Annotated in this window: 51 protein-coding genes, 1 tRNA gene and 1 pseudogene (2 of these 53 cut by a window edge); 23 read left to right on the top strand and 30 right to left on the bottom strand. The window is 68.5% G+C overall.

The window, feature by feature from the left end:
- On the top strand, positions 1-251 hold the end of the coding sequence (locus MHN80_RS18245; protein ID WP_004020093.1) for a TetR/AcrR family transcriptional regulator. Its footprint begins 418 nt before the window's first position; the window shows 251 of its 669 coding nt (coding positions 419-669); the start codon falls outside the window, past its left edge; it ends in the stop codon at positions 249-251.
- On the opposite strand, the gene MHN80_RS18240 is transcribed toward MHN80_RS18245, so the two are convergent.
- The 3 genes from MHN80_RS18240 to MHN80_RS18230 all read right to left on the bottom strand — a co-directional run bounded on the left by MHN80_RS18240 (position 252) and on the right by MHN80_RS18230 (position 2,841).
- Positions 252-872: a nitroreductase family protein gene (locus MHN80_RS18240; protein ID WP_239402896.1), complete on the bottom strand. Its 621-nt coding sequence runs from the start codon at positions 870-872 to the stop codon at positions 252-254. It abuts the gene before it with no gap.
- A gap of 86 nt (positions 873-958) precedes the next feature.
- Positions 959-1,369 (bottom strand): NUDIX domain-containing protein, encoded by a 411-nt coding sequence (locus MHN80_RS18235; RefSeq protein WP_239402895.1) that lies wholly within the window; start codon positions 1,367-1,369, stop codon positions 959-961.
- The gene (locus tag MHN80_RS18230) at positions 1,366-2,841 is read right to left on the bottom strand and encodes an acetyl-CoA carboxylase carboxyltransferase subunit alpha/beta (RefSeq protein WP_239402894.1); all 1,476 of its coding nucleotides are present in this window, start codon (positions 2,839-2,841) and stop codon (positions 1,366-1,368) included. Before MHN80_RS18230 ends, MHN80_RS18235 begins: the two co-directional genes overlap by 4 nt.
- Positions 2,842-2,921: 80 nt before the next feature.
- Here MHN80_RS18230 and MHN80_RS18225 point away from each other — a divergent pair, with 80 nt between their 5' ends.
- Complete coding sequence (locus MHN80_RS18225) at positions 2,922-3,386, top strand: SRPBCC family protein (protein WP_239402893.1); 465 nt, start codon at positions 2,922-2,924, stop codon at positions 3,384-3,386.
- Here MHN80_RS18225 and MHN80_RS18220 read toward each other — a convergent pair.
- From MHN80_RS18220 to sucC, 4 genes are all read right to left on the bottom strand, one after another.
- Positions 3,370-3,897 carry an RDD family protein gene (locus MHN80_RS18220; RefSeq protein WP_239402892.1) on the bottom strand — a complete coding sequence of 176 codons (528 nt, stop codon included), beginning with the start codon at positions 3,895-3,897 and terminating at the stop codon, positions 3,370-3,372. The two genes, MHN80_RS18225 and MHN80_RS18220, sit on opposite strands and share 17 nt — an antisense overlap.
- On the bottom strand, positions 3,894-4,604 hold the full coding sequence (locus tag MHN80_RS18215; RefSeq protein WP_239402891.1) for a hypothetical protein: 711 nt from the start codon (positions 4,602-4,604) through the stop codon (positions 3,894-3,896). The genes MHN80_RS18220 and MHN80_RS18215 overlap by 4 nt, the downstream gene beginning before the upstream one ends.
- Positions 4,605-4,701: 97 nt before the next feature.
- A complete protein-coding gene (gene sucD, locus MHN80_RS18210) occupies positions 4,702-5,604 on the bottom strand; it encodes a succinate--CoA ligase subunit alpha (protein WP_004020100.1) in 903 nt (300 codons plus the stop codon).
- A 13-nt stretch (positions 5,605-5,617) separates the two neighbouring features.
- Complete coding sequence (sucC, locus tag MHN80_RS18205) at positions 5,618-6,781, bottom strand: ADP-forming succinate--CoA ligase subunit beta (RefSeq protein WP_004020101.1); 1,164 nt, start codon at positions 6,779-6,781, stop codon at positions 5,618-5,620.
- Positions 6,782-7,220: 439 nt separating this feature from the next.
- Between sucC and MHN80_RS18200 the strand changes: the two genes are divergently transcribed.
- On the top strand, positions 7,221-8,396 hold the full coding sequence (locus MHN80_RS18200; RefSeq protein ID WP_239402890.1) for a M23 family metallopeptidase: 1,176 nt from the start codon (positions 7,221-7,223) through the stop codon (positions 8,394-8,396).
- A 233-nt stretch (positions 8,397-8,629) separates the two neighbouring features.
- On the opposite strand, the gene MHN80_RS18195 is transcribed toward MHN80_RS18200, so the two are convergent.
- Complete coding sequence (locus tag MHN80_RS18195; RefSeq protein ID WP_239402889.1) at positions 8,630-11,134, bottom strand: UvrD-helicase domain-containing protein; 2,505 nt, start codon at positions 11,132-11,134, stop codon at positions 8,630-8,632.
- Positions 11,135-11,353: 219 nt separating this feature from the next.
- Here MHN80_RS18195 and MHN80_RS18190 point away from each other — a divergent pair, with 219 nt between their 5' ends.
- Positions 11,354-12,910, top strand: coding sequence for a hypothetical protein (locus tag MHN80_RS18190; protein ID WP_239402888.1), 1,557 nt, complete (start codon positions 11,354-11,356; stop codon positions 12,908-12,910).
- A 6-nt stretch (positions 12,911-12,916) separates the two neighbouring features.
- Here the strand turns inward: MHN80_RS18190 and MHN80_RS18185 are convergent, their stop codons facing one another.
- On the bottom strand, positions 12,917-14,755 hold the full coding sequence (locus tag MHN80_RS18185; protein WP_239402887.1) for a hypothetical protein: 1,839 nt from the start codon (positions 14,753-14,755) through the stop codon (positions 12,917-12,919).
- Positions 14,756-14,853: 98 nt separating this feature from the next.
- Here MHN80_RS18185 and MHN80_RS18180 point away from each other — a divergent pair, with 98 nt between their 5' ends.
- Complete coding sequence (locus MHN80_RS18180; RefSeq protein ID WP_064571230.1) at positions 14,854-15,213, top strand: chorismate mutase; 360 nt, start codon at positions 14,854-14,856, stop codon at positions 15,211-15,213.
- A gap of 101 nt (positions 15,214-15,314) precedes the next feature.
- Positions 15,315-17,012, top strand: coding sequence for a glucose-6-phosphate isomerase (pgi, locus tag MHN80_RS18175; RefSeq protein ID WP_064571231.1), 1,698 nt, complete (start codon positions 15,315-15,317; stop codon positions 17,010-17,012).
- A 45-nt stretch (positions 17,013-17,057) separates the two neighbouring features.
- On the opposite strand, the gene MHN80_RS18170 is transcribed toward pgi, so the two are convergent.
- From MHN80_RS18170 to MHN80_RS18155, 4 genes are all read right to left on the bottom strand, one after another.
- Entirely contained in the window at positions 17,058-17,591 is a 534-nt protein-coding gene (locus MHN80_RS18170; protein WP_239402886.1) for a hypothetical protein, read from the bottom strand.
- 19 nt (positions 17,592-17,610) lie between these two features.
- Positions 17,611-18,141, bottom strand: coding sequence for a hypothetical protein (locus MHN80_RS18165; RefSeq protein ID WP_239402885.1), 531 nt, complete (start codon positions 18,139-18,141; stop codon positions 17,611-17,613).
- A 79-nt stretch (positions 18,142-18,220) separates the two neighbouring features.
- Positions 18,221-18,964, bottom strand: a complete 744-nt coding sequence (locus MHN80_RS18160; protein ID WP_239402884.1) for an SDR family oxidoreductase — start codon at positions 18,962-18,964, stop codon at positions 18,221-18,223.
- 53 nt (positions 18,965-19,017) lie between these two features.
- Entirely contained in the window at positions 19,018-19,908 is an 891-nt protein-coding gene (locus MHN80_RS18155; protein ID WP_239402883.1) for a DNA-formamidopyrimidine glycosylase family protein, read from the bottom strand.
- Between the two features lie 25 nt (positions 19,909-19,933).
- Here MHN80_RS18155 and MHN80_RS18150 point away from each other — a divergent pair, with 25 nt between their 5' ends.
- Positions 19,934-20,674 (top strand): 3'(2'),5'-bisphosphate nucleotidase CysQ, encoded by a 741-nt coding sequence (locus MHN80_RS18150; protein WP_101820337.1) that lies wholly within the window; start codon positions 19,934-19,936, stop codon positions 20,672-20,674.
- Between the two features lie 61 nt (positions 20,675-20,735).
- Positions 20,736-21,474 (top strand): annotated as a pseudogene (locus MHN80_RS18145) (ABC transporter permease).
- A gap of 6 nt (positions 21,475-21,480) precedes the next feature.
- Here the strand turns inward: MHN80_RS18145 and cobF are convergent.
- The 3 genes from cobF to MHN80_RS18130 are packed head-to-tail and all read right to left on the bottom strand — an operon-like array spanning position 21,481 to position 23,309.
- Positions 21,481-22,242 (bottom strand): precorrin-6A synthase (deacetylating), encoded by a 762-nt coding sequence (gene cobF, locus MHN80_RS18140; RefSeq protein ID WP_239402882.1) that lies wholly within the window; start codon positions 22,240-22,242, stop codon positions 21,481-21,483.
- 2 nt (positions 22,243-22,244) lie between these two features.
- Complete coding sequence (locus MHN80_RS18135) at positions 22,245-23,054, bottom strand: SDR family oxidoreductase (RefSeq protein ID WP_101820334.1); 810 nt, start codon at positions 23,052-23,054, stop codon at positions 22,245-22,247.
- Between the two features lie 30 nt (positions 23,055-23,084).
- A complete protein-coding gene (locus MHN80_RS18130; protein ID WP_004020120.1) occupies positions 23,085-23,309 on the bottom strand; it encodes a hypothetical protein in 225 nt (74 codons plus the stop codon).
- Between the two features lie 82 nt (positions 23,310-23,391).
- Between MHN80_RS18130 and MHN80_RS18125 the strand changes: the two genes are divergently transcribed.
- A complete protein-coding gene (locus tag MHN80_RS18125) occupies positions 23,392-24,354 on the top strand; it encodes a GlxA family transcriptional regulator (protein ID WP_239402881.1) in 963 nt (320 codons plus the stop codon).
- A gap of 43 nt (positions 24,355-24,397) precedes the next feature.
- Here MHN80_RS18125 and MHN80_RS18120 read toward each other — a convergent pair.
- Positions 24,398-24,473, bottom strand: a tRNA-Arg gene (locus MHN80_RS18120).
- Between the two features lie 259 nt (positions 24,474-24,732).
- Here MHN80_RS18120 and MHN80_RS18115 point away from each other — a divergent pair.
- The gene (locus tag MHN80_RS18115) at positions 24,733-26,064 is read left to right on the top strand and encodes an acyltransferase (RefSeq protein ID WP_239402880.1); all 1,332 of its coding nucleotides are present in this window, start codon (positions 24,733-24,735) and stop codon (positions 26,062-26,064) included.
- On the opposite strand, the gene MHN80_RS18110 is transcribed toward MHN80_RS18115, so the two are convergent.
- Both MHN80_RS18110 and MHN80_RS18105 read right to left on the bottom strand, forming a co-directional pair.
- The gene (locus MHN80_RS18110; protein WP_239402879.1) at positions 26,061-27,080 is read right to left on the bottom strand and encodes an IS481 family transposase; all 1,020 of its coding nucleotides are present in this window, start codon (positions 27,078-27,080) and stop codon (positions 26,061-26,063) included. The genes MHN80_RS18115 and MHN80_RS18110 overlap by 4 nt on opposite strands.
- A 125-nt stretch (positions 27,081-27,205) precedes the next feature.
- Positions 27,206-28,429 (bottom strand): oxygenase MpaB family protein, encoded by a 1,224-nt coding sequence (locus tag MHN80_RS18105; protein WP_239402878.1) that lies wholly within the window; start codon positions 28,427-28,429, stop codon positions 27,206-27,208.
- 150 nt (positions 28,430-28,579) lie between these two features.
- On the opposite strand from MHN80_RS18105, the gene MHN80_RS18100 reads away from it, so the two are divergent.
- Together MHN80_RS18100 and MHN80_RS18095 are read left to right on the top strand one after the other, a co-directional pair.
- Positions 28,580-29,245 (top strand): TetR/AcrR family transcriptional regulator, encoded by a 666-nt coding sequence (locus MHN80_RS18100; protein WP_239402877.1) that lies wholly within the window; start codon positions 28,580-28,582, stop codon positions 29,243-29,245.
- Positions 29,246-29,297: 52 nt separating this feature from the next.
- Positions 29,298-30,911, top strand: coding sequence for an MFS transporter (locus MHN80_RS18095; RefSeq protein ID WP_239402876.1), 1,614 nt, complete (start codon positions 29,298-29,300; stop codon positions 30,909-30,911).
- Positions 30,912-30,919: 8 nt separating this feature from the next.
- Here the strand turns inward: MHN80_RS18095 and MHN80_RS18090 are convergent, their stop codons facing one another.
- Positions 30,920-31,366: an SRPBCC family protein gene (locus MHN80_RS18090; RefSeq protein ID WP_004020126.1), complete on the bottom strand. Its 447-nt coding sequence runs from the start codon at positions 31,364-31,366 to the stop codon at positions 30,920-30,922.
- 137 nt (positions 31,367-31,503) lie between these two features.
- On the opposite strand from MHN80_RS18090, the gene MHN80_RS18085 reads away from it, so the two are divergent.
- From MHN80_RS18085 to MHN80_RS18070, 4 genes are all read left to right on the top strand, one after another.
- On the top strand, positions 31,504-33,465 hold the full coding sequence (locus MHN80_RS18085; RefSeq protein WP_239402875.1) for a gamma-glutamyltransferase family protein: 1,962 nt from the start codon (positions 31,504-31,506) through the stop codon (positions 33,463-33,465).
- Positions 33,466-33,663: 198 nt separating this feature from the next.
- Complete coding sequence (locus MHN80_RS18080) at positions 33,664-35,835, top strand: glutamine synthetase III (protein ID WP_239402874.1); 2,172 nt, start codon at positions 33,664-33,666, stop codon at positions 35,833-35,835.
- Between the two features lie 158 nt (positions 35,836-35,993).
- Entirely contained in the window at positions 35,994-37,493 is a 1,500-nt protein-coding gene (locus MHN80_RS18075) for a SulP family inorganic anion transporter (RefSeq protein WP_239402873.1), read from the top strand.
- A 20-nt stretch (positions 37,494-37,513) separates the two neighbouring features.
- On the top strand, positions 37,514-37,927 hold the full coding sequence (locus MHN80_RS18070; RefSeq protein ID WP_064571244.1) for a MerR family transcriptional regulator: 414 nt from the start codon (positions 37,514-37,516) through the stop codon (positions 37,925-37,927).
- A gap of 21 nt (positions 37,928-37,948) precedes the next feature.
- Here the strand turns inward: MHN80_RS18070 and MHN80_RS18065 are convergent, their stop codons facing one another.
- Positions 37,949-38,845: an SDR family NAD(P)-dependent oxidoreductase gene (locus MHN80_RS18065; protein ID WP_239402872.1), complete on the bottom strand. Its 897-nt coding sequence runs from the start codon at positions 38,843-38,845 to the stop codon at positions 37,949-37,951.
- 43 nt (positions 38,846-38,888) lie between these two features.
- Positions 38,889-40,490, bottom strand: coding sequence for a CdaR family transcriptional regulator (locus tag MHN80_RS18060; RefSeq protein ID WP_239402871.1), 1,602 nt, complete (start codon positions 40,488-40,490; stop codon positions 38,889-38,891).
- A gap of 74 nt (positions 40,491-40,564) precedes the next feature.
- Between MHN80_RS18060 and pruA the strand changes: the two genes are divergently transcribed.
- Together pruA and MHN80_RS18050 are read left to right on the top strand one after the other, a co-directional pair.
- The gene (pruA, locus tag MHN80_RS18055) at positions 40,565-42,211 is read left to right on the top strand and encodes an L-glutamate gamma-semialdehyde dehydrogenase (RefSeq protein WP_239402870.1); all 1,647 of its coding nucleotides are present in this window, start codon (positions 40,565-40,567) and stop codon (positions 42,209-42,211) included.
- Positions 42,211-43,161, top strand: a complete 951-nt coding sequence (locus MHN80_RS18050) for a proline dehydrogenase family protein (protein ID WP_004020135.1) — start codon at positions 42,211-42,213, stop codon at positions 43,159-43,161. Before pruA ends, MHN80_RS18050 begins: the two co-directional genes overlap by 1 nt.
- A gap of 156 nt (positions 43,162-43,317) precedes the next feature.
- Here MHN80_RS18050 and MHN80_RS18045 read toward each other — a convergent pair whose 3' ends face one another.
- From MHN80_RS18045 to MHN80_RS18025, 5 genes are all read right to left on the bottom strand, one after another.
- Entirely contained in the window at positions 43,318-44,898 is a 1,581-nt protein-coding gene (locus MHN80_RS18045) for an FAD-dependent oxidoreductase (RefSeq protein ID WP_239402869.1), read from the bottom strand.
- A complete protein-coding gene (locus tag MHN80_RS18040) occupies positions 44,895-45,740 on the bottom strand; it encodes an FAD:protein FMN transferase (protein ID WP_081486989.1) in 846 nt (281 codons plus the stop codon). The genes MHN80_RS18045 and MHN80_RS18040 overlap by 4 nt, the downstream gene beginning before the upstream one ends.
- Positions 45,741-45,778: 38 nt before the next feature.
- On the bottom strand, positions 45,779-46,327 hold the full coding sequence (locus tag MHN80_RS18035; RefSeq protein WP_239402868.1) for an FMN-binding protein: 549 nt from the start codon (positions 46,325-46,327) through the stop codon (positions 45,779-45,781).
- Between the two features lie 66 nt (positions 46,328-46,393).
- A complete protein-coding gene (locus tag MHN80_RS18030) occupies positions 46,394-48,130 on the bottom strand; it encodes a substrate-binding domain-containing protein (RefSeq protein ID WP_239402867.1) in 1,737 nt (578 codons plus the stop codon).
- Between the two features lie 111 nt (positions 48,131-48,241).
- Entirely contained in the window at positions 48,242-48,679 is a 438-nt protein-coding gene (locus MHN80_RS18025; RefSeq protein ID WP_004020140.1) for an SRPBCC family protein, read from the bottom strand.
- Between MHN80_RS18025 and MHN80_RS18020 the strand changes: the two genes are divergently transcribed.
- On the top strand, positions 48,657-49,277 hold the full coding sequence (locus MHN80_RS18020) for a DNA-3-methyladenine glycosylase (protein ID WP_004020141.1): 621 nt from the start codon (positions 48,657-48,659) through the stop codon (positions 49,275-49,277). The two genes, MHN80_RS18025 and MHN80_RS18020, sit on opposite strands and share 23 nt — an antisense overlap.
- A gap of 6 nt (positions 49,278-49,283) precedes the next feature.
- On the opposite strand, the gene MHN80_RS18015 is transcribed toward MHN80_RS18020, so the two are convergent.
- From MHN80_RS18015 to MHN80_RS18005, 3 genes are read right to left on the bottom strand one after another with little or no spacing between them, the layout of a single operon-like run.
- On the bottom strand, positions 49,284-49,532 hold the full coding sequence (locus tag MHN80_RS18015) for an antitoxin (RefSeq protein WP_064571249.1): 249 nt from the start codon (positions 49,530-49,532) through the stop codon (positions 49,284-49,286).
- Positions 49,533-49,585: 53 nt separating this feature from the next.
- On the bottom strand, positions 49,586-52,084 hold the full coding sequence (locus MHN80_RS18010) for an HAD-IC family P-type ATPase (protein ID WP_239402866.1): 2,499 nt from the start codon (positions 52,082-52,084) through the stop codon (positions 49,586-49,588).
- Positions 52,081-53,265 carry an MBL fold metallo-hydrolase gene (locus MHN80_RS18005; RefSeq protein WP_239402921.1) on the bottom strand — a complete coding sequence of 395 codons (1,185 nt, stop codon included), beginning with the start codon at positions 53,263-53,265 and terminating at the stop codon, positions 52,081-52,083. The genes MHN80_RS18010 and MHN80_RS18005 overlap by 4 nt, the downstream gene beginning before the upstream one ends.
- Positions 53,266-53,370: 105 nt before the next feature.
- On the opposite strand from MHN80_RS18005, the gene MHN80_RS18000 reads away from it, so the two are divergent.
- From MHN80_RS18000 to MHN80_RS17985, 4 genes are all read left to right on the top strand, one after another.
- Positions 53,371-53,994 carry a TetR/AcrR family transcriptional regulator gene (locus MHN80_RS18000; RefSeq protein WP_239402865.1) on the top strand — a complete coding sequence of 208 codons (624 nt, stop codon included), beginning with the start codon at positions 53,371-53,373 and terminating at the stop codon, positions 53,992-53,994.
- Positions 53,978-55,267 carry an alanine racemase gene (locus tag MHN80_RS17995; RefSeq protein ID WP_239402864.1) on the top strand — a complete coding sequence of 430 codons (1,290 nt, stop codon included), beginning with the start codon at positions 53,978-53,980 and terminating at the stop codon, positions 55,265-55,267. Before MHN80_RS18000 ends, MHN80_RS17995 begins: the two co-directional genes overlap by 17 nt.
- Entirely contained in the window at positions 55,255-56,586 is a 1,332-nt protein-coding gene (locus MHN80_RS17990) for a D-arabinono-1,4-lactone oxidase (protein WP_239402863.1), read from the top strand. Before MHN80_RS17995 ends, MHN80_RS17990 begins: the two co-directional genes overlap by 13 nt.
- An 88-nt stretch (positions 56,587-56,674) precedes the next feature.
- Positions 56,675-57,671, top strand: the 5' portion of a protein-coding gene (locus MHN80_RS17985) for an XdhC family protein (protein WP_239402862.1). Its footprint extends 98 nt past the window's final position; 997 of the gene's 1,095 nt are visible here — the first part of the coding sequence; the start codon lies at positions 56,675-56,677; the stop codon falls past the right edge of the window.

The raw sequence follows: 57,671 nt of genomic DNA, 5'->3' as shown, positions 1-57,671 counted from the left end.
GGGTTCGACTGTTGCAGCGCCGCTACGTGGAACGGTGGGTGGATGTGCTCCTCGCCGTCACCGACGAGGCCGGCATGGCTCTCGACCGCGCCGAGGCCCGCGTGCGCGTGCACGCGATGTTCGGGCTGCTCAACTCCTCGCCGCGCCTGCCCGCTTTCGACCAGAACGGACTGCGTCGACTTCTGACCGCGATGGCGCTGGCTGCACTGCGGTGCGAGGTGCCGGATCAGGTGGGACCCGGCACCTCCTGATCACCAGCCGTCGATGTGCAGGACCGAATCGAGGGACTTCCGCGGTGCGGGCTTGAAGTCGGTGCCCTTGCTGTAGGCCACCGGCAGCAGCACACCCTGATGGATGTTGTCCGGGATGCCGAGGAGTTCGGCGATCTCCTTCTCGTAGTTGATGTGCAACGTCGTCCACGCCGACCCGAGACCACGGGCACGAAGGGCCAGCTGCAGGCTCCAGGCACCCGGCAGCAACGAACCCCACACACCGGCCTGATTACCCGCCGGCAGGTCCCCTCCGGTGTAGATGGCGCCGATGACCAGCACCGGGACCTGACCCATCGTGTCGGCGAGGTACTGGGCGCTGGACGCGACCCGCTTACCGGTCTCGTCCCGCGGGGCCTGGCCCGAGTAGTACTTCGCGAACGACTGCGCATAGTAGTCCGCGACCTTCTGCTTCAGCTCGGGGTCGGTGAGCACGATCCAGTGCCAGGTCTGACTGTTGCTGCCGGTCGGCGCCTGCAACGCGACCTCGAGCGCCTCCTTGACCACGTCGAGCGGCACGGGACGATCGAAGTCGAGACGCTTGCGCACCGAGCGGGTGGTGGTGAGGAGTTGGTCAGGGTCCAGGGGCAGTAGTTCGGTCATGTCTCCATCCTGCACACAACCGCTCTCGAGCACCACGTCACCCCCACACGGCGAACTGCCGTCCGCGGGTTCGGCTCGATGACCGGTCAGGGCGACTCCGGTGGCAGTGCACCGGCCTGTTCCAGATACTCCACCAGCCGGCTGGTGACTTTCGCCGTGCGCACCTGGGCCGGTGTGAAGAAGGCCGCGTCGGCGGCGTCGTCACCGGGACGCAGTTTCCCCGAAAGGATCTCGGCCCGGAAGTCGTGCACCTCGTACACCCGTCCGTCGCCGACCGGTATCTCGAGCTGGATGGCCGGTTCACCGACCGTCACCGCCAGACCGGTTTCCTCTTCCACCTCGCGCACCACCGCCTCTTCGAGCGATTCCCCGGGCTCGACCTTGCCGCCGGGGAGGCTCCAGTGTCCGGCCGACGGCTCGTTGCGGCGCAGTATCAACAGGATTCGGCCGTCCTCGTCGGTGATGAGTGCGCCGACGGCAACCACGCGGTCGGTCATCGGGCGTCCGCCGTCGGCACGCGCGTGCGCGCCTCGCTGTCCGGAACGGGCGAAGCGGCCAGGTACCGGGCGATCGAGTCACGGAGCGCCGACATCGCTTCGTCATCCGATCCGGCGTCGACGACGACGTCGATCATCCCCTGAGCCGCCATGCGACCGGCGAGAATGCCCTGCCGCGAGGCCATTTCACCGGCGTGGTCGAGATCCCGGTGCACGATGAGGCTCGCTCCCTCGGGCGGCAACGGCGAGAGCCAGGCATCGGCGCGCGCGACGCGGAAGTCGGCGGGGAAGAGCGCCAGCGCCGCACCGCCCGCACCCTGGCCCAACAGCACGGAGACCGTCGGCACCGGGGCGCTGATCAACTGGACTGTGCAGCGCGCTATCTGCGCCGCGAGGCCACCCTCCTCGGCGACGACCGACAATTCCGCGCCCGGGGTGTCGATCACGGTGACCACCGGGAGCCCCAGGTCCCCGGCCGTCAGGAGTGCCCGGCGCGCCTCGCGCAGGTGCCGGGGACCCGGCAACTCGCCGGCCGCCTGTGACGTCCGGTCATATCCGACGACCAGTGCGACGTGTCCGTCGAAGTCGCTCAGCGAGAATCGGAGTGGCCCGGCATCCGACAGCGGCGCGGAGTCGCCGTGCGCCAGGAACTCGACGAGTCCCGCGCGCTCGGGCTCCCGGGTCGCGCGGACACACGCCCAGGTGTCGTCCGGCTCCCCCGAACGCGTGCGTCGCGGACGTACCCGAATCGAGTCGGGCGGCGCCACCGCATCTCCCCGACGGGCGAGGAGGCGCAGTACCGCCGATAGGCGCTCGCGGAGGTCCAGGGGCGCGACCACGTCGTCGACAACCGTTGTGCGGACCAGGTTCTCGGCGGTCTGGACATCGTCGGGGAATGGCTCACCGTGCAGGCCCTCGTACACACGCGGTCCGAGAAAGCCGATGAGCGCTCCGGGTTGCGCCCAGGTGATGTGCCCGAGCGACCCCCACGAGGCGAACACACCGCCGGTCGTCGGGTGGCGCAGGTACACCAGATAGGGCAGTCCCGCGGCCTTGTGGTCGGTGACGGCACCGGTGATCGCGACCATCTGCAGGAACGCCGCGGTCCCCTCCTGCATCCGGGTGCCCCCCGAAGCCGGGAGGGCCAGCAGCGGAAGCCGCTCACGCGTCGCGTGCCGGACCGCCGTCACGATCCTGGCACCCGCGTCGCGTCCGATGGACCCACCGAGGAAGCCGAACTCACTGACCACCATGGCCACCGGGTGGCCGCCGATCACACCGGAGCCGGTGATCACCGATTCGTCGGACCCGGTGCGCTCGCGGGACCGCGCCAGTTCCTCGGCGTAGGCGTCGTCGTCGCCGTCCGAGGCGGACGCCGGACTCTCGACCGGGGAGTCCCACGATTCCCACGTTCCCTCGTCGACGAGCATGTCGCGCAGGACCGGTGCGCTCAGCCGTGCCCGTTCACCCATGGATGCCACCGTATCGGCTGCCCGCCGGTGTCATACTCACGTCACCTCGAACCAGTCGACCGACGGCCAGGAGACCCCGCATGTCCGACACGTTCCGCATCACCCGATCCATCACCGTCGACGCACCGCCCGAGGCGGTACTGCCGTACCTGACCGACTTCCGGCAGTGGGTGCACTGGTCCCCGTGGGAGGGCGTCGATCCGGACATGACGCGCGACTACTCCGGCGCGGAGCACGGTGTCGGCGCCGAGTACGCGTGGTCGGGCAACAAGAAGGCCGGACGGGGTGCCATGGAGATCACGCGCGTCGACGAACCCCGAGAGGTCGAGGTGCGCCTCGAGTTCGAGAAGCCGATGACGACCACCAACACCGTCACCTTCGAACTCGTTCCCCAGGGTCGGGCCACGCGGGTGTCCTGGACGATGGTGGGCCCGCAGTCGCTGTTCAGCCGCGTCGCCGGACTCTTCGGCATCTTCGACAAGATGCTGGGCAAGGACTTCGAGAAGGGGCTGACCCGACTCAAGGCGGTCACCGAGAGTAGATGACCCGGGTCCGCAGGAGGACGTCGGCCACCGACCGACGACGCCGGTCGATCACCACCCACACGAGGCCTATCGCGAAGAAGGTGCACAGCAGCGCGCGCAGCACCGCGATGGTCGGCCGGATGCGGGCCCCTTCCGAATTGACCACGCGCAGGCCCATCACGACCGACCCGAGCGTCCGTCCGGAGATCTCCCAGCACGTCGCGAGATACAGCACCGCGACGAGGACGAAGCCGGTCGTGGTGAAGATCAGATCGACTTCCGGCAGCGAGAATTCGCCGACCGAGATGACGAACTTCATCAGGGACAGTCCCGCGTAGGAGGCGCCGAGGATCGTCCAGACGACGAGGAGATCGAGGAACGAGGCGACACCCCGACTCACGATGCCGGCGTTCTTGTCCCGGTCCTGCACCGCATGCGCCTTGTGCGTGGGTGACCGGCCGGGCGTCGTCGGCGGCGGCGACGCCGGAGTCGAATCCTTCAGCGGCCCGGTCGGTTTCGGTTCAGCGGTCATCGAGGCCCCTCGGCGTCGGGCGCAGCCTCGACGGCCGCGGCGCCACGCCGGCGCAGAAACCGGTTGACCGCATTGGCCACCGCGTCGTCGGCGCGCTCACTGGTGCTGCGCACATCGGTCATCACATCGGCGGTCACCGATGTGCTCGCCTCGCGGATGATGTCGGGGAGATCGACGCCGTCGATGATCTCCTCGGCGAGCCCGATCAGATCGACCCGCCCGAGGATGGCGTCGATGTCAATCCGCGCGGCGATCGCGTCGATGTCGATTCCGGTGGCGACGGCATCGAGATCGACCTTGCCGATCACCGCGTCGAGGTCGACGAGGTCGATAGCCGCGTTCAGGTCCACCTGTGCCACAGCACGATCGAGATCCACGGTGGTGATCACCTCGTCGATGTCGATGAGTGCGAGCACCTCGCTGATGAGGCGCTTGAGGTCGACATGGGTGAGGACGAGGTCGGTGAGGTCGACCTCCTCGACCAGCGCGTCGACCACTTCCCGGATGACGACGCCCAGGACGGCTCTCGTCGTCGAGACCGCCACCGTCACAGCGGCGTCGGTGATCGTGGCGATCCGCGCCCGTGCGGACCCGATCAACCCGCCCGCCACCGGAAGCCGTTCGGCAACCCCCACGAGCACCCCGGCGTACCGCACCGACTCCCCCACCAGCTGGGGAATCGCGCCGCGTCGAGCCTGGGAGTTCACCGACGGATTATCTCACGCGGCGACTGTGGCGGGTCGACCCATGAAAAAGCCCGAGCGAGGAGGATTCCCGCTCGGGCTTTTCCGTGGGCGTCGAGGCTTACAGGGCCTGGTAGAGTTCCCGTGCCAGCGAGGCGGTCTCGGACGGCGTCTTGCCGACCTTGACGCCCGCGGCCTCGAGGGCCTCCTTCTTGCCCTGGGCGGTGCCCGCACCGTCGGAGACGATGGCTCCGGCGTGGCCCATGGTCTTGCCCTCGGGAGCGGTGAAGCCCGCGACATAACCGACGACCGGCTTGGTCACGTTGGCCTTGATGTACTCGCCGGCCTTCTCCTCGGCGTCGCCGCCGATCTCACCGATCATGACGATCAGCTTGGTCTCGGGATCCTTCTCGAACGCCTCGATGGCGTCGATGTGGGTGGTCCCGATGACCGGGTCGCCGCCGATGCCGATGGCGGTCGAGAAGCCGAGATCGCGCAGCTCGTACATCATCTGGTAGGTCAGGGTGCCCGACTTGGAGACCAGACCGATCGGCCCCTTGCCGGTGATGTTGTTCGGCGTGATGCCCACCAGCGCCTCACCCGGGGTGATGATGCCGGGGCAGTTCGGGCCGATGATGCGGGTCTTCTCGCCCTTCTCCACGTTGTAGGCCCACGCGTAGGCGGAGTCCTGCACCGGGATGCCCTCGGTGATGACCACGAGCAGCGGGATCTCCGCGTCGATGGCCTCGATGATGGCGTCCTTGGAGAACTTCGGCGGCACGAAGGCGATCGAGGTGTCGGCCCCGGTCTCCTTCATGGCCTCGGCGACCGAGGCGAACACCGGGAGTTCGACGTTGTTGCCGTCGGCGTCGACGTGCGAGACGGTGGTGCCCGCCTTGCGTGCGTTGACACCGCCGACGACGTTGGTGCCGGCCTTGAGCATCAGGGCGGTGTGCTTGGTGCCCTCACCGCCGGTGATGCCCTGGACGATGACCTTGTTGTCTTTGTTCAGAAAGATCGACATTTCCGTGGCTCCCTTACTTGCTCGCCAGCTCGGCGGCCTTGTCGGCGCCCGAGTCCATGGTTTCGGCGAGCGTGACCAACGGGTGGTTCGCATCGGCCAGGATCTTGCGGCCTTCGTCGACCTTGTTGCCGTCGAGGCGGACGACCAGCGGCTTGTTGGCGTCGGACCCCAGCTTCTCCAGAGCACCGACGATGCCGTTGGCGACGGCGTCACACGCGGTGATGCCACCGAAGACGTTCACGAAGACGCTCTTGACCTGCTCGTCGCCGAGGATGACGTCGAGACCGGCCGCCATGACCTCGGCCGAGGCGCCGCCGCCGATGTCGAGGAAGTTGGCGGGCTTCACGTTGTTGTGCTTCTCACCGGCGTAGGCGACCACGTCGAGGGTCGACATGACCAGGCCCGCACCGTTGCCGATGATGCCGACCTCACCGTCGAGCTTGACGTAGTTGAGGTCGTTCTCCTTGGCCTTGAGCTCCAGGGGATCGGTGGCGTCGCGATCCTCGAACTCCTCGTGGCCGGGCTGACGGAAGTCGGCGTTGGCATCGAGGGTGACCTTGCCGTCGAGGGCGAGGATCTGATCGTCCGGAGTGCGGACGAGCGGGTTGACCTCGACCAGGGTGGCGTCCTCCTTGACGAAGACCTCCCACAGCTTCGAGATGGTGACCGCTGCGGCGTCGAGCACCTCGGCGGGCAGATGGCCCTGCTCGGCGATCGAGCGCGCGGTCTCCAGATCGACACCCTTCACGGCGTCGACGGCGACCCTCGCGAGGCGCTCGGGCTTGGTCGCGGCGACCTCTTCGATCTCCATGCCGCCCTCGACCGAGCACATGGCCAGGTAGGAGCGATTGGTGCGATCGAGCAGGAAGGAGATGTAGTACTCCTCCGCGATGTCGCTGGCCTCGGCGACCAGCAGCTTCTTGACGACATGGCCCTTGATGTCGAGGCCAAGGATGTTGGAAGCGTGGGACTGCGCGTCGTCCGGGGTCGCGGCGTACTTCACGCCGCCTGCCTTGCCACGCCCGCCGGTCTTGACCTGCGCCTTGATCATCACAGGCTTGCCGATTTCCTCGGCGATCGCCCGCGCGTCGGCGGCATCATCGGTCACCCGACCGGGTGTGGTGGGAACCCCGTGCTTGGCGAACAGTTCCTTCGCCTGGTATTCGAAGAGATCCATTCAGCTCACCATCTCGTAGATTTGCCCGCGCAAGGGTGTAATGCGGGCCATATCGGACTTTAAACCTGTCGGAAATCGCCACCCCGCGCGCACCCTGCGCTTGTGCGACAGATCACTCGCTCGGTCGGCCCTCACAGGATTGGCGGCGCCGAGTGAGGGGGACACCCACCCCGAGCGTCCATGAGCAGCACATACACGCGCCGACATCCGTTCGCCGGATTCACAGGTTCGATGCACCATCGTGAACTGCAAATTCATCAACTTCGAGCGTGGCGCACAAGTCATGTGACTCAGCTCACATTATGCCGGTTTGTCGCTTTCTACGGTTGGACTTGCCGCAATCATTTCGTTACCGTCGGCTCTCAGCGGTTGGTCACAGAAGGATTACGGACGGTAACTTCGAATCCGCCAACGACGAGATGCGGCAGCAAGAGATGAGGTGGACGATTTGGCGGGACTCGGTGTCTCACGCGGATCGGGCCGCGTCCGATCGGGCGGGTTGATCGATGACGTCACAGCGGAAGAGATGACCACGATCATCCCCATCGTCGACACCGACGACGCCGCCGGATACGACCTCAGCGACTACGACTTCGATTTCGCCGACTCCGCCGCCACCCGCGAGTCCTCCGACGCCGGCTGGACCCCGTCGTCGTGGCAGGGCTACTACCGCCCCACCCGCTCGGAGATCACTCAGGACATCCTGATCCCCGAGCACGAGTTCGATCAGTACGAGCACGACGAGCCGTTCGATGTCGACGGCGCCGAACTCGACGTCTTCGACGGAGGCGAACTCGACGCCGTCGCCGACGACGCCCTCGCCGACGACGCCCTCGACGGCGAGAATCGCCCCTTCCGCACCAATCCGGCCGGACAGCGCGTGCGCCGTGGCGGCAAGCACCGCATCGCTGCGCCACCGAACGCCCTCAAGGGCGGACGCGCCGCCCTCATCGCCATGGCGGCCGGCGCAGCCGTCGCCGCCGTCGCCCAGGTCGGCGCAGGCGACGAAGCGCCCGCCCCGGTGAACGCCGCCGCCGTCAACGACGCGTCAGCGCCCGGCGCCGCACCGGTCGAACTCGGCCCCGGAGTGGCCGCTGCGACAGCACAGACCGATCAGATGAACGTCTTCACCAACCAGCTCGGTGTCGGCGCCAAGATGGCCGCAGACCAGGATCGCCGCGAGGCCCTGGCCCGCCGCCCGCTCTTCACCTCGCCGATCCCGCTCGGCAGCTACGACTTCACCTCGGCCTTCGCGATGCGCTGGGGCACCATGCACGGCGGCATCGACATGGCCGCTCCGCTCGGGACCCCGATCCACGCGGCCACCGACGGCGTCGTGATCAAGGCCGAGCCCGCATCGGGATACGGCCACTGGGTTCAGGTCCAGGCGGCCGACGGAACGGTCACCATGTACGGCCACATGGCCTCCTCGGGCGTCCTCGTCAAGGAAGGCCAGCGCGTCACCGCCGGCGACGTCATCGCCCTGGTCGGCAACGAGGGCTTCTCGTTCGGGCCGCACCTGCACTTCGAGGTGTGGAAGAACGGCAACACCAAGATCGATCCCGTGCCGTGGCTCGCGGCCAAGGGCGTGAAGCTCTCCGGTTACACCGGCTAGCAGAAGGCCCCACAGGTCGCCTCCTGTTGCTTGGTGGCGCCATTGCAGCGCGCTCACGCTGCGCATCCGGTATTGATACCTGGCCGGATTGCGAACTGACGTTGAATTCTCGTCCATGTCAGCATGATTGAAGGGCACATTGCCCTTCGACCAAGGTGAGGCGGACGAGAATTTCCAATCGAACCGGGGAGTGAGCTGGCGAGGGTCCCACTCCGCTCCCCGCGAAGCCAGCCTTACAGCTTGTCCCCGGGAATCCCGCCCGCGGTGAGAAGAGTGACTCGACCCGCGCTGCCGCCGTAGTCGATCGTGACGCGCTCGGTGGCGCCGCTGCCCTCCTTGGCCACGACCTTGCCCATCCCGTACTTCGGGTGGTTGTGCCGATCGCCGATGTCGAGCTGGACCTGCTTGTTGCGACCACGTGCCGGATCCGAGGAATACGACGAACGTCCGCGACCCATCGACGACGAACCGCCCGAGCCGGAGAATCCCCCGTCGCGGCCGAACACTCCGCCCGAAGACCCGCCGAACCCCCGTGCCGAGCGCCGGGGTTCGGTGCGACGCCAGTCGATGAGGTGTTGCGGGATCTCCTGCAGGAAACGGGATTCCGGGTTCGACACCGGCTGACCCCACGAGGCGCGGGTGACCGAACGGGTGAGATACAGCCGCTGCTTGGCGCGGGTGATGCCCACGTACGCGAGGCGTCGCTCCTCGCTCAACTCGGCCGGATCGCCCAGCGCCCGCATGTGCGGGAAATGTCCGTCCTCCCAACCGGTCACGAAGACGACCGGGAACTCCAGCCCCTTGGCGGTGTGCAGGGTCATCATCGTGACCACACCCTCGCCCTCGTCGGGCACCTGATCGGCGTCGGCGACCAGCGAGACTCGCTCGAGAAACGCTGCGAGCGAACCGGGTTCGGGCTCACCCTCGCGGTCGACCTCGATGTCGGGGTCGTCGGCATCGGCGTCGACCTGTGCCGCATCGGCACTGAATTCTCTTGCCACGGCGACGAGTTCGTTGATGTTGTCGAGCCGGGCGCCATCCTGCGGATCGTTGGAGGCCTCGAGTTCGGCCCGGTAGCCGCTGCGTTCGACGATCGCGTCGACGAGTTCGCCGATGTCCGCCGATTCCTCGGTGGCATCGAGGAAGGCCACGTCGGCGTCTTCGGTGCCCGCCTCGCCGAAGTGGGTGAGGAAGTCCGAACGCAGGCCCTCGATGAGTTCGACGAACCCGCCGATCTGCTTGACGGCCCGTGTGTTCAACAGGGCGACCTTGCCCTCGGCCGCGTCCATCAGCGACTCGTAGAAGCTCCGGCCGGTGTTCTCCGAATGCACGGCGACGCAGGCCTCGGCGCGGTCGCCGATGCCGCGCCGGGGGGTGTTGAGGATGCGGCGCAGGCTGACCGAGTCGTCCGGGTTGGCGACCACCCGCAGGTAGGCCACCACGTCGCGCACCTCCTTGCGCTCGTAGAACTTGGTACCGCCGACGACCTTGTACGGAATCCCGTGCCGGACGAACACTTCCTCGATCGCGCGAGACCCGGTGTTGGTGCGGTAGAACACCGCGACGTCGGAGTACTTGTGGCTCGACGAACCGCCGATCGAGTAGTCGGTGAGCTCCTCGATCTCCTTGGCGATGAACGTCGACTCGTCACGGTCGGAGTCGGCGACATAGCCGACGATGAGTTCACCCTCGCCGGAGTCGGTCCACAGCCGCTTCTCGCGCCGGTTCGAGTTGCGCGCGATGACCGCGTTGGCGGCCGACAGGATCGTTTGCGTCGACCGGTAGTTCTGTTCGAGGAGAACGGTTTCGGCGGACGGGAAGTCGCGCTCGAACTCCTCGATGTTGCGGATCGTGGCACCGCGGAACGCATAGATGGACTGGTCGGCATCGCCGACCACGCACAGTTCGGACGGTTCCAGACCGCTCGCGGTGGTCTGCTCTCCCACCAGCTCGCGGATGAGCACGTACTGCGCGTGGTTGGTGTCCTGGTATTCGTCGACCAGAACGTGACGGAACCGGCGCCGGTAGTACTCGGCGACCTGCGGGTGCCGGTGCAGCAGCGCGACGGTCTCGCCGATCAGGTCGTCGAAGTCGAAGGCGTTGGCGGCGCGCAGCCGACGCTGGTACTCGGCGTAGATCCGGGCGATCGTCGTCGAGGTCGGATCGTCCTCGGGCGCCGAGGCCAGTGCCTCGTCGGGCGAGATCAGCTCGTTCTTGAAGTTCGAGACGGCCACCGACACCCCGCGCGGGCTGAACTTCTTGGGGTCGAGGTCGAGGTCGCGGATCACCATGCCGAACAACCGCTTCGAGTCGTCGGAGTCGTAGATGGAGAAGTTGGAGTTCATCGACTCCAGCAACCCGGACTGCGCACGCAGGATGCGCACACACGTGGAGTGGAACGTCGAGACCCACATGTAGGCGGCACGGGGGCCGACGAGATCGATGACGCGCTCGCGCATCTCCGCGGCGGCCTTGTTGGTGAACGTGATGGCCAGGATCTGTCCGGGTGTGACATCCCGCGCGGCCAGCAGGTAGGCGATCCGGCGGGTCAGCACCGCGGTCTTGCCCGAGCCGGCACCCGCCACGATCAGCAGCGGTGCGCCGGCATGCAGCACCGCGGCGCGCTGTTGCGGATTGAGACCTTCGAGCAGGCGCGCGACCCGATCGTCGGCGGCCGCACCCGAGGTGGCGGCGCCCGCGCGACCGGCGAGAAGAGGGGCAGAAGAAGAGCTGTTCATCGGTTGTCCAGGTTACCCGCCACTGCCGACAGACCCCCGTCGGCCGGTCCGCTGGGCCCCGGTGCGAGGTCCACCGAACAGTCGACCGGCCCCGTGGGTTGAGGCCCCGATCGTCGTCGCCCGCGGCTAATATGACGCCGTACCACCGGCTCGGGGTGCCCTGTCTGCGAACGAACTCGCATGCGGCGACGCCGCCCCGGCGAGCAGGAAGAGGCGCCCATGAAGAGACCGTCCATTGTCCCCGCCGCCATCGCACTCGGTGTCGGAGCACTGGCCCTCGTCATCGCGCTCGTCCTGTCGTTCGTGCCGTTCAGCAGCGCGGGCACCGTCGAACCCACGCCCGCCTTCCGTGCGCAGAAGAGCCTCGACGAGGTGCTGTTCAAGATGGCCACGAGCCCGGCGGCCAAGTTCACCGGCCGGGTCACCTACAAATACGACGACGAGCGCGGCGAGGGCACGGTCGAGTTCGACGACCTGATCGTCACCACGTCGAACACCGCCGAGGGCACGATCACCCTCGGCGCGCAGCAGGGCGAGTATCGCCAGATCGGCAACAGTCCGTTCATCAGCGCGCCCGGCGCCCTCTGGACCGAGCTCCTCGTCGACGCGGAGAAGACGAACCTCGACACCGGGCCCCTGGACAACAAGTGGGCCTCGACCCGCTTCACGAGCATGCCGCGCCTGGGCACGATCCTCGGCCCGGACAATCTCGCCGGCGACATCGGCAACATCGAGGCCGGCGACGCGCCGCAGCTGGGGGCCGAACTCCCGGCACCCAACAAGGGCACGCCCGACGCCCGCCACTGGCCGACCACCGACCCGCCGATCGAGTTCGTCGGTGACGACAAGGTGAAGATCGGGGCCTGGGAGGTCACGTTCGATCCGGAGACGAAGAACGTCACCAACGTCAAGGGTCAGAGTGTGCAGGGCCCGGTCACCTACGACATCGACGCGGCGGTCAGCCTGCAGCCGGCCGACCAGGCCCAGAAGGTGTTCGCCAACCAGCGCGCACTCGTCTCGGACCTCGTGTCGGTACCCGCGCCCGGGCTGTGGATGAAGCAACCGGTGGTGTCCTCGCGGCAGACCGGTGCATGCACCACCTCGTCGTGCGCCTTCGACTACACCGTGCAGGGCAGCCCTTACACCGACGACGTCCGCGGCCACTTCAACTACGGTCTGACGCTCAACTTCGCGGTCGGCAACCGACCACCCGGAGCGCTCGGCGGTGAGTGCAAGGTGGTCCTGCGGGTGGACTTCGGTCGCAACGGCACCACCCGGTGTGCGGCCACCAACCTCCCGCCGGACACCAACATCGCGTCGCGATACAGCTTCACCTACCTCGCGTTCATCGACTCGACCGAGACCGAGCTGAACGATCTCATCGACAACAACGAGAAGCAGACCAACACCGAGATCGTCTATGTCCGTACCGGAAACAAGGAACCGGAACAGGCCCGCTTCGGTGCCAGCGTGACCGGCCTGCCGAGCTACTACGCGATCAAGCGCGGCGACTACGTCTTCGACGGCATCGGCACCGACGGCAACATGCACGTCACCTTCGGTGACGGGTATCGGGAGCACATCGTCGGCGGCACCTTCGATCCGTCCTGGGAGGGCACCGAGGTGCTCCGCGAGCAGATGCAGCAACAGGTCACCGCGGCCGGGGACGCAAAGGTCGTCTACTTCGTCGCCGAGGAGGAGACCGCGTCGGCCCTCCGGGCCCTGATCGCCGCGGAGAACCAGAGCGACAACATCTCCGCCTTCTACTACGACTGAGGGCGCTCAGCCGCCGGCGAAGCGCGCCTCGGCGGCCTCGCCCACCCGACCGGCGCCGGTGTGCAACCGCAGCCCCGGGGTCAGGGGACGTATGTCCACGTGGTCGCCGCCGCCGTCGATCCGGACGTACACCGACCCCAGTCCCGCGCGGACCGGCGCCCGGACCGCTTCCCCGTCCTCGAGGGCGATCTCGATCTCGCCGTCCCGGGTCGCGCAGTAACTCAGCGCGATCGTCCAGGGCCAGGAGAAGAGCGGGCCGTCGAGTCGCAGTCGGGAGGGCCCGTCGACCTCCGGGGTGCGGCAGGTGCCCGAACCCGCGTAGATGATGCGTCGCTGGGTCACGCCGCCGGGCACGAGGTTTCCCGCGGTGTCGAGCACGAACAGCCGGTCGGTGGCCGCCCCGAAGTCGGGCCGGGGATCCACCCGACCGAAGATGCGGCTGATCTGATTGTCGGGGTAGACGAACGGCTGCAAGATCTCCAGCGGCACCGACTGATCGAGCATGGTCAGGCCATCCGGCCCCTGCGCCGCGGCATCGTGCAGCGACGCGGTCGCCGTCTCGAGGTAGTCGCCGGTCGGGTTGTCCCGCCACGACGACGAGAACGAGACCAGCGAGACCAGTGCGGACACCGCGACGAGCGCACCCACGACCGATGCGAAGGCGGGCAAGGCCGACCGCTCCTCGTCGAGCCCGGACTCCGCGTCGGACGTGCGCGCATGCCGCCCGCCCACCTCGGCGTTCCGGGCCGGCGCCGCACACAGCAGGGCCAGCGCGATGCTGAACACCAGCGCGGTGTCCGGGAGGTAGCGCATGTGCTGGGCGAGTTCGATCGCGGTCTGCGGGCTCGACCGATTCCACATCACCGGGATCTGCGCCGCGACCGCGTAGAGGGCCGCGCACGCGACGATCACCGCGCCACCGCGTCTGCGGGCCACCGCCCACCAGGTCACCGCGGCCAGCACCAGCCAGCCGCCGACGATCATCCACATCTGCGGGAAACCCGTCGGGGGGCTCGGTGTCCACCGTTCCCACTCCCACGGTCCGCCGACGAGCGAGGGCACGATCGCGTCGGTCACCGATCGCCAGACCAGACGCGCGGTCTGCGCCACCGAATGGTCACCCGACGTCGGATCGGTGGTGACGAAGTACACGGCAATCCACAGCGCGGCGGTGACGGTCAGCGCGATCCACAACTCCCGGGCCGCCCGCAGCGTCGGCATCGTCGCGCGCACACCGCCGTTCGCGAGGACGGCGGCCACCAGGGCGACCGGCAGGATATACAGCGACTTCTCGAAGAACGCCAGCGCGATCACGAAGACGATGGTCGAGCGAACCCACACCAGCCTGCGCCGCGCGTCGTCGACGTCACCGCAACCGAGGCGCACCGCGTCGGCGACGATCCACGCCATCGCCGCCTGCATGGGCAGGGTGTTGAGGCCCGCGGCCCACCAGGCGAAGGCGGGCACCGTCATCGGACTGAACAGATAGAACGCGAGCGCGACGAGCGCACCGATGCGGGCGCGCGGCGCGATGGTCCGCACCATCCGCCACACCGCCACCGAGGCGATGCCCTGCAGCACGACCAGCATGAGTGCCGGCAGCACCCAGTTCAGCGGCGCCAACCAGGTGGCCACCCCGGCGAGCAGGAAGGCCGCGGGCATGAAGTGGCCGTCGTGACCGTGTCCCAGGTACTCCCAGGACAGGATCGGGTTCGACGACGCGCGCGCGACGAGGACCAGGTCGTCCCAGTAGAAGTTGCCGGTCGCGACGAGCCAGCCCCGGACGATCAGCTGGCCCACGATGAGGGACAGGGCGACGAGGGACACCATCCGCGCATTGGGCATGCGCTCCAGTTTCCATGTGCGCCGAGCGCCGTCGTGGTCGGGTCGGGTGACTCGGCCGCGTGCGGGTCATCGGGGGGCGTCGTGGCAAAATCGGGCGCGTGACCGATCGCAGCCCCAGCCCCGGCGCTCAGGACCCCCGCCCGTCCGGCGGCACGTCCTTCGAGAACTCGATCGACCTCGACAAGTACCAGCTCTCGTCCGAGGTCGGCGACCTGCCCGACGACATCGACCAGCTGCGACTCGAGATCGATCGGCTCGACGCCGTCATCCTCGCCGCGATCAAGCGCAGGTCGGCGGTGTCGAAGAAGATCGGCGCCGCGCGGATGGCCTCCGGCGGACCCCGCCTGGTCCACAGCCGCGAGGTGAAGGTGCTCGAGCGCTTCCAGGACCTCGGCCAGGAGGGGCACACCCTCGCGATGCTGCTGCTGCGCCTGGGGCGTGGACCGCTGGGCCGCTGATCTCTCGGCACCCCGCCGCCCGCGCGGTGATCCGGTGACGTGCTCTCGCCGCGTGTGACGACCGTCGCGGCCCGGCCGCCGAGCACATAGGGTTAGGGGTCATGAGCACCCAGGCCCCTGGCAGCGACTTCACCGGCACCGACCACGGCGACATCACCGCGACGCAGTCCTGGCAGGCGCTCGCGGCTCATCAGCCGCACGTGTATGCCATGCATCTGCGTGAGGTGTTCGCGATCGATCCCGCGCGCGGCACCGAGCTGACCGTCGACGTCGGGGATCTGCACATCGACTACTCCAAGCACCGGGTGCTGCGCGAGACCCTCGAACTGCTGATGAGCCTGGCCCGCGAGATCGGTCTCGAGGAGATCCGCGACGACATGTTCGCCGGAACCCACATCAACACCTCCGAGGACCGCGCGGTCCTGCACACCGCCCTGCGGCTGCCCGCCGACGCGACACTGACCGTCGACGGCCAGGACGTCGTCGCCGACGTCCACGAGGTCCTGACCCGGATGGGCGAGTTCACCGACCGCCTCCGCAGCGGAGAGTGGAAGGGACACACCGGCAAACCCATCACCGATGTGGTCAACATCGGCATCGGCGGTTCCGACCTGGGACCGGTCATGGTCTACCAGGCGCTGCGCCACTACGTCGACGCCGGAATCCGCTGTCACTTCGTCTCCAACGTCGACCCCGCCGACATGGTCGGCACACTCGCCGACCTCGACGCCGAGACGACACTGTTCATCATCGCCTCGAAGACCTTCACCACCCTCGAGACGCTCACCAACGCCGCCGCCGCACGCACCTGGCTCCTGCAGGCGCTCGGCGCCGACTCCGACGCCGTGGCAAAGCATTTCGTCGCCGTCAGCACCAACGCCGCCGAAGTCGCCGAGTTCGGCATCGACACCGACAACATGTTCGGCTTCTGGGACTGGGTCGGCGGCCGCTACTCGGTGGACTCCGCGATCGGCTTGTCGGTGATGGCCGCGATCGGCAAGGAACGTTTCGCGGAGTTCCTCGACGGCTTCCACCAGGTCGACGAGCACTTCCGCACCCAGCCCCTCGAGCGCAACGCGCCGGTGATCCTCGGCCTGATCGGCCTCTGGTACAACAACTTCTGGGACGTCGGCGTTCGTGCGGTACTGCCCTACAGCAACGACATGGCCCGCTTCGCCGCCTACCTGCAGCAGCTGACGATGGAGTCCAACGGCAAGTCGGTCACCGCCGGCGGCCACCACGTCACCACCGACACCGGTGAGATCTTCTGGGGCGAACCGGGAACCAACGGTCAGCACGCCTTCTACCAACTGCTGCACCAGGGCACCCGGATGGTGCCCGCGGACTTCATCGGCTTCGCCGAACCCACCGACGACCTACCGACCTCCGCCGACGGGACGGGCTCCATGCACGACCTGTTGATGAGCAACTTCTTCGCCCAGACCAAGGTGCTCGCCTTCGGCAAGACCGCCGACGAGATCGCCGCCGAGGGCGTACCCGCACACGTCGTGGCCCACAAGGTGATGCCGGGCAACCGACCCACCACCTCGATCCTCGCCCCCCAGCTCACCCCGTCGGTGATCGGCCAGCTCGTGGCGCTCTACGAACACCAGGTCTTCGTCGAAGGCGCCATCTGGGGCATCAACCCCTTCGACCAGTGGGGCGTCGAACTGGGCAAGACCCAGGCCAAGGAACTGCTCGGCACCCTCGTCCAACCCGAAGCACCTGACACCCACGACGATTCGTCGACCGACGCCCTCGTGACCTGGTACCGGCAACGCCGCGGCCGCGCGGTCTGAGGGTTTCGACAAGCTCAACCGGCAGAAAGGGCTCAACCGGCAAAGTTACTTCCAGTACTCCTCGTCGAAGACCTCGTCGGGGATCTCGTCCCCGGGTTCGACGCCGAGGGACTGGATGCGGCCCATGATCGCGGCCGCGGTGGCCACGTAGGTGACGAGATCTGTTGGCTCCACGTCACGTTCGGCGGGATCGCCGCCGAGGAACTCGTACAGGGTGGGCGGCACGCAGGCGCCCATGTCCAGCGCGCGGGTGCCGGTCGCCGCCCGCCAGGCATCGAAGCTCGCGACGTCCACGGCCTCGGCGACATCGCCGGTGCGGATCGCCTCGGCCACCTCGTCGACGGTGGCCAGCTCGCCCGAGGTCCCGCTCGACGGATCGAAGCCCAGAACCGTGTCGGCGGAGGTCGTCTCGTCGTCGGTGAGGGTGAAATAGACGATGCCCCGCCAGTCGGAGCCCATGGCCGCGATGTCCGTGCGGTCGAAGATCTCGCCGAGCAGTTCGCCGACCTGCTCCCGTTGCCGGGCGCCGAACGCCTGAAACGCGCCCGACGCCACCACTTGTCCCTGCTTGTTCGCCACGACGGCCACCTTACGCAGGTCAGTCGTCGACACCGAGGACGACCACGCGCCCCGACGCCGGAGACAGGTAGACCCGCGCCTGCCACTGCGCCGACGAGAAGGCCCGGTCGAGTTCCGGGCTGCCGAGAAGCTCGCCCGGCGGGACGAACTCGCGCAACTCGTTCACCGGCGACAGGGGCTCCGGCACCGGTGTCGCCTCGTACTCCGCCGCCCACCGCGCGACCTGATCGGCGCCGGCGTTCATCACCGCGTCGAACCAGTAGGCGCTCGGCCCGGGTACGCGACCCGTCGCGCTCGTCCCGAGAGTGCCTGCCGCCCAGCCGTCGACGGTCGCGTCGGCCAGCGCCGGGAACCGCGCCGCCACCGGCTCGATGTCCCGGCGCGGGCCGGTCGTCAGCGTCTTCGTCGGCTGCGACGTCGATGAGGGGTGCACCGACGAGGATGCCGGGACCCGGCCGGCCGGTGCCGACGGCACGCAACCGAGCAGCCCGGCACAACCGACCACGGCAGCGACTAGGACCCACCAGGACCGCCACCGGTTGCGCGTCATTCCGCCACGCTAGTCCCCTCCGGCCATGGCACGATGAAAGGTCCACTGCGTGACTGAGTTCCGCGCGAGGCGGAAACGCTCAGACCAGCCGGCGGCTGACCGACGCCGGCAGGAACTTCAGCGCCGCGGCGATCGGCGTCCACGGCCACGCGGGTACGGGCGCCCACCCCTTCTCCGCCTCGATCGCCTTGACCAGCGCATCGACGCCCTTGTCCGTCTCGACCATCAGGGAGGTCTTCACGCCCCGGTTGATGTCGGTCTCGATGTAGCCCGGCGCGACCACCGACACCGTGATCGGCGACGAGGCGAACTCGGCTTGGAGCCCCTGCCCCAGCGCCGTCAGCCCGGCTTTCGACGCCGAGTACGCGGCCTGCGCCTTCGGCATGCCGCGGACACCCGAGATCGAGCTGACGAGCACCAGATGGCCGGCGTTCTGCGCCCGGAAGATCGCCAGTGCCGCCTCGGCCTGGGCGAGCGCGCCGACCAGATTGGTCTGCACCGTCTCGATGTTCGCCGCGGCCTTGCCGGTACCGAGGGGCGCCCCCTTGCCGAGTCCGGCGTTGACGATGACCCGGTCGAGACCGCCAAGCCCGTCGGCCAGTCTCCCGAAGACCTCGGGAACGGCCTCGACGTCGGTGACGTCGAGCGCCGCGACCTCGACACGTTCGGCGGACGGCCGGAGCTCATCGGCCAGCGCTTCCAGTTTGTCGCGTCGGCGGGCCGCGAGCGCGAGCGAACGCCCCTGCGCGGCGAAGCGCCGGGCCATGCCCTCCCCCAGCCCCGAACTGGCCCCCGTGATGAGAATTCTCTGTCGTGTCGTCACGACCGCCAGGCTACCGGCCGGTAAGTTCCGGGTTCTCCGCCCGGCCGCGACGGCTACTTCAGCAATCGCGACATCCGCCGATCGGCGAGCACCTTCCCGCCCGTCTGGCATGTGGCGCAGTACTGGAAGGACCGGTCGGCGAAGGACACCTCGCGGACGATGTCGCCGCACACCGGGCACGGCAGGCCGGTGCGGGCGTGTACGCGCAGGCCGGTGCGCTTCTCGGACTTCAGCCGCGCGACGGCCTGGCCTTCCAGTCGACCCGTCGCGTCGGTGAGCACGCCGCGCATGGCGTCGTAGAGAGTGGCGACCTGGTCGGGCTTCAGCGTTTTCGACGAGGCGAACGGCGACAGACGTGCGGTGTGCAGGATCTCGTCGGAGTACGCATTGCCGATCCCGGCGATGATGTGCTGGTCGGTGAGCACGTTCTTGATCCGGCCGGTCGTCCCGGCGAGGATCTCCGCGAATTCCTCGGCCGTCAGTTCGAGCGCATCGGGTCCAAGGCCCGCGATGCGGTCGACCTCGGTGAGTTCGCGGACCAGCCACACGGCGAGCCGCTTCTGGGTGCCGGCCTCGGTGACGTCGAATCCCTCACCGGGTAGTCCACAATGCACGCGCAGGGCGATCGGGCTCTTGCCGCCCGGCCGCAGGGGTTTGGGCGACAGGTCCTCGCTCCACCGCACCCAGCCCGCGCGCGACAGGTGGATGACCAGCTGCAACAACGGCTCTGACGCGGTGGCCGCCGAACCGGGAACGGTCCGGATGACCAGGTACTTCCCCACACGTCCGACGGATTCGACGATCCGGTCCATCAGCGCCGTGTAGGGCGGATCGGCCGTCTTCAGCACCGACAGCGACGCGACGTCGACCCGACGGATCGGGAGTCCGGCCGCTCGACCGTCGACGTAGTCGGCGATGGCGGCCACCTCTGGGAGCTCAGGCATGCCACCAGTGTGCTCTAGTTGTGGGATGAACTCCCGACTTTCCGACGCCGACCTGGCCGCCCGGATCGCGCAGGGAGCCGGCGAAGTACTTCTCGGAATCCGGTCCGGTGACCTGCTGGGCGGCGCGATGCTCGGCGATGTGGGCGATGCGCTTGCGCAGGCCTGGATCTCGACGGTGCTGCGCAAACACCGGCCACGCGACGCGGTGCTGTCCGAGGAGGCCGCCGACGTCGGCGACCGGGCCACCGCCCCTCGGGTGTGGATCATCGATCCGCTCGACGGCACAAGGGAATTCGCCGCCGGTTCGGCGGACTGGGCCGTGCACGTCGCCCTGACCGAGGGCGGGATCGTCACCGAGGCGTCGGTGTCGCTGCCCGCGACGGGTGAACTGTTTCGGTCGGACACGGTCGAGCGCCCCGCCGGTGAACTGACCCGCCGCCTGGTCACCTCCCGATGGGGCGGTTCCTACGAGACCAGTCATGTGGCGAACCGTCTGGGTCTGCAGATGGTGCCGGTCGGCTCGGCGGGGGCGAAGGCGATGGCCGTCGTCCGCGGGGATGCCGACGCCTACGTCCACGCCGGCGGTCAGTACGAGTGGGACAACGCCGCGCCGGTGGGGGTCGCGCTGGCGGCTGGCCTGCACTGCAGTCGACTCGACGGTTCGGAGATCGTGTACAACAACCGGCATCCGTACATGCCGGACTTCGTCATCTGCCGCAGCGAGATCCGCGAGGAGATGCTCGCCGCGCTGCAGCAGATCTGGTGAATCGGTGCGGGCAGAGGACGTTCCGCTGCCGGTGTGTGCCCGGCCCTGGTGAACTGGATCGGTGAACGGAATCGGCGACGCGGTGGTGCGCATCGGCCCCGCCCTGGTGGTGGTCATCGTGCTGCTGGCCGGCGTCGCGGTGATGGTGAACCGCCGAAGCGGGTTGGCTCGGGAGACCGTCGTCGCCACGCTGCGTGCCGCCGTACAACTGGCTGCGCTGGCCGCCGTGCTCGCCGCGGTCGTCCCGCACCTCTGGGCCTCGGCGCTGTTCGTCGCGGCGATGGCCTCGGCGGCCGCGTGGACCTCCGCCCGACGTGTCCGTCCCGCGCGTCCCCGACTCGCCGACGTCATCTGGTGCGCCGGGCCGGTCGCCGCGCCGACGATCGTGATCGTGACCGCCCTCGTCGTGGCCGGGGTGCTCCCCGGTCGCGGTATCGCCGTGATCCCCACCGCCGGGATCATGCTCGGCGGCGCCATGGTGACCGCCTCGCTCGCCGGTCGACGGGCACACGACGAGCTGCGCGTGCGTCGGGGTGAGGTGGAGGCCGCACTGTCGCTGGGCTTCGAGCGACGAGACGCGCGGATGGAGATCGCCGGCCCGGCGTCGGCCACCGCACTGATACCCGGCCTCGATCAGACGCGGTCGGTCGGCCTCGTCACCATCCCTGGCGCATTCGTCGGGATGGTCCTCGGTGTGGGCGGCCGCGGCCATGCAGCTGTTCGTGCTGATCGCCCTGCTGGCGGTGAGTTCCATCGCCATGGTCGTCACCGTGGAACTGGTTGCGCGGGAACACCTGTGACGACGACTACCGACTCGTCTTCCGTAGTAGATAGATGTCCATGATCCAGCCGATCCGGTCCCGGGCCGCGGCGCGCGCTTCGACGATCCGGTCCGTGACCTCGCCGACCCGGCCGCTGATCAGGATCTCGTCGTCGGTGCCGACATAGGCACCCCACCAGATGTGATCGTCCGGGTCGGCGGTGTGCCGGAAGGCGAGGTCGGCGTCGAGCATCACGATCTGGTTGGCGTCGGCGCCGACGGGCGTGTCCGCCAGGCGCCGGCCGGTCGTCGTGTGGATCGGTTCACCGACGCGGTTGGCGACGATGCCGTGCGCCGCGGTGAGCGCGCTCGCGCTGGTCACGCCGGGGATGACCTCCACGACGAGTTCGAGGTCGTCGCGGGCCGCGAGATCGTCGACGATGCGCAGCGTGCTGTCGTAGAGTGCGGGGTCGCCCCAGACCAGGAAGGCGGCCACACCGCCGTCACCGACCTCGTCGCGTAGCGCGGCGGCGATCAGATCGGCGCGCGCAGCATGCCAGCGGCGGACCTCGGCGTCGTAGTCCTTCGGTTCGCGGTCGCGCGGTGGGTCGGGGATCTCCACCAGCGAATGACCCTGCCGCGCATGCTCGGCGAGGATCGCGCGGCGGGCGTCGAGCAGACCGCTCTTGGCGGTGCCCTTCTCGAGCGCGAGGAAGGCGTCGACGTCGGCCATCGCGTCGATGGCCTGCAGCGTGATCTGACGCGGGCCCCCGGGTCCGATCCCGATGACGCGCAGTGTGATTCGCACGGTCAGATCGTCACCTTGGGGAGTCCGTGCTTGCGGGCGGTCATATCCAGGATGAGCTGCCTCGGCGCGAGGCGTCGGAGGAGGAAGACCAGGCCCGCCTGATTGCCCTTGGCATAGAAGGGCTTCGGATGATCGGCGAGAGCGGCGTCGACAATCTGGGTGGCCATGCTCTCCGCGGTGATTCCCGCGTCCTCGTTGCGACGCGTCGCGGCGGCGAGCGTCTCGTACTCGGCGCGGTACGGCGAATCGTCGCCGATGTGGATGCTCCGGCGATCACCGATCCCGGTCGCGATCGTGCCCGGCTCGACGCTGATCATCCGGATACCGTACGGCGCCAGCTCGCGTCGGGACGCGAGCGCGAACGCCTTCAGCGCCGACTTGGTCGCGGCATAGTTGGACCGGAAGGCAACCGGGAAGCTGGACAACATCGACCCCACCATCACGACCGTGCCGCGACGCCGCAGACGCATCCCGGGCAACACCGCCTTGGTCAGCGCGATGGGTCCGAAGACGTTGACCCGGAACAGATCTTCGACGGCGGACATCGACGTGTCCTCGAGCGCACCGGCCTGGGACTCGCCGGCGTTGTTGATCAGGATGTCGACCTCGCCGACGAGGGCCGCGCACGATTCGGCGGAGGCGTAGTCGGCGTTGTCGAGCCGGACATAGGTGACGCCCGGCAGCGGGTTGCGCACGGAGTCGGGGTTGCGGGTGGTGCCGTACACCCGGTGCCCCCGCGCGACGAACTGACGGGCGACCTCGGCGCCGATGCCACTGGTCGCGCCGGTCACGAGGACGGTCTGTGAAGTCACGACCGCAACGGTAGCGCAGCGGACCGGGCGTCAGATGAGCTTGTCGTACCGGCGGGTGAGGATGCTGAGTTCCGCCGCGACCCGCTCGGTGTCGGGGCCATAGGGCCGCCGCGGATTCCGCGTGAACCAGTCGGAGATCCGCTGGCCCGGCGTCCGCTGTCCGGCGGGGGTACGACGCGCGGCGAGAGCCAGCACTCCGGTCGCGCAGGCGACCGAGACGACGACGACAAGGGCGAGAACGAAGAGGAGTGTCATGGCAGTAATCATTCGCCCACGGCTTTCCCGCCAACAGTGGCAGCAAAGCCATTGTTCGCAAATTATCTGCCATACTGGTGCGGTGTTGAAATCCGTCGGCGTCCTCCTCTACGGACGCGTCGCGCTGTTCGAGTTCGGGGTCGTCCACGAGGTGTTCGGCCTGGACCGCACCGACGACGGGGTCCCGGCCTTCGACTTTCGCGTCGCGTCCCCCGAACCGGGATCCTCGCTCGGGGTGGGCAACGGGGTCTCGCTGCAGGTGTCACACACCCTGTCGGAGTGCCGGGACGTCGATCTCGTGGTGATCCCCGGCGGAAGCATCAGCGGCGACTACCCCGCCGAGATCCTGGACACCATCGGTGCGGTCGTCGACAACGGCGGACGCGTCCTCACCGTCTGCTCGGGCGCGTTCGTCGCCGGTGCCGCCGGACTCCTCGACGGTCGCCGGTGCACCACCCACTGGCGGTACGGCGACGATCTGGCGCGCATGTTCCCCCAGGCGCAGGTCGACACCGATGTCCTCTTCGTCGACGACGGCCCCATCACCACGAGCGCCGGCACTGCCGCCGGGATCGACGCGTCACTGCATCTCGTCCGCGAGTCCTGGGGGCCGGCGGTCGCCAACCGGATCGCGCGACGGATGGTCGTGCCACCGCATCGCGACGGCGGCCAACGCCAGTTCGTCGAGGCGCCGATGCCGGCGTGCGCCGACGAGGGATTCGGCGCGTTGCTCGCCTGGATGACCGCGAACCTCGACCGCGACATCAGCATCGACGACATGGCGACCCGTATGCACATGTCGGGGCGGACCTTTGCGCGACGGTTCGTCGACGAGGTCGGGATCTCGCCTCGTCGCTGGCTGACCGAGCAGCGCGTGCTCTCGGCGAAGAACCTGTTGGAGTCGACCACCGCGAGCGTCGACGAGGTGGCGCGGCGGGTCGGGTTCACGTCGGCGACGCTGCTGCGCCATCACTTCGCCGCGAGTGTCGGCGTCTCGCCGCTCGTCTACCGTCGGCGGTTCGCGAAATCCGGCGCCGATGCATAGCCCGAGACCGCTCGGCGGATGGACCTGCCGTCCGAAATTGGTGTGGTGCCCTCGGCAGGATTCGAACCTGCGACCTACCCTTTAGGAGAGGGTTGCTCTATCCCCTGAGCTACGAAGGCGGGGTTGTCGATGCCGTGGCCGCGGTTCCGCGGCACGGCCATCCGGCAGTCTACGTCAGCGCCTCACCCGGGCAGCACCCTCTCCGCCAACGTTCCCGAGCACATCCTCGCTATAGTCGGGGCATCGCTCGAAACGGACATTTCCGGCTGTGATTGTCGCCACTCGGAACACCCCGGCGTTGAGGTTGCTGCCAGCTTGTGTCCGTACACTGCCTACCGCATACGTTCTACCGTTTCACCCGGGGAGGTCTTTTCGTTGGTGCACGCGGCATCAGGATCGGCGCGCACCGCCGACGACGACGAGACCACGGCCACCACCGCCGAGTCGCCGGACTCCGCCGCATCACCACGTCCTGCCGGTTCGGCACCTCGCCCGCCTGCGACCAAGCCGCGCGGACGCGCCCACACCGCCGATTTCATTCGCGTTGTGCTGTTCACCTTCGTGGTCGTCGCCCACAGCGTCAATGCCATCAACGGCGGGGTCGACGAGATCCGCGGCGCGAATCTGGTCGGCACCCTGTGCCATCTGACACGCTACGGCTTCGTCGCGGTCACGCTGTACGTCCTGGTGCTGAGCATGCAGGGCCGGGAGATGTCGCCGTGGCAGTTCTGGCGGCGTCGTTTCGGACTGGTCGTCGGCCCCTACCTCGCCTGGACGCTGATCTACACGATCACCGACCACCTCATCCTGGCCGACAACCCCTTCCCGCCCGTCGGCGAGATGCTGCCCCGGCTTGCGCACGACCTGCTCGTGGGCGAGGGCAAGTACCAGCTGTACTTCCTGTTGATCTCGATGCAGATCTACCTGTTCTTCCCGCTGATCGCATGGGTCTTCGAACGCGGCCGCACCCGCCCGTGGCTGTTGCTCGCCGGCGGGACCACGATCCAGCTCCTGGTGTTCGTCGTCTACCAGTACCTCCCCCGACCCTCCGGTCACGCATGGGACGTCGCGTACCAGCATCTGTGGAAGACGCTCCCGATGTACGCGCTCTTCGTCGCGATGGGTGTCCTGGCCGCGCAGCACCGCGAGGCCGTCGACCGTTGGCTGCGCGACCACATGGCCACGGTCGTCCTGGTGGCGGCGGGTTGCGCCGCGTTCACCATCGCCGGCTACCTGCTGGCGACCTCACCGGGCAATGTGCCGTGGAAGGCCAACACGGCCTGGAACCCGGTGTCGCTGCCCTGGTTCGTCGGCGGCTTCGTCCTGCTCTGGCTGATCGGTCTCGTCTGGGATGACCGACGCGCCGCCGGCCGCCCGGCCGGCGGAAAGCTGGTGTCGCAGGCCACGCTCCGCGCGTTCGGGGTTTTCGCGGTCCACCCGCTGATCCTCGACATCCTGGGCCGCGTGGGATTCCTCAGCGGGCTCTTCGACTGGTTCCCACACTCGGCGGTCCTGCGCTCGATCATCTTGATCGCCTTGGTGCTGGCGGCATCGCTGGTACTCGTCGACCTCCTCTTGCGTCTGCCGTTCAGCAAATGGCTGACCGCCCGACCCCGCATCCCCCTGTTCCCGAAGCGGAACAAGAAGGAGCAGGACCGGGCGGTGGAAGTCGGCGAGTCGGCGGGGGCTGCGCAGGTGTCCGCCGACTAGGTGTACTGATCCGCCAGGTTGGGTACGCGGTCGGCGGGTGAGTTGCCCCTGAGTGCGGTGTGGCCGCGTTCGTGATTGTAGATGCGCAGGAACTCGTCAAAGGCGGCCACGCGTTCGGACTCGCTGCTGTAGGGGCGGGCGTAGGCCCACTCCTCTTGCAGTGTGCGGTTGAATCGTTCGACCTTGCCGTTGGTTTGCGGCCGGTACGGTCGCGTCCATTTGTGTTTGATCCCGTTGCCTGCCAACAACTCCCGAAACATTCTCGACCGGTAACACGACCCGTTGTCGGTCATCACCCGTACCGTGGGAACACCGATCGAGGCGAAGTGAGCCACCGCCCGCGCCATGAACGCGGTCGCGGTTTCCTTCTTCTCATCAGCCAGGATCTCCGAATAGGCGTACCGGGAGTGATCATCGACGGCGTGGTGCAGGTAGGCGTATCCCAGGTTGGGACGGCCATGCACGGTGCGCGGACGCGAAGCATCGCGATGAGCACTGGAGTTGCGGGTGCCCTGGGCGCGGCCGTGTACGCGATGCCCACCACCGTCGGGGATGCGGCCCAGCTTCTTGATGTCGACGTGGATCAAGTCCCCGGCAGCGTCGCGTTCATACCGGCGAACCTCACGTCGTCGTGCACGCACCGGCGCTCCGGTGGCCGGGTCGGTCCACGACAACCGCACACACTGGTAGCGGGTGAGGATGCGGTGCACCGTGGACACGTTCAACCCCAGGTGGAACCCGATCCGGGCTGGTCCCCAGCGACGCGACACGCGTAACCCGACCACCCGGCGTTCCCGGCGGCGACTGGTGCGATGCGGACACGACCGCGGCCGGCTCGATCGGTCCACCATCCCTGCCGGCCCCAGGTTGCGGTAGCGGTCGGCCCACCGCTTGGCCGTCGTGACCGAAACGTTGAAACGGTCAGCCGCACGCCGTAGCGGCCACCCGTCCTCGACAACACACCGAGCCAGACGCAGCCGACCAGTTGGGGACAACGGTGAATTACGGTGAGACATGAAGACCTCCGGGATGAGGAGCGGTTCCTAGACAGCTCCACACCTCACTCGGAGGTCTTCCCTATGTCACGCAGGCTCGCCGAACCCCGTACCTAACGTCCCGGGTCAGTACAACTAGGCGTGGGCTACTTGTACTTCGGGTTGTTGATCACCGGGATCTCGATGTTGATCGGCATCCGGAGTTCGGACATGTAGAAGAGCACGAACTGGCGGAGGAATTCGTCGAACAGCCAGTACGCCTCTCGCGGCATGCCGACGTTCAGCAGGCCCTCGCGGATCTGCACGTACGGACCCCACGCCGTCTCGAGCAGCGGGCTCCACACAGGCTCGCGCGGGATCTGGTACCAGTTGGCGACCTGGTCGCCGAGCACGAATCTCGTGAGCGCTCCCAGCACGCCCCGCGAGATCAGTGAGAGATCGAGGTTCATGCCGAGATCCAGCAGCATGTCGGCGAGCTTGCGGCCCTCCGGGGTCGGCGCCAGGATCGGATCGAGGACCTGCCGCGCCTGCGAGTCGGCGGCGTCCCACGAGGCGGGGATGTACTCGTCCTTCACTCCCAGCATGTACGCGCTGATCTGCCACGAGTGCAGGAACCCGGCGGACTCGTCGGCGGCGATGGGGACGTTCCACTTGTCGAAGTTGCGCATGACCGTCGTGGGCAGACTGTGCCAGGTGACCATGATGTCGGCCTGGCTGATCGGCTTCTTCTCCGTCGCCCCGTGCACCCAGTGCGGCGACTGCGGCAGGAGATGCCGCACGCCCGCGTGGGCCATGCGCGTCTTGACGCACGTCACGACCATCTCGCCGCCGGGCTGATAGGCGTTCAACGAGCCGATGTCGTAACCGAGCTTGGCGGTCTTGGTGATCCGGTCCTTGAGGTCCCACCCGCCCTTGGAGTAGTACACCGACCGGGCCTCGCGTGGGATGACCGTGCTCATCATGCCGCTGGCGAAGCCGTACAGGACGCCGAGGTAGGTTCCGCGTTTCTGGTTGAAGCGGACCGCGTCGGCGAGCTTGGCCTGGTCGGTCCACGACGGCAGCTGGCGCGCGTACTCCATGAAGTCGCGCAGTTCCGAGGGCAGCCCGGCCGGCAGCGGCTGCGAGTTACGATGCCACGTGCGCAGCAGCCGGTTGACCTTGTGTACCTGTCCGTTGTCGATGACCTTGGCGATCACCGGATCCGCCTCGTCGTCCCACAGCTGCCGCGGATCCGCGCCGCGGCCTCGGCCGGGCACCGAGTTCGCCGGCGACCACGTCCATGGTGTCGTCTGCGAGAGCGCGGCCACCGCGCCGGCCGCACCGACGACACCGCCGGCGCGTATGAGATTCCGCCTGTTCAGATCTTCCATGACCCCGTCCCATCACTTCCATGTATCAATGTGACAAACAACGTATCCTTGTATCATTGTTACCACCGGGTGGTCCAGGACACATGTGTTTCGCGATTTTTGCGATCATGGAAGCCCAGGCGGTCATCATGAGACGAAGGGGGTGACCAGGTGACCACGCAGCCGACCGGCGCCGCACTGTCGAGTTCACTACTCCAGCGCGCGTTTCTCGAGTCCTCGACACCGTCCGAGGGAGCGGCCGACCCGACCGCCGAGCGCCTCCTCGACGCGGCCTTCGAACTGTTCTGCCGACTGGGCGTCCAACGCACGCCGATGGAGAAGGTCGCCAAGAGCGCGGGTGTCACGCGGGTGACCCTGTATCGGAAGTTCGCCACCAAGGACGCACTCGTCGACCAGGTGGTGCTGCGCGAGTTCCGCCGGTACTTCGACCGCTTCCGCGCGGAGATACCCCGTGCCGAAACCGTCGCCGACCGTGTCGTGTTCGGCTTCGTCGGTTCACTCCGCGCCATCTCCGGCAATCCGCTGATCGGCGAGATCAGCGACGCCGAACCGAGCATGCTCATCGAGTCGATGATCGGCGGGGACGGCATGCTGCTCGCGACGGTGCAGCATTTCGTCGCCGCGCAGCTGCGTCGAGAACAAGTGGCGGGCAACATCTCCGATCAGCTGGACGTCGATCTCGTGGCCGAGATGATGGTCCGCGTGTCGGCGTCGTTCCTCACCGTGCCCAGTCGTGTCGTCGACATCACCGACGACGAGCAGCTCGCCACCGTCGCGCGTCAGTTCCTCGTACCGATGCTCAATCCCGCGCGATAACGGCCCGAACCTGTAAAGATCAGAGCGCTCACCACATCTGAGGAGACTGACGATGCGCTCTTGGTCTGTGATCATCATCTTGGCCATCTCCCAGTTCGTCATGGTGCTCGACAGCACCGTGATGAACGTGTCGATCTCGGTGGTGGCCGACGACCTGGGGACCTCGATCACCGGCATGCAGGCCGCGATCACCTTCTACGCGCTCACGATGGCCGCGTTCATGTTGACCGGCGGCAAGCTGGGCGACTTGATGGGCCGCGCACGAGCTTTCAAGATCGGTGCGGTCATCTACGGCATCGGATCACTGACCACGGCGCTGAGTCCCAACCTGACCGTCCTGCTGATCGGGTGGTCGCTCGTCGAGGGGCTGGGCGCGGTTCTGGTGATCCCCGCGATCGCATCGCTGGCCGCCATCAACTACACCGGCAAGGCGCGTGTCACCGCATTCTCGATCCTGGGCGCGGTCACCGGGCTGGCCGCGGCCATCGGCCCGCTCCTGGGTGGCGTGATGACCACCTACCTGTCGTGGCGCTACGTGTTCGTCGCCGAGACGGTGGTGATGGTGGCGGTCCTGTTCGCGGCCAAGCTGATCCGCGACGTCCCCCGGGACGCGAACGTGCGCATCGACCCGCTGAGTGTCGTGGCCTCCGCCGGCGGTCTGGCGTTGATCGTCTACGGCGTTCTCCAGTCGAAGACCTGGGGGTGGCTGAAACCGCAGCACCCGCCGGAGATCGGCGGGGACGCCATCGCTCCGCTCGGGGTCTCGCCGGTCGCCTACCTGCTGCTCCTCGGAGTCGTCGTGCTCTGGCTGTTCGTCCTGCGGCAACGTACTCTCGCCGACTCCGGTCGACAACCGCTGCTACGGGTCGAGTTGTTCCGGATCGCCCCTCTGCGTAGCGGACTCGGCGGTTTCCTCGCCCAGTACTTCGCGATCGCGGCCCTGTTCTTCGTGGTCCCGGTGTACCTGCAGACGATGCTCGGGCGCGACGCACTGCAGACCGGGGTGAAGATCCTGCCGCTCTCGGTCGGTCTCATCTTGTTCTCGATCCTCGGATCCTGGCTCACCGCACGACGTTCCGCGCGGTTCATCGCCCGGGGCGGGCAGATCACGATGGCGCTGGGGACACTCCTCGTCATCGCGTCGGTGGGAACCGACCTGCGCAGCGCCGTGTTCGCGGCGGGAATGTTCGTGGTGGGCGCGGGATTCGGACTGCTCGCCTCGCAGCTGGGTAACGTCAACATGTCCGCGGTCGAGGAGAAGGACACCTCGGAGGTCGGCGGTCTCCAGGGCACGTTCCAGAACCTGGGGTCGTCATTCGGCACCGCGGTGGCCGGTTCGGTCTTTCTCCTCATGCTCTCGTCGGGCTTCGTGTCGGCGGTCAACGACACCGAGAACCTCCCCGCGGCGGATCAGCAGCAGATCGTCAGCACAGTCGACGCCGCGGGCGTACCGATCATCTCCGCCGACGAGGCCCGCACCCTCGTTCTCGATGCGGGCGGCTCGTCGGAGTCCGCACAGGCGGTGTCCGAGGCCTACGCGGACTCGCAGATCGCGGCGCTGCAGCAGGCCCTGTTCGTCGTGTTCGGTCTCCTCGTCCTGGCGTTGCTGTTCTCGCGACACCTGCCGAACCGGATACCCGAGCCCGCCGACCGGGAGGCGGCCTGAACCGGCGGTCAGCCGGTGGCGCCGACCTTCTTGCCGATGGTCACCTCGGTGTGGCGCACGGCCTGGGCCGCGAACGGGCCGATGATCTTGCCGAGGAGTTTGCCTGCCATCCCGCCCGGAAGTGTGTAGGAGAATTCGACGTCAAGATCTGTTCCCGACCCACCGTCCGCGTCGGCGAATCGCCACCTGGTGTTCGCCCCGAACCCTTCGATCGCCTCCAGTGCGATCAGTTCGTTCTCGACGTATTCGGTGCACTTGACGATCGACTTCAGCGCCTTGGGACCGACATCGATGGTCACCGCGAAGGTCGCGCCCAGTCCGCTCGTCTGCTCGGTGGTGGGTTCGAAGCGAGTCACCCCGAACATGTACTCGCTGACGTTCTGATATCCGTCGACGTACTCGAACACCCGCTCACGCGGCCCGTCGATCCGCGCCTGATGCCGTACCACTCCCACGATTCTCCCCGTTCGTCTCGTTCGGCCGACCGTGCCGGTGCGGCCCTACCGCCTCGACCCTATGCGCTCCCCCGACTCACCTGAACCACCCGACCCGGTTCTCCTCGCGGACGGCCGATCGCCAGTACGCTTGGTCGATGACGCCCCGTCGCGGAGTCCCTGTCATGGTGCGCGCGCTGTCCGCGGCGTTGGCCACCGCTCTGATCGCGACCGCGTGCGGCACGGATTCGGCCCCGCCGGAGGCGAATCCGGTCACCTGCGCCGAGATCCCCAACGGGGAGATGATCGACGCCCGGTCGGTGTCCGCCGCACCGACCGACATCGCCACCAGACCTGAAGTGGCCTCGGGGTTCCGGACCGGGATGAGGCCGGTCGAAACCACGACATATGCGGCGGCAACGGCGAATCCGCTCGCCACCCGCGCCGCCTGTGAGGTCCTGCGTGACGGCGGTACGGCCGCCGATGCCCTGGTCGCCGCGCAACTGGTTCTCGGCCTCGTCGAACCACAGTCGTCCGGCATCGGTGGTGGCGCCTTCGCCCTCTACTACGACGCGGCGTCGAAGAGTGTTCGGGCCTTCGACGGGCGCGAGACGGCCCCGGCCGCCGCCACGGAGTCCTACCTGACCCGGATCAGCCCGGACGATCCCGCGCCGCCCGTGCCGAGTGCCCGCGCCTCAGGCCGGTCCATCGGGGTGCCGGGCGTGATGCGGATGCTGGAGACGGTCCACGGCGAGTTCGGCGGGCACGCCTGGCGTGACCTGTTCGAACCCGCAGTGCGCTTGGCAGACAACGGCTTCGACATCAGCCCGCGGCTCGCGACCGCGATCGCCGCGTCGGCGGCCGAACTCGCCGTCGACGAGGATGCGCGCGCGTACTTCCTCGCCGCCGACGGCTCCCCCAAGGCGGCCGGCACCAGGCTCGTCAACCCGGCCTACGCGAAGACGCTCGGCGCGCTGGCCGCCGACGGCGCCGGCGCCCTGTACGACGGGCCGCTCGCCGAGGCCATCGTCGCCGAGGCCGGGTCCACCGCGGGCGGCATGACACCGAGTCTGATGACGGTGCAGGATCTCCGCGGGTATCGCGCACTCGTCCGGGACCCGGTCGTGACGACGTATCGCGGACGCCAGATCGTGGCCATGCCCGGGCCGTCGTCGGGCGGGATCGCCGTGGCGTCGGCGCTGGGCATCCTCGAGAACTTCGACCTCCCGTCGATGCCCCCGACCGACGTCGACGCCGATGGCGGACGCCCCGACCCGGCCGCCGTGCATCTCGTCACCGAGGCCGAGCGGCTCGCCTACGCCGATCGCGACAAGTACGTGGCCGACCCCGACTTCGTCCCCCTCCCCGGACGAGGGGTGGCGACCATCCTCGACCCGGCCTATCTCCGATCGCGCGCGGCACTCATCAAGCCCGACTCGTCGCTCGGCGAGGCCCCGGCGGGCGACCTCGGGCCGGTGCCCCTGGGGTCGTATGCCGGCTCCGAACACGGGACCAGCCACATCACCGTCGCCGACCGCTACGGGAACGTCGCCTCCATGACGACGACGATCGAATCCGCGTTCGGGAGCTACCACATGGTCGACGGCTTCCTGCTCAACAATCAGCTGACCGACTTCTCCGCGGAGCCCCGCGACGACGACGGCACGCTGCTCGCCAACCGGGTGTCGCCCGGCAAACGGCCACGGTCGTCGATGGCTCCCACCCTCGTCCTGCAACCGGGCGCCGACGGCGCTCCCGCCGAGGTGGTCGCAGCCCTCGGCTCACCCGGCGGGTCGGTGATCATCCAGTTCGTGATCAAGACGATCGTCGGGATGCTGGACTGGGGACTCGACCCACAGCAGGCCGTGTCGATGATCGACTTCGGCTCGGCCAACACCCCGACCTCGAACGTCGGCGGTGAACACCCCCTGGTCGACACCACCGACGACGGCGCCGGAGATCCCCTGGTCCGAGGCCTTCGGGAGCGCGGCGCCGAGGTGTCGATCGAGGAGCAGTCGAGCGGTCTCAGCGCGTTGCTCCGGCAGGACGGCGGTTGGATCGGCGGCGCCGATCCGCGTCGCGAAGGTGCCGTGATGGGCGACGACGCGACCCTGCGCTGACCCGCCCTGGCCTCGTTCCGGGTTCGACACTGCCTCAACCGGTTCCGGGGCAAGTAGTTTTCCTCGGCGTCACACGGGGGCAATCGAGCGCATACACCCAGCTCATAGCGTCGAATCGCTCGCATCTGCGACAACGACGTGGCGACGTCGTCGTGCGACCCCCGCGCACGTGGGGGCCGAGATCATCCAGGAGTAACCATGAGTGGCAGCATGTCCCGCCGACAGGCGATCGAGGCCGTGACAACCTACGACTGCTCGGCACCGGGATTCACCGAACCGCTGGCAGACACGTTCGGGCGCAATGTGTTCAGCCTGTCGGTGATGAAGAAGCGGCTGCCGAAGCACGTCTTCAAGGCGGTGGCCGCGACCGTCGACACCGGTTGTGCGCTCGATCCCACCCTCGCCGACTACGTCGCGGTGGCGATGAAGGACTGGGCCATCGAGAGGGGCGCCACCCACTACGCCCACGTGTTCTATCCGCTGACCGGGTTCACCGCCGAGAAGCACGATTCGTTCCTCGAACCCGATTCCACCGGTGCATCTCTCGCCGAGTTCGCGGGCAAGACGCTGATGCAGGGCGAGCCCGACGCGTCGAGCTTCCCCAACGGCGGCCTGCGCGGGACCTTCGAGGCCCGCGGTTACACGGGCTGGGATGTCACCAGTCCCGCGTACCTCCTGGAGAACCCGAACGGCAACACGCTCTGCATCCCGACGATTTTCATCTCGTGGACCGGGGAGGCCCTCGACAAGAAGACCCCGCTGCTGCGCAGCCAGCAGGCGATGAGCAAGCAGGCGATGCGGCTGCTCCGGTTGTTCGGTCACGACGACGTCGACACCGTCGTCTCGTACGCGGGCGCCGAGCAGGAGTATTTCCTGATCGACGAGCACTTCTTCTATGCCCGACCGGATCTCATGACCTGCAACCGGACCCTGTTCGGCGCGCCGCCGTCGAAGGGTCAGGAGTTCGACGACCACTACTTCGGCGCCATCCCCGAGCGCGTGTTGTCCTTCATGATCGAGCTCGACCGCGAGCTGTTCAAGCAGGGGATCCCGGCGAAGACGCGACACAACGAGGTCGCGCCCGGCCAGTTCGAGATCGCGCCGGTCTTCGAACGGTCGGTTCTCGCCCACGACCACCAGCAACTGATGATGACCACGATGAAGGCCGTCGCCGAGAAGTACGGCATGAAGTGTCTGCTGCACGAGAAGCCGTTCTCCGGCGTCAACGGTTCGGGCAAGCACGTGAACTTCTCGCTCGGCAACTCCACCCAGGGCAATCTGCTGAACCCGGGCGACACCCCGCACGAGAACATGCAGTTCCTGACCTTCTGCGGCGCGATCATCCGCGCGGTCCACCTCTACGGCGGACTGTTGCGTGCCGCGGTCGCGTCCGCCTCGAACGACCATCGACTGGGGGCCAACGAGGCTCCGCCGGCGATCATCTCGATCTTCCTGGGCGAACAGCTGATGGATGTGTTCGAGCAGATCGCCAAGGGCGGTGCGACCGGCTCCAAGGCCGCGGGCGTCATCGAACTCGGCGTCGACACCCTCCCGCCGCTGACGGCCGATCCGGGAGATCGCAACCGCACGAGTCCGTTCGCGTTCACCGGCAACCGATTCGAGTACCGCGCACCGGGTTCCAACCAGTCGATCTCGGACCCGATGGTCGCCATCAACACGATCCTCGCCGACTCGATCGATGTGATCGCCGCCGACCTCGAGAAGCTCCTCGCCGACGGGCTCGACCTCGCGGACGCCGTCCAGAAGGTGTTGCAGGAGATCGTCAATTCGCACGGGGCGGTCATCTTCAACGGCAACGGTTACTCCGACGAATGGCAGGAGGAGGCGGCCGCCCGCGGCCTCAAGAACCTGCGGACGACGGTCGACGCGGTGACGGAGTACACCTCGCCGGAGGTCATCGAGATCTTCGAGAAGTACGGCGTGCTGTCGGCCCGCGAACTCGAGGCCCGGGAAGACGTCATCTTCGAGTACTACGCGCTGACCCTCCTCGTGGAAGCCAAGGAGACCGCGGAGATCGCCAAGACGATGATCATGCCGGCCGCGATCCGTTACCAGGGTGAACTCGCGGGCACCGCGGCGTCGCTCAAGATGGCCGGGATCGACGCTCCCACACCGCTGCTCGAGGAGCTGACCGGCCTGATCGGCGCGCTGCACGAGGGGTTGATGACGCTGGATGCCGGCATCGCCGGGATGCACGGCGAGTCCACACTCGACGAGTCGACGTACGCGCTGGAGACCCTCATCCCGGCCATGGCCACGGTTCGCGAGGTTGCCGACACCCTCGAATCCATCGTCGCCGACGACCTCTGGCCCCTGCCGACCTACAACGAGATGCTCACGATCCTCTAGGCACGCAACCGACCGGGTGTGGATATCTACCCTCCCGTAAGGGTAGAGTTTCCGCGTCCGTAGGGCCGGCCCCGGTCGCCATCGCCGCCGACGATCCGGCGAGGTGTGTGAGTCACTGCGCGACACCCGTTCTGATCGCTCGCGAAGATGGAGACGCCGTGACCGCCGAGGTGCTGACCCCTGCCCGCCGACAGTCGGTGTTGGCGACCCTGCGGTCCCCACGACGGCTGCGTACCGAGGTCCTCGCCGGTCTCGTCGTCGCACTCGCACTCATCCCCGAGGCGATCTCGTTCTCGATCATCGCCGGGGTCGACCCGCGGGTGGGTCTCTTCGCCTCGTTCACGATGGCGGTGACGATCGCGATCGTCGGGGGCCGTCCGGCGATGATCTCGGCGGCCACCGGCGCCGTGGCGCTCGTGGTGGCGCCCCTGGTCGCCAGTCACGGCCTGGACCATCTGATTGCGGCGGTGCTCCTGGCCGGTGTCATCCAGATCGTCCTCGGTGCCCTGGGGGTCGCGCGACTCATGCGCTCCATCCCGCGCAGCGTGATGGTCGGGTTCGTCAACGCGCTGGCGATCCTGATCTTCACCGCCCAGCTGCCGCACCTGCTGGGCGTGCCGTGGCTGGTCTATCCCCTCGTCGCAGCGGGACTCGCGATCATCGTCGGTCTCCCCCGGCTCACCTCGGCGATCCCGTCACCGCTCGTGGCGATCGTGCTGCTCACCGCGGTCACCCTGGCGGTCGGCTTCGCCGTCCCCGACGTCGGCGACGAGGGCGAACTACCCGACAGCCTCCCCACGTTGTTCTTCCCCGACGTCCCGCTGACGTGGGACACGCTCTCGGTCATCGCGCCGTACGCGTTCACCATGGCACTCGTCGGCCTGCTCGAGTCGCTGATGACCGCCAAGTTCGTCGACGACCTCACCGACACCCATTCCGACAAGACGCGTGAGGCCACCGGGCAGGGCATCGCCAACATCGTGACCGGCCTCTTCGGCGGGATGGGCGGGTGCGCGATGATCGGCCAGACCATGATCAACGTCAAGGAGTCCCGGGCGCGCACCCGGATCTCGACGTTCCTGGCCGGACTGTTCCTGCTCATCCTGGTCGTCGGGCTGGGCGACATCGTCGCCCTGATCCCCATGGCGGCTCTCGTCGCGGTCATGATCATGGTGTCGGTGGGCACTCTGGACTGGCACAGCGTCAACCCGAAGACGTTGCGGCGCATGCCCAAGAGCGAGACCGCGGTGATGGTCGCGACCGTCGTCGTCACCGTGGCGACCCACAATCTGGCCTACGGCGTGATCGTGGGTGTCCTCACGGCGATGGTGCTGTTCGCGCGCCGGGTCGCACACGTCACCGAGGTGGTCGAGGTCGCCGACCCCGAACCCGGAACCCGGGTCTATGCGGTGCGGGGCGAACTGTTCTTCGCGTCCAGCAACGACCTCGTCTACCAGTTCGACTACGCCGGCGACCCGGACGACGTCGTGATCGACATGAGCGAGGCGCACATCTGGGACGCGTCGACGGTCGCTACCCTCGATGCGATCACCACCAAGTACGCAGCCAAGGGCAAGACCGCCACCATCGTCGGCCTCGACGGCCACAGCGCCGAGCGCCATCGGCGTCTCAGTGGCCGGCTCGGCGGCGAAGGCTGACCGGGTAGAGAGGGCGGGTCGTGACCGACGGAGGGACCGAGAACACCGGCCATCTGCAGATCGGCGCGGTGGCGACGGAAACCGGGTTGTCCATCAAGACCATCCGCCACTACGACGAGGTCGGCCTGGTCGTCCCGTCCGCGCGTTCGGCCGGGGGGTTCCGCTTGTACACACGTGCCGACATCGATCGGCTGTTCGTGATCCGGCGGATGAAACCACTCGGGTTCACGCTCGATGACATGCGTGAACTCCTACACGCCGAGAGCGTTCTCGACGACAGCGACGCAGCACCGGAGGACCGGCGAGCGGCACTCGACGCGGTCGCGGAGTTCCGGCAGCGGGCCAGGCTTGCATGCGAGAAGCTGGAGCGGCAGCTGCACTATGCGCACGAACTCACCGCCCAGCTGTCGGATCGACTGACCGATCTGGCGTGACCCGGCAGGGCGACGCGAGCCCTACCCCAACGGCCACCGGGTGCCGGTGCGCTTCTCGGCCTCGCTCCACAGACTGCCGGCCAGTTCGTAATCGCACGCGATGCGGGCGCGGCCCGACAACACCGGCCGGCCGCGCAGTCCCCACAGTCCGTCGACCCCCACATAGCTGCCCGGCGGGATGGGTTCGGTCAGACAGTGCAGCGTGGGTGCCGCCCCGGCGGTGAGATCGTTGCCGAGCACTCCAGCCAGACCCTGGGCCGCCCGGTGCAGGACTCCCAGGCCCGGCTTGTTCGAGATGTTCGACGCGGCCCAGCCCGGGTCCGTGAGCATCGAGGTCACCGGTGACCCGACCGCGCGCAATCGCCGGTCGAGTTCGAGGCCCCACAGCATCACCGCGAGTTTGGACGCGGCGTAGGCCCGGGGTGCCGACCACCGGGTGTGTCGGTGGTCGAGATCGGCGGGGTCGATGCGGGCGTGGCGGTGCCCCTCGGATCCCACCGACACGACCTGCCGTCGGATACGCGGCAGCAGGAGGTTCGTCAGGGCGAACGGGCCGAGGAAGTTCGTGCCGATGCCCAGTTCGAACCCGTCCGGCGTCGTCCTGCGCTGGTGCGGAAACATCCCGGCGTTGTTGACCAGCACATCGACCGGACCGTCGAGTTCGGCGACGAAGGCCCGCACCGAGGCGAGGTCGGCGAGATCGAGTCGGAGCACCTCGCACTCGCCGCCGAATTCTCGTGCGCGTCGTGCGCCGAGTTCGGTGTCGCGGACGGCCAACACCACCCGCACTCCGGCCCGGGCGAGCGCCGCGGCGGTGGCCATCCCGATGCCGTTCGTCGCACCGGTGACGACCACCCGCCGGCCGGCGAGGTCGGACAGGGACTTCGACGAGGACGGCATGGGCGCCACGGTACCCATCGGATGTCCCGGGCGGGTGACACTCGGCTTCGCTGTGCCGCCCTCACCGGACACGTAGTGACAGCGCCACGACGAGACGCGTCGCCGGATCGTCGAGGTCCATTCCGGTGAGTGCCTGGATCCGACGTAGGCGATAGCGCAACGTGTTCGGGTGGACATGCAGCGCCGCGGCCGCCCCACGGACATCACCGAAGTGATCGAGGTAGGCACGCAGTGACGCGGTGAAGGCACTGCCGCTGCGGGCGTCGAGATCGACGAGGCCGGTGACCCGGTCGTCGACGAGATCAGGGTTCTCCGAGAGCAATCCGATGATCTCGCCGAGCAGCACACCGGTGCGGGATCGCTCGACCGTGGTGACATCGTCGATCAGGTCGGCTTCCCGGCCGGCCGCATCGAGCACGCGGTCGATCGAGTGGCGCAGCTCGGTTGCGGTCGAGATGCGGTCGGGACCGGCGACCACGGCGCGGGCCGGCACCGCGAACTGCCGGTCGGCCGCGCCGACGGCGACCCGGGCCCATGTGACGGCGTCGTCGAGAGCGACCCCCGGCAGCACGGCGTAGGCGCGGTCGCCGATGGTGACCGTCACCGAGAGTGGACTGAATGCGCTGGCGTGCAACATCAGTGCCGAGACCTGTCCCCCGCGGATGCCGTCGGGGGTGGCGAACCCGGCGATCGTCACGGTCGCCGACGGCGCGATGCCGAGCTGGGCGGCGAGACGATCGGTGTCGACGGGTTCGCCGCCCACACCGAGGAGCCGCCGCACCCGCTCATCGTGGTCGGAACCGGCGGAGCGGCGCCGCGAGATGATCCGTGCCGCAACGGCTGCGGCTCCGACGAGCACCTCGTCGGTGTCGCGGGCCGGCGGACGAGATCCCTCCTGCAGCCAGACGACCCCCAACAGGACGTCGCCGGAGCCGCTCGGTCGGGCGGTGGGTGCCGGCCGGATGGCCACCGCGCGTCTCGGCTGCAACCCCAGATCGGCACGCGCGTCGACGGTCACGACCCCGGACGACTGCCGTACCGCGTCCATCACGCCCCACTCCCGCAACCAGGCGAGCATCTCGGGCGGACCCTCCCGGCCCAGGATCGACAGCCGGCGCAACTCATCGGCCTCGTCACCGGCCGAGCTGTAGGCCAGGACGTGCGCATGCTCGTCCTCGATGCTCACCAGGCCTCCGGTCCGCCGGGCGACCTCGGCTGCGAGCTGGAACAGGTCGCCGGTGCTCCCGGACTCCATGGACTCGCCGTCCCCGGCCGGATGGGATCGAGCGTCGAGCACCCGGGTGACGAGGTTGTAGATCCGTTCCCAGCGGGCGTGCGGGTCGATGGCGATGACCGCGATCCCCAGCCGCTCGGTTAGACCGATCAACGCCGGTGTCGGGCTCTTGGTCAGCACGGCCACCGGGCGATGCGCACCGAGGTCACCGAGCCATTCGACACCCACCTCGTCGCCGAGTCCGACGAGAAGGAAGAGATCGGCCGATCGCGCCGCACGCCCGAGCCCGTAGTGGAGATCGTCGGTGTCGACCATCGCCAGCGTCGACACCGGGGCGTCGAGCCCGCGTGGGGACGAGACCAAGGTCGCGACGGTCTGATCCAGGGCCAGGACCAGCCGTCCCAGAGCGATGCCCGCGGTCTTGTCCATACGGACAAGGCTACGACGCATATGTTTGCCGATCGGCCATATCGTGGCACCGGGAGGGACGGTGGACTGGACTCATGGATGCCATCACCACTCCCCCTCGACCGTCCAATGAACCCGTACACGGTTATGCCCCCGGTTCGCCGGAGCGAACGCGCATCGTCGACGAGCTGGCGCGGCAGTCCCACGCCGGGCGGCGCGAGTTCCCCCACATCATCGGCGGCCATCTGAGCCTCGGTGCCGGCGATGAGATCGACGTCGTCCAGCCCCACGCACACCGCGAGGTCCTGGGCTTCATCACCAACGCCACCCACGACGACGCCCGCGCTGCCGTCGATGCCGCTCGCGCCGCCGCCGACGACTGGGCGCACACGAGCTTCGACGACCGGGCGGCCGTCATCCTGCGCGCCGCCGAACTGCTGGCCGGTCCGTGGCGCGAACGGATCGCGGCCGCAACGATGCTCGGTCAGTCGAAGTCGGTGCAGCAGGCCGAGATCGACGCACCATGCGAACTCGTCGACTTCTGGCGGTTCAACGTGGCCTTCGGCCGCGAGATCCTCGCCGAACAACCGGAGTCGTCACCGGGGGTGTGGAATCGGCTCGACCATCGTCCGCTGGACGGCTTCGTCTACGCCGTGACCCCGTTCAACTTCACCGCGATCGCCGCGAACCTACCCACGGCTCCGGTGCTCATGGGCAACACCGTCGTCTGGAAGCCCTCACCCACCCAGGCGTATTCGGCCCAGTTGATCATGGCCCTTCTCGAGGCCGCCGGCTTGCCGCCCGGCGTCATCAACCTCGTCCACGGCGACGGCGTGGCCGTCTCGGATGTCGTACTCGCCGACCAGGATCTGGCCGGCATCCATTTCACCGGGTCGACACGCACGTTCCGGCATCTCTGGCGCGAGGTCGGCGCCAACATCGAGCGGTACCGGAACTATCCCCGCCTCGTCGGCGAGACCGGCGGCAAGGACTTCATCGTCGCGCATTCCTCGGCCGAGCCGCATGCGCTGCGAACGGCATTGTCGCGCGGGGCCTTCGAGTACCAGGGACAGAAGTGCTCGGCGGCGTCACGCGCCTACATCCCGCGGTCGGTGTGGGATCGGATGGGCGACGAGTTCCTCGGCGAGGCCGCCGAACTCACCTATGGCGACGTTCGCGATCTGACGAACTTCGGTGGCGCGGTGATCGATCGGCGCGCGTTCGACAAGCAGGTGGCGGCGATCGACCGCGCGAAGTCGTCGGCGTCGCTCACCGTCGCGGTCGGCGGCGACTGCGACGACTCCGAGGGTTTCTTCGTACGGCCCACCGTCCTGTTGTCCGACGATCCGACCGACGAGGCGTTCGCCACCGAGTACTTCGGTCCGATCCTCGCCGTTCACGTCTACGACGACGCGGAGTACGAGAACATACTCGGACTGGTGGATTCGACGGCGACCTACGCACTGACGGGGTCCATCATGGCCACCGATGTCGCGGCCGTCACACTGGCGTCCGACCGACTGCGCAACGCCGCGGGCAACTTCTATGTCAACGACAAACCGACCGGTGCGGTCGTCGGACAGCAGCCCTTCGGCGGGGGCCGGGCGTCGGGGACCAACGACAAGGCCGGATCGAAGCAGAACCTGATGCGCTGGACGTCGACCCGCACGATCAAGGAGACCTTCAGCCCGCCCACCACGACGACCTACCCGCACATGGCCTTCGACTGGACGGGGATCTGATGGGCACCGTCTTCGACACCGTGCTGCGTCCGGCGATCGTCGCGGTGTCGCGTAGCGAACGCGTCAAGGATGTGTCCGAGCGGTGGCCGGTGACCGAGAGAGTGGTGCGCCGGTTCGTGCCGGGCGAATCACTCGCCGACGCCATGACCGCCGTCGGAGCCGAACTCAATGACGGACTCGCCGTCACGGTCGACCACCTGGGTGAGGACACCGTCGACGAATCCCGGGCCGACGCCACGGTGAGCGCCTATCTCGAACTCCTCGAGGCACTGTCGATGTTCCGGTCGGCACCTGCCGGGTCGGTCGAGGTGTCGGTGAAGCTCACCGCACTCGGCCTGAGCCTGCCGGAGCACGGCGCGAAGATCGCCGAGGAGAACGCGCGGACGATCGTCGACGCCGCAGATGGCCGGGGCGTCCTGGTCACCGTGGACGCCGAGAGTCACACCACCGTCGACCGGCGACTGGCGATCGTACGCTCGTTGCGCGACGACTTCCCGGACACCGGAACCGTGCTGCAGGCCGGCCTGCGCCGGACCGAGGACGACTGCGCCGAGTTCGCGGCGTCGGGAGCTCGAATCCGCCTGTGCAAGGGCGCCTATGCCGAACCGGCCGCAGTCGCCTTCACCGAGCGCCGGCAGGTCGACGACAACTATCTCCGCTGCCTCCGGACGCTGATGAAGGGGCGCGGATACCCGATGGTCGCCTCCCACGACCCCACGATGATCGACGCCGCCACGATCCTCGCCGACGAGTTCGGACGGGCCCCGGGCACCTGGGAACACCAGATGCTCTACGGCATTCGCGTCGACGAGCAGCGTCGTCTGGCCGACGCCGGCGCCCGGGTCCGCGTGTACATCCCCTACGGCGCACAGTGGTACGGCTACCTCGTCCGCCGTCTCGCCGAGCGGCCGGCCAATCTCGGCTTCTTCCTGCGCGCGCTGGCCGGGTGACCCGACCTATGGACCCGCAACACCCCGAACTCCCCGGCAGCGGCGACCCGAACATGGGGTGCGCACAGTCAACGACAATCAACGCACAGTCGACGAAATCTTCCGCACAGTCAACGATTTCGTGACTCGGAGAAGCTGTCGCCATCTCGCCGGGATTCAGTAACCCGCGAACGAGTCGGTGTGAACACGCCAGGGCCGGGTCCTCGTGGAACCGTCGAGCCGACGGATCGTCGCCGAGGTCCGTTCGACGAACGCCGGTGTGCCGGACACGTAGTAGTGTGTGCCCGCGGCGCGGGGCCCGATCAGTTCGGCGACCCGGTCAGCATCGTCGATCCCATCGGCGATGTCCGGCGCTTCGACGGTCACGACGCGTGCACCGGCCGCCCGAGCGCTGTCGAGATCATCGTCGTACACGGCGCGTCGTCGGTCCCGCAGAACGTGCACGACGGTCAGTCCGGACAGATCGCGACCCGGCTCCGACTGCACCAGATCCCGAACCATCGACACGAACGGCGTGATGCCGATCCCCGATGCGATCAAGACCACCGCGCCGTTGGACGGAAACGCCCGCGGCAGAACGAAGTCGCCGCCGATCTCGTCGACGTAGGCGCGCCGCGCGGTCCCCTCCACCAGCGCCGCCTTGTAAGCGGACGGCTTCGCGGCAACCGTGAAACCGAACTCCACCGGTTGCTGCCGGGGCGCGGACACGAACGAGAAGACCCGCCGCGAACCCGACCACACCGGTGCTGACCACCGGGGCACACTGACACTCGACCACTGGCCCGCCCGGAACGACGTGGGGGCACCGACCGCTTCACCGCGCACCGCGTAGGTCCGGTCGGCGACCGGGGTGGTCACCACGTCGAGCGGCACCCGGCGCGCGGTCCCCGACACCAGGCGGACCGCGAAGGCGTACAGACATCCGACGAGCAACGCGACCTCGGGCACAAAAGCCAACGTGTACGCGTCGGTGATCGCAATCGTGTACTGGCAGTGCATCAGCACGCCCACCAGGGCCGCATAGACGAGCCGATGGATCTCGGTGGCGGGTGACGTGAGCGGCTCGGGCAGCATGATGGCCGCGACGAACAGCATCGGACTCGACACGACCCACGTCGACAGGTCCTGCCCACCCCGCACCAGCTCGACGACCCCGATCGTGACGAGCGAGGCACCGATGAACACCAGGGCCAGCCGCCACTCGCGGATCAGCGTCACCACCACGGCGCCGACCACGATCATCGGTACGAGCAGCGGTTCGGCGGCCACCCACCAGAAGGGAAAACTGATGCCCTCGACACCGGCATAGGCCAGCGCATAGCAACCGATCGCGCCCGCGACCGCGGGATTGACGAACAGCCGACGACGCCACGCGAGAACATATTTCGACGCCGCGGCGATGGCGGCGCCCACCGCGACGGTCGCCACCGCGGTGTCCTCGGAACCGCCCGGCAACACGAAGAACAGGATCAGCCCGGTGATCAGCCAGGAGTCCGAGTTGGGCGGCACCCGTAACACGCCGGCACAGGCATTACCGACGACCGCGCTCACCCCGACCGCGACCACCAGCCACACCGCGAGGTCGTCCGGGCCGTACCCGAAATCGGCGTCGGTCGCGGACACGACGAAGGCCACCGCGACCAGCACCACCAACCCGCACAGCACCGCCCGATACGGGGTCAGGTGTCGCCGGGCGGCATTGATCGGCGAGAGCAGCTGCGGCAGAAGCGTTGTCACAGGAACAACTCCAATCCGGGGATCGCGGTGTGCTCGACGCTCCCGTTGCGTCGGATGGTCACGTGGTGGAAACCTTCGCGGTGGTGGTCGAAGTCGCCGCGCAGGAACGCCGCCGGCGTGAAGAACAGCGCCGTCGCCAAGCCGTCCGCCTCCATCGCCGACGGCGCGATCACCCAGGTCGCGAGGACTTCTCGGGCGGGCGAGGCCGTGCGCGGGTCGACGATGTGATGCCAGTCGGCCCACACCCGCCGATTGCTCGCCGATGCGCAGATCGCGCCACCGGCGACGGACACGACACCGATCGCCTTCGTCGTATCGGACGGATGCTCCAACGCCACACGCAATCCGCGGGAGCGGGGCGAGACCACCATGTCGCCACCGGCGTCGACCACGAAGTCGTCGACGCTCGCGCCGACGATGGCCGCCACCCGGTCCACCGCGAATCCCTTTCCGGCAGCACCGACGTCGAGCAACGCCGGTTCGCGGATCTCCAGTGCGCCCGTGTGCTCGCCGATCACGGAGTCCCATGCCGGGGCGGCCGGCACCCGGGTGGACGCGCGCAGGCTGTAGGCGGCGTCATAACCCGCGTCGGCGAGCGTCTGCCCCACCAGCGGCGACACGGCGCCGCCGGTGAGGTCGTAGAGACGGCGATACCAGTCGACGAGCGGCTGGTCGGAGTCGGCGATCGGGTACCGACCCGCCTGCCTGGCCATGTCCGCGACCGTCGAGTCGTCCCGGAACCGGGACCACGCGCGATCGATCCGGTCGATCTCGGCGTCCACCGCGTCGACCACGTCGACGGGCAGCGGCGACGGGGTACTGATCGTCCATCGGGTCCCGATCGCGTCGAAGGTCCAGTGGTGCGCGGCACCGAGTGCGGTCAGGCCTGGGCCTCTTCCTTGATCTGGGTGATCGCCTCGTTGAAGCCACCGGAGGTGAGCGACGAACCGGACACCTTGTCGACCTCGATCTCGTCGATGCTCTTGCCCACCACGACATCGGAGATGCCACCGGCGAACTTGCCCTGATACTCCAGCGACGGCCCCTTGGTCTGGCTCGTGTCCACCGACACCGCGGTGATGACCGAGTTCGACAGCGTGACGGTCACGCCGACGCTCTGCGGGCCACCGGGCGAGATGTACTCACCGCGCGCGGTGTACTCGCCGTCCTTGTATTCGCCGGAGCCGGCGTCGGCCGCCTCGGTGGCGGCCGAACTGTCCGCCGTCGTGGCGGTGGTCGAGTCTCCCGACCCGGAGTCCCCGGACGAGCACGCGCCCGCGACGAGTCCGACCGCCGCCATGGCGGCGACCACCCCGCCGGTGCGAGCAAGCGCGGTGGATCCCCGGAGAGTCCGGGACGGACGGGGGGACTCGGAGGAGGCGGTGCTGCGCGGTTCGAGGGTCTCGGGCGTCTCTGGGGTGTACGTCATGTACCAATTGTGCCGATCGCGCGCGCATTCGTCCCGACGACGCCCGCGGCGTCGGCGAAACCGGTCTCAGCGTCCGGCGGCCGCGACCCTCGCCTGGATGGCGTCGACGAACACGGTGCGGATGTCGGCCGCGTTCTCCGCGACGTAGGTGGTGCCGCCCGTCGCCTCCGCGATCTGCTTGAGTGCGTCGGAGTCCGCGTCGTCGGAGATGCCGATCGTCAGCACCAGCACCGGACGCGCCGGGTCCTCGAGGCGCTTCAACTCGGCGAGCAGTTCGTCGAGCGTGATGCTGTCCGGATCCTCGTTCTGTCCGTCGGTCATGATGATGACGCTGTTGGAGTAGTTCGGGTCGTAGGTGTCCTGCACCTTCTTGAACGCCGCGAGGGTCGTGTCGTAGAGACCGGTCCCGCCACCGAGGTCCGACAGCCCCTCTTCGACGGCCCGGCCGAGCGCGTCGCGATGCGTACCGCTCCCCGAGCGGGCGTCGAGGCGACGGATCGGGGCGAGTTCCTCCCAGTCCTGCCCGGGCCCGCCCTTGTTCACGCTGAACGCCCAGCCGCCGATCATCGTGTTGTTGGGGAAGAGTTTCAGCCCGGTCTGGGAGGCGTCGATGAGCAGGCCGGCCCGGGTGGTCCCGCCGGCCGGCGTCTCCATCGATCCGGAGGTGTCCTGCACGACCAGCGAGCGGATCGGCACCCCCAGGACCTGCCACTGGCGCAGCGCCTTGTCGACGGACGACGGATCGCGGAGTTCGAGCTCCTTCACCGGCTGGCCGACGCCGTTCCCGTCGGCGTCGCGGTATCCGGAGTCGGCCAGTGCGGCGCGTCCCGCGTCGGTGCCCAGGGCGGCTACCAGGGCCGCCCCCGCGTCGGCGGACGCCTGCTGACGTGCCGCGGGTGCCGTGTTGACCAGCGGGTAGTCGAGCATCACGGTCCCGGCCGCGGGAATCGTCGACGTCAGCTTCGAGCCCGGATGGGTACGCATGAAGAGGTCGAACTGCTGCTCGGTGGTGACCACCGGGACGCCGGAGGTGTTGGCGAGGTTGAGCCGGGTGCCCTCGTTGTCGTTGGCGAGGCGCGCATTGTTCTGCTGGATGGCGAGGATGGTCATCGCCTCGGTGAAGTCCTCGTCGGCGAGCTCGCCGGAGTCGACCGCCGCGAGGGCGCCGATGATCGGCGCGTCCCCGGTGCTGGTGTCCACGGGGCTGCCGGTGCGCAGGTCCGGCAGCTTCATGACCTCCACCCAGGTGCCCAGCTCGGGCACGTCGGTACCGGCGACGACGGCCGGGGTCGACGCGATCGACGGCGACACCAGGTCGAGTTCACGACGAACCTGGGTGGTCACACGGCGGGCCTGCACCTGCGAGTCCGCGACCCAGAGATCAGGAGCCGCGGCACCCTGCGTGAGGAGTCCGGGCACGTCCGCGCCCGCGGCCGTCTGCACGTCGTAGTCGAAACACGAATCCGCGGACGCCTGCCGCGCCACCTCGCGCAGCGGCCCCGTCATCGCCGAGTCCGACGCCACCGCCACCCGGGTGCGTTCACCGCAGCCGCCCGAACTGGTCTGCCAGATGATGACGCCGGTGACCAGGGCGACGACGACCAGCAGAACGGCACCCGCCCACAGCCATCCGCCGCGACGGCCCCCGTCGGTGTTGCGATGCTCGAAACCGAAGTCGTCATCGCGGTCCGACCGGGCACTGTTCGACGGAGACTGCGCACGCAGCGGGACCGCCCCTCCCGTCCGGTCGTTCCCGTTCCACTCGTTTCCGGCGCGATCGGCACCGGAGCTGTGACGCCCCATTTGTCTTCTTCCCGTTCCCCTCGTACGGCAGCCGGCAGGCCGGCCTCTCGCGTGGCCGCCGCACGACGCATGGACGCATCGGCGGTCGCGGCCCGCGCGCTCACGCGTGGCTCAGCCGAACACCTCACGGAACTTCAGCAGCGACTTACGCAGATCCCCCGAAACCGCCATCGCCGCGGTCTTGCCCACGGGTCCGATCAGCGGCAGCCCACCCAGATCAACAGTGAAGGTTACTTCCGATCCGGTCGACGTGGGAGCGATGCCCAGATCCAGCTTGGCCTTGACCCCGCCTTTGCCGTTGCCCTTCAGGCGCACGTGGGACACCGGCTCGAACTTCTCGACGACCCAGTCGAAGCGGACGCGGGTGCCCTTGACCTTCACGATCGACGAGATCTCGGTCCCCTTGCCCAGCTCGGTGGCGTCCGGGAGGGGGCTGCGCCACGTCTCGTGGATCACCAGCCATTCGCTGTACCGCGAGAGATCCGAAGCCGCGGCCCAGGTATCTTCCGGTGACAGATCAACGCCGATGGAGTCGCTCGTCTTCGCCATGACCCAAGAGAGTAGTGCCCCCGCCTCCGCCGCCGAACAGGCACGTTCGCTGCTGGGCTCGCACCTGACCGGGCACGGTGTGACGATCCGCCTGACCGAGGTCGAGGCGTATGCCGGTCCCGACGATCCGGCGTCCCACGCCTACACCCGAACACCCCGCTCGGAGATCATGTACGGCCCGCCCGGCCGCCTGTACGTCTACCGCATCCACGGCCACCACTGCGCGAACGTCGTCGTCGCCGGTCCGGGCCCTGCGGCCGCCGTGTTGCTGCGCGCGGGCGAGGTGATCGACGGCACCGAACTCGCGCGCGCCCGGCGCGGTGTCACCCGCGTCGGGCCCGTCTCCGACGACCGACTCGCGAGCGGCCCGGGCAATCTGTGCCGCGCTCTGGGGATCACGATGGCCGACCTCGACACCGACCTCACCGACCCGTCGACCCCCGTGCTCCTCGAACCCGGGACGCCTCGTGCCGGCGAACGCGTGGTCGCCGGCCCACGGGTCGGCGTCCGTCGGGCCGCCGACCTCGACTGGCGATTCTGGATCGGCGGCGACCCGACGGTGTCGACGTATCGCCGACATCCGCGGGCGGGCGCGTGAACCGTTCTACTGCTGGGGGTTACCCGGGTTCTGGTGCCCGGGGTTCGGCCCGGGATTCTGCGGTCCGGGGTTCTGGTGCCCCGGGTTCTGGTGAGGCGCGCCGACGGCCTTGCGCACGGCGTCCTGTGCCTTGTCGACCTGACCCGAGTACTTGTTCTTGGTGACCTTGTCGATGGCGTCGCCGCCCTTCTCGATCAGGTTCGGGTTCTTCTGCAGCGTGGCTCTGGCCTTGTTGACGAGTCCCTTGAGATCCATGGCGTCTCCTCTGATCGACGTGCCGGACATCTTCCGGCCACTTGCCGCAGATTCTATCGGTCGGAGACGAGCGCCCCGCTGAGCTGCGCTTCGTCCCCGTGGGTGGCGATCCACCTCGGCGCGACGCGTGAGACGACCTCGACGCACACGATTCCGACCGCGGCCGAGATCAGGGCCACCGAGTTCATCCCCCAGTTCGAGGAGTCGAGCCGGAACAGGTCCTGGGTGAACGGCCACGCGAAGATCAGCACGTACGCGGCGGCCGAGACCGCCAGCAGGACGACCTTCCACCAGTTGTACGGACGGGCGACCACCGCGAGCACATAGACCGCGATCGCGATCAACGTCATCAGCGCCGCGGTGGCGGCCTGCGTCTGAGGCTGCGACAGCTCGACGGCGTCCCCGCCCACCTCGACACCGGCGCCGCCCGGGTTGACGATCAGGTAGGTCACGAAAGTGCACAGACCGACGATGACGCCGTTGGGCACCGCGCTGAGCAGCACCCGGCGCACGAAACCACGGCGTGCTCGCTCGTTGTTGGGAGCCAGCGACAGCACGAACGCCGGTATGCCGATGGTGAACCAGGCCGAGATCGTCACGTGGATCGGCTGGAACGGATAGCTCAGCGGATCGGACCCGAACACCGCCCCGAGGAGTCCGCCCACACCGACGAACAGCGCCAGCAGCACCGCGTACACGGTCTTGGTGAGGAACAGGTTGGAGACGCGCTCGATGTTGCCGATGACGCGACGACCCTCGCCCACCACGTAGGGAAGAGTGGCGAACTTGTTGTCCAGCAACACGATCTGGGCCACCGACCGGGCCGCGGAGCTGCCCGAGCCCATCGCGACGCCGATGTCGGCGTCCTTGAGCGCGAGGACGTCGTTGACGCCGTCCCCGGTCATGGCAACGGTGTTGTCCCGCGACTGCAACGCCTTCACCATGGCGCGTTTCTGGTCGGGCCGCACCCGGCCGAACGTCACACCGCGTTCGACGACGTCGGCGAGTTCGCCTGTCTCGGCGGGTAACTCGCGCGCGTCGACCGAGGTGTCGACCGACCCGAGGCCGAGCGACGCGGCGACCGCGCCCACCGACCGGGCGTTGTCGCCGGAGATGACCTTCACCGCGACATGCTGCTGTTCGAAGTAGTCGATCGTGTCGCGCGCGTCGGAACGCACGCGTTGTTCGAGGACCACGAGCGCCACCGGCGACACGGTTCCCGGAGCGATCTGACCCGGTGCGGGGTCGGTGTCGACGGGGATGTCGGTGCACGCGAGCAGCAGCACGCGGAGTCCGGCGGCGCCGATGTCGGAGGCGAGGCGGGCCGTGTCGCTCGCCGGGTCGAGCAGGACGTCGGGCGCACCGATGAGCCAGTGCCCGTCGTCGCTTCCGGCATCCGGGCCGGAGCCGCTTCCGCGGAACGACATCCCGCTCCACTTGGTGGCGGAGGTGAACGGTTTGACGGCCGTCACCGTCCAGTCCGGCGCGACCGGGTGGGCCTCGGCGACCGCGACCATGCTGGCGTTGGGTCGCGGGTCGTGGGCGGCGAGTGCGGCCAAGACCTGGTCCGCGGTCTCGCGTGGTACCGACCCGAGGTTTCGCACCTCGGCCAGTCGCATCCCGTTCTCGGTCAGGGTGCCGGTCTTGTCGGCGCAGACCACGTTGACGCGCGCCAGTCCCTCTATGGCAGGTAGCTCGTTCACCAGACACTGCCGTTGACCCAGCCGCACGACGCCCACCGCGAAGGCGATCGAGGTCATCAGGACGAGCCCCTCCGGGACCATCGGCACCAACGCGGCGACCATGCCCAACAGCGACTTGCGCAGATCGTTGTCACTGATGAAGAGCTGATTGATGATCGTCAGCACGCCGGCCGGGATCAGCAACCAGATGATCACCCGCAGGATCTGGTCGATCCCGGAGCGCAGTTCCGAGGAGACGAGGGTGAACTTCGACGCCTCGGCCGCGAGCTGCGCCGCGTACGCGTCGGCGCCGACCTTGGTGGCGCGGTACGCGCCCCCGCCGGCCACCACGAAACTGCCCGACAGCACGGCGGCTCCCGGGTCCTTGTCGATCGGGTCGGCCTCGCCGGTGAGCAGCGACTCGTCGACGTCGAGCGCGGTCGCCTCGACGACCTCGCCGTCGACGACGATCTGGTCGCCCGCACCGATCTCGATGATGTCGTCGAGCACCACCTCATCGGGCGGCACCTCGGTCACCGTGCCGTCGCGCCGGACCCGTGGTCGGGTCTGACCGACGATCGCGAGCTTGTCGAGGGTCCGCTTGGCGCGGACCTCCTGGATGATGCCGATGCCCGAGTTGGCGATGATCAGCAGCCCGAACAGTCCGTTGATCAGCGAGCCGGTGAACACGACGATCGCGAACAGCACCCCGAGGATCGCGTTGATCCGCGTGAAGACGTTCGCGCGCACGATGTCCGAGACACTGCGACCGGATCGGTCGGGCAGGGCGTTGACCTGACCGGCCGCGACCCGCTGCGCCACCTCGGCGGCGGTGAGACCGGGACTGGCGATCCCCGTCGACGAGCTCACGCGGAGGCCTCCCACCAACCGGGCTGTGCCACACCGGTACCGGTCCGGTGGGTCAGGTCGATCGAGCCACCGGGCTGCGGCACCAGGATCGTCGGCGAGTCCGGCCGCGAATCCGCCCGCAGCCGCGCGATGGGCTCGCCCCACGGATGACGCGCCAGGTTGAAGGTCCCCCAGTGGATCGGGATGAACACCGAGTCCGAACCCGAACCGGGCGAGACCATCCGGTGGACCGAGAGGGCCTCCTCCGGGTTCACGTGGATGTCGGGCCACATCACGTCGTAGGCCCCGACGGCGATGAGGGTGAGGTCGAACGGGCCGAGGCGGGCGCCGACGTCCTCGAATCGTTCGCTGTGTCCGGTGTCCCCGGAGAAGAAGACCTTGTGGTCGCGGCCGGCGATCGCCCAGCTGCCCCACTGTGTGAGATTGCGTGCCAGCCAGCGCCCGGAGAAGTGCCGTGCCGGGCCGCACGTGAAGTGCAGCTCGCCCGCCCTGGTCGGCACCACCACCTCCTCCCACCAATCCGCCTGCCGGATACGGTCTTCGGCGATCCCCCACGACGTGAGGTGCGCACCGACCCCGATCGTCGTGACGAAGACCGCATCGGGCTGCGTGTCGGCGATGGTGGTGACGGTGTCCATGTCGAGGTGGTCGTAGTGATCGTGACTGATCAGGACGACGTCGAGCGGCGGCAACTGCGACGCGGACAGGGGTGCGGCGTGCATGCGAGCGGGACCGACGAGCCGGCTCGGCGAACAGCGACGGCTGAGAACGGGGTCGGTGATGACACGGGCGCCGTCGATGTCGACGACGGCGGTGGCGTGACCGAGCCAGGTGACGGCGAGGTCGGCCGGCGCGTCGAAGCGCGGGACCGTCACCAGGACGGGTCGGCGCGGCCGGCCGGGCCGCCGGGCCATGTCGGTGAGGACCTGCAGGCTCGGGTCGGCGATCGACGGGGGTTCCGGGTTGTCGAAGGCGCCATCGCGCTGGTGCGGACTGTGGAGCACATGCGGCGCGATCTCCGCACGGGAGGCGCCGAGCGCGCGGGCGGGGCCGAGTCCCTCGGCCGCGAGCCGCCCGACGACGGCGTCGGCCACCGCCACTCCTGCCGAACCCACGCGCGCGAGGACATCGTGGCGCAGGTCGGTCGTGCCTTTTCTACCGGTCGTGGAGGTCACGTCCACACAGTAGTGCGTGAAGCGCATTGTGTGCCTCACCGGCACTGATAGGCTCCACCGAGCATTGTCCACCGAGCATGCGCCGGCGCATGCGGTCAGGAAGTCACCGCAGTGGCACGGATGTCCGTCGACCAACGTCGAAGCGCGCTCATCGAATCGGCGTACCGCGTGATCGCCGATCACGGGGTCGAGGGCGCGACGACCCGTCGCATCTGCGCCCACGCCGGGATGCCGCTCGCGAGCTTCCACTACGCGTTCGAGAGCCGCACCGCACTGTTGTGCGCGGTGATGGAGACGGCGGTGCCCACCGACATCGAGCGCATGCTGCACGCCGTGCTGCCCGCCGCCGACTACGGATCGGAGCCCGGGCCGGAGACGATCCGGTCGAGCATGGTGCGGCAATTCCACGCGTTCTACGACCTGTTGAAAGCCGACCCGGGACGGATGCAGGCGACCATCGCGCTCGGCATCTACGCCCACAATCACCCGGAGCTGCAGCAGGTCGGCAAGTACATGTACGAGCAGCTCTACCGGGTCGCCTCGGCGGGGCTGCGGTCGATGGCCGACCTGACGCCCATCGTGTGGACCACGCCGGTCGAGGACCTCGGTCCGCTCATCATCGCGGCGACCAACTCGATCACACTCGTCTACCTCAGCACCGCCGACGACAAGGTCGTCGACGCGATCATCCGCTCGATCGCCGACCAGCTCATGACCTATGTCAGCTTCGAGTGAGGGTCTCGACGCGTCCCCGGCCGGCGGGACGACGCCCACCCCCTGGCCGAGCGACCCCGAATCCCACTGGGCGGCAATCGATCAGGCGGTCACCGACGCGGGACTCGACGCCCCCGTCCTCGCACTCGACCGGGCCGCCCTGGAGCACAACGTCGCCGACCTCACCCGACGGTCGGCGGGTGTCCCCATCCGGCTGGCCACCAAATCCGTCCGCGTCCGCTCGGTCGTCGAGGACATCGTCGGTCGCCCCGGTTTCCACGGCGTACTCGCCTACGACCTGGCCGAGGCGCACTGGTTGGCCACGCAGTCGGGAATCGGCGAGGTGCTGATGGGTTATCCCAGCGTGCGGCGGAATGCGCTGGCGGCCCTGGTCGCCGACGAGGTCGCGACGAGCCGGGTGAGCGTGCTCGTGGACTCCGTCGACCAGCTCGACGTCATCGATTCCGTCGTGTCCGCCGGCGCCCGGCCGCCGATCCGAGTCGCCATCGACCTCGATGCGTCGTACCGCTTGCTCGGCGGACGGGTCCACATCGGCGTGCGCCGCTCCCCGGTGCACTCACGTCGAGATGCACTCGAGCTCGCACGAGATGTCGTGGCCCGTCCCGGCTTCGACCTCGTCGGAGTCATGTCCTATGAGGCGCAGGTCGCCGGGGTGGCCGACGCCGTCCCGGGTAAGGCGTTGGCGAACCACGCCGTCCGGGCGATGCAGCATCGTTCGATGGCCGAGTTGCGCCGTCGTCGGAGCAAGGTGATCGGGGAACTGCGTCAGATCGCGGACCTGGAGTTCGTCAACGGCGGCGGCACCGGATCCCTCGAGGAGACCGCACGCGATCGCGCGGTCACCGACATCGCGGCCGGCAGTGGGCTGTTCGGCGGTCACCTGTTCGACGGTTATCAGCGCTTCCGGCCCGCGCCCGCACTGGCCTTCGGGCTCGACGTCGTCCGGCGCCCCGCCCCCGGCATCGTGACCTGTGCGGGCGGCGGGTGGATCGCCTCCGGCCCGCCGGCCGCCGACCGGCTGCCGTCACCGGTGTGGCCGCAGGGACTCGCCTTCGTCGGCACCGAGGCGGCCGGCGAGGTGCAGACCCCACTGCGGGGTGCGGCCGCCGATCGGATCGCCGTCGGAGACCGGGTGTGGTTCCGCCACACCAAGTCCGGCGAGGTGTGCGAGCGGGCTCGCGAGGTCGCGATCATCGATCGGGACGACGCCGGGCGGGCCACGGTGAGCGAGGTCGTGCCGACCTACCGAGGAGAGGGCAAGTGCTTCCTGTGAGCGGTACCGCTGCGCGTTCGACGCAAGCCTGGCGCAACTGGGGCGGTACCGCCGGTTGCTCGCCGAACCGCGTCGTCAGCCCGTCGAGCGCCGAGGAGATCGCCGGCATCGTCCGGGAGACGGCGGCGCGCGAGGGCACGGTGAAGACCGTGGGCGCCGGACACAGCTTCTCCCCCATCGCCGTTGCCGATGATGTGCAACTCGAGCTGTCCGGCCTGCGCGGACTCGTGTCGGTCGACGCCCATCGCGTGACCGTGCGGGCCGGTACCCATCTCCACGAGATCCCCGGGCTCCTGGCACCTTTCGGTCTCGCGATGACGAATCTCGGCGACGTCGACCGGCAGACCATCGCGGGCGCCACCTCCACCGGAACCCACGGCACCGGGCTGGCCTTCGGGGGCATCAGCACCCAGATCGTCGGCGCGACAGTCGTCACCGGCACCGGTGACATCGTCACGCTGACCTCCGACGACACCGACCTACAGGCGGTCGCGCTCGGCCTCGGCGCCCTCGGGGTCGTCGTCGAACTGACCATCGAGTGCGTGGACGAGTTCCGGTTGCACGCCGTGGAGGGGCCGGAGACCGCCGACGCGGCGATCGCCGCGTTCCACGAACGCGTCGCGAGCACCGATCACCACGAGTTCTACATCTTCCCGCACACCAATTGCGCTCTGGTCAAGACGAACACCCGCGTCGGGCCCGACGCCCCGCTCACCGGCCCGTCACGCATCAAGCGCTACATCGACGACGAACTCCTGAGCAACAAGGCTCTCCGACTGCTGTGCGAGATCGGTGCGCGCGTCCCCCGGCTGGTACCGACCATCAACGGTGTCACCGGTCGCGCGCTCTCCGCGCGGGAGTTCACCGACACCTCCACCGGGGTGTTCGTCTCCGACCGTGACGTCCGGTTCCGGGAGATGGAGTACGCCATCGACCTCGACGCCGTTCCCGAGGCCCTGGGCGAGATCCGGGCACTGCTCGACCGGCGCGAGTATCTGGTGAGCTTCCCCATCGAGGTCCGCGCCGCGGCCGCCGACGACCTGATGCTGTCCACCGCATCCGGCCGCACCAGCGGTTACATCGCCGTCCACCGCTACCACCGCGACGACCCCGCCGACTCCGACGCTTATCTCGCCGACGTCGAAGCCATCCTCACCGGTTTCGGTGGCCGACCGCACTGGGGCAAGATGCACACCCGCGACGCCGAGTACCTCCGCGGGGTCTACCCGCGATTCGACGAATTCCGTTCCGTGCGGGACCGGTACGACCCGTCTCGCGTGTTCGCCAACGACTATCTGCGGCGAGTGCTGGGCGACTAGGGCACAGACATCAGCCCGCGTACCGCGACATGGCACTCGCAGCACGGCCACCTGGTCGGGACGGTGATCTTCTGGTCCACTGGAGTACATGCGCGACGTCCTGCGGTCCCTGACCGAACTCCTCGACACCGGTGACGCGCGGCCGGTTGCGCTCTGCCGGGTCGTCGGCACCACGGGATCGGCTCCCCGCGAGTTGGGCGCCGCGATGATCGTGACCGAGGACGACACCGTCATCGGGTCGGTGTCCGGCGGCTGCGTCGAATCCGCGCTCGTGCACACCGCGCGCGACGTCCTGGCCGACGGCGTCGCCGTGGTCGAACACTACGGCGTCGACGATCCCGACGACCCCGCGCCGGGCCTCACCTGCGGAGGGCAGATCGAGGTCCTCGTCGAGCGGGTTTCCCCGACCGCCCAGCGCCGTCGGCACCTCACCCGCATGGTCGCCGCACTCGACGACGACGAACCGATCTCGTGGGCCACGACCCTCACCGACGACACCGACTGGTACCTCGCCACGGCGACGTCGCAGCCGGCCTGGCGTCGTCTCGACCGCGACGTCGCCGACCTCCTCACCACCGGCCGCAGCGGGCTCATCGGGGTCGACGACTGCGACGCGCCGTCCGACGAACGCCCCCGTACCTTCGTGCAGACCTTCGCCCCACCCGCGCGGCTGATATTGGTCGGCGCCAACGACTTCGTGCGGGCGCTCAGCTCACTCGGGACGAGTCTCGGGATGCGGGTGACGGTTGTCGACGCGCGACCGGTGTTCGCCACCCGCGCACGGTTTCCCGACGCCGACGACGTCGTCGTCGGGTGGCCGGATAGGTACCTGGCGGGCGAGATCCGGGACGGACGGGTCGGTGCGTCGACCTCGATCTGCGTGATGACGCACGACCCGAAGTTCGACGTCCCGACCCTGCGCGTCGCACTCGCTTCCCCGACCCTCGGTTTCGTCGGTGCGCTGGGGTCGCGACGGACCGTCGACGACCGCCGTCAACGTCTCCGCGACGCGGGCCTCGACGACGGGCAACTCGCCCGTCTGCGCTCACCGCTGGGGCTCGACCTCGGCGGGCACACACCCGGCG

Origin of the sequence: Gordonia sp. McavH-238-E (assembly GCF_022348225.1) — a bacterium.
GTDB classification, from domain to species: Bacteria; Actinomycetota; Actinomycetes; order Mycobacteriales; family Mycobacteriaceae; genus Gordonia; species Gordonia terrae.
Note: the sequence above shows the minus strand (reverse complement) of the source record. Positions and strands in the feature narration are given on the sequence as shown.

What these genes read in the sequence shown, in the direction of transcription:
- MHN80_RS18050 (WP_004020135.1), top strand. Translation starts at nt 42,211, where the DNA reads ATGGGCACCGTCTTCGACACCGTGCTGCGTCCGGCGATCGTCGCGGTG.
- MHN80_RS18185 (WP_239402887.1), bottom strand. Translation starts at nt 14,755, where the DNA reads ATGCCCAATGCGCGGATGGTGTCCCTCGTCGCCCTGTCCCTCATCGTG.
- MHN80_RS18150 (WP_101820337.1), top strand. Translation starts at nt 19,934, where the DNA reads ATGAACTCCCGACTTTCCGACGCCGACCTGGCCGCCCGGATCGCGCAG.
- MHN80_RS18165 (WP_239402885.1), bottom strand. Translation starts at nt 18,141, where the DNA reads ATGACGCGCAACCGGTGGCGGTCCTGGTGGGTCCTAGTCGCTGCCGTG.
- MHN80_RS17995 (WP_239402864.1), top strand. Translation starts at nt 53,978, where the DNA reads ATGTCAGCTTCGAGTGAGGGTCTCGACGCGTCCCCGGCCGGCGGGACG.
- MHN80_RS18195 (WP_239402889.1), bottom strand. Translation starts at nt 11,134, where the DNA reads ATGAACAGCTCTTCTTCTGCCCCTCTTCTCGCCGGTCGCGCGGGCGCC.
- MHN80_RS18015 (WP_064571249.1), bottom strand. Translation starts at nt 49,532, where the DNA reads ATGGATCTCAAGGGACTCGTCAACAAGGCCAGAGCCACGCTGCAGAAG.
- MHN80_RS18240 (WP_239402896.1), bottom strand. Translation starts at nt 872, where the DNA reads ATGACCGAACTACTGCCCCTGGACCCTGACCAACTCCTCACCACCACC.
- MHN80_RS18225 (WP_239402893.1), top strand. Translation starts at nt 2,922, where the DNA reads ATGTCCGACACGTTCCGCATCACCCGATCCATCACCGTCGACGCACCG.
- pgi (WP_064571231.1), top strand. Translation starts at nt 15,315, where the DNA reads ATGAGCACCCAGGCCCCTGGCAGCGACTTCACCGGCACCGACCACGGC.
- MHN80_RS18035 (WP_239402868.1), bottom strand. Translation starts at nt 46,327, where the DNA reads ATGACGTACACCCCAGAGACGCCCGAGACCCTCGAACCGCGCAGCACC.
- MHN80_RS18065 (WP_239402872.1), bottom strand. Translation starts at nt 38,845, where the DNA reads ATGGGTACCGTGGCGCCCATGCCGTCCTCGTCGAAGTCCCTGTCCGAC.
- sucC (WP_004020101.1), bottom strand. Translation starts at nt 6,781, where the DNA reads ATGGATCTCTTCGAATACCAGGCGAAGGAACTGTTCGCCAAGCACGGG.
- MHN80_RS18085 (WP_239402875.1), top strand. Translation starts at nt 31,504, where the DNA reads ATGACGCCCCGTCGCGGAGTCCCTGTCATGGTGCGCGCGCTGTCCGCG.
- sucD (WP_004020100.1), bottom strand. Translation starts at nt 5,604, where the DNA reads ATGTCGATCTTTCTGAACAAAGACAACAAGGTCATCGTCCAGGGCATC.
- MHN80_RS18130 (WP_004020120.1), bottom strand. Translation starts at nt 23,309, where the DNA reads ATGACACTCCTCTTCGTTCTCGCCCTTGTCGTCGTCGTCTCGGTCGCC.
- MHN80_RS18020 (WP_004020141.1), top strand. Translation starts at nt 48,657, where the DNA reads ATGGAGTCGCTCGTCTTCGCCATGACCCAAGAGAGTAGTGCCCCCGCC.
- pruA (WP_239402870.1), top strand. Translation starts at nt 40,565, where the DNA reads ATGGATGCCATCACCACTCCCCCTCGACCGTCCAATGAACCCGTACAC.
- MHN80_RS18105 (WP_239402878.1), bottom strand. Translation starts at nt 28,429, where the DNA reads ATGGAAGATCTGAACAGGCGGAATCTCATACGCGCCGGCGGTGTCGTC.
- MHN80_RS18025 (WP_004020140.1), bottom strand. Translation starts at nt 48,679, where the DNA reads ATGGCGAAGACGAGCGACTCCATCGGCGTTGATCTGTCACCGGAAGAT.
- MHN80_RS18060 (WP_239402871.1), bottom strand. Translation starts at nt 40,490, where the DNA reads ATGGACAAGACCGCGGGCATCGCTCTGGGACGGCTGGTCCTGGCCCTG.
- MHN80_RS18220 (WP_239402892.1), bottom strand. Translation starts at nt 3,897, where the DNA reads ATGACCGCTGAACCGAAACCGACCGGGCCGCTGAAGGATTCGACTCCG.
- MHN80_RS18095 (WP_239402876.1), top strand. Translation starts at nt 29,298, where the DNA reads ATGCGCTCTTGGTCTGTGATCATCATCTTGGCCATCTCCCAGTTCGTC.
- MHN80_RS18155 (WP_239402883.1), bottom strand. Translation starts at nt 19,908, where the DNA reads ATGCCTGAGCTCCCAGAGGTGGCCGCCATCGCCGACTACGTCGACGGT.
- MHN80_RS18190 (WP_239402888.1), top strand. Translation starts at nt 11,354, where the DNA reads ATGAAGAGACCGTCCATTGTCCCCGCCGCCATCGCACTCGGTGTCGGA.
- MHN80_RS18235 (WP_239402895.1), bottom strand. Translation starts at nt 1,369, where the DNA reads ATGACCGACCGCGTGGTTGCCGTCGGCGCACTCATCACCGACGAGGAC.
- MHN80_RS18080 (WP_239402874.1), top strand. Translation starts at nt 33,664, where the DNA reads ATGAGTGGCAGCATGTCCCGCCGACAGGCGATCGAGGCCGTGACAACC.
- MHN80_RS18230 (WP_239402894.1), bottom strand. Translation starts at nt 2,841, where the DNA reads ATGGGTGAACGGGCACGGCTGAGCGCACCGGTCCTGCGCGACATGCTC.
- MHN80_RS18110 (WP_239402879.1), bottom strand. Translation starts at nt 27,080, where the DNA reads ATGTCTCACCGTAATTCACCGTTGTCCCCAACTGGTCGGCTGCGTCTG.
- MHN80_RS18030 (WP_239402867.1), bottom strand. Translation starts at nt 48,130, where the DNA reads ATGGGGCGTCACAGCTCCGGTGCCGATCGCGCCGGAAACGAGTGGAAC.